Source organism: Phenylobacterium sp., assembly GCF_030698145.1.
Lineage (GTDB): Bacteria > Pseudomonadota > Alphaproteobacteria > Caulobacterales > Caulobacteraceae > Phenylobacterium.
Genome location: NZ_JAUYNW010000051.1, coordinates 1 through 45,298, shown reverse-complemented (window position 1 = coordinate 45,298; position 45,298 = coordinate 1). Strand labels below are relative to the sequence as shown.

Sequence of the window (45,298 nt, the reverse complement as noted above, 5' to 3'; positions counted from 1 at the left end):
TCGAACGCTTCTTCAGCCGCATCAAGCACTTCCGGCGCATCGCAACCCGATACGACAAGCTCGCGTCCACCTTCATGGGCTTCGTCACCCTCGCCGCCATCATGCTGTGGCTCAAATAGCTAAATGGTCACCGCTACCTAATCACCATCCGTTACGAACAGCTCAAGGCGTTCCGAATCTTCGGCCAGCGCTGCGTACACAATTCGGTCGATGAGGGCGCGGAGGTCCTGCTCGAGCTGTTGGACGCAGTGATCGAGCGCGCGGCCGAGATCCTGGAGCGGGAATCGGGCCTGGTGCAGGACACCTCGGTGGCGATCTTCAACCGCCCGCCGTCCACGGCCTTCGCCCCGATGCTCAGCGACCTGGCGCGCGCCCAGTCGGTGACCTCAATGATCCGCAAGAGCCAGCTCTCGCTCAGCCGGCTCGCCAGCTTCGCCGCCCTGGCGGTCGAGCTTCAGAATAGTGACGCCCGGCGCGGCCACCTGACCTCCATCCAGCACGACATCCAGGCGCTCACCGAGCACTCCGGGTTCCTGTCGGGCCACATCTCGTTCCTGCTCGACGCGGCGCTCGGCCTGATCAACATCGAGCAGAACAGCATCATCAAGTTCTTCTCGGTGGTGGCCGTCGTCTTCCTGCCCCCGACCCTGGTCGCCTCCATCTACGGCATGAACTTCAAGCACATGCCCGAGCTTGGCTGGATCGGCGGCTATCCGATGGCGCTGGCGATGATGCTGCTCACCGCCGTCGCGCCGTTCTGGTGGTTCAAGAAGAAGGGCTGGCTGTAGCCGTCACATCTCGTGGCGCAGGGGCTGCAGGTCCTGGAACACCGGATCGCGCTTCTCGGCCTTGGCCTTGAAGGCCTCGCCCATGTGGGCGCCGGAGAACATGCCGGTCTGCCAGACGGCGATGTAGTCCAGCCCGTCCTTCAGGGTGTGGTCGCGGGCGTAGTTGATCATCACCTTGGAACCGGTGACCGCCAGGGGCGCCTTGCCGGCGATCTCGCGGGCGGTGGCGAGCGCATGGTCGACGCACTGCTCGTGGGTGTCGAACACCTCGTTGACCCAGCCGATCTCCTTGGCCTTCTGGGCCGGCATCCGGCGGCCGGTATAGGCTATCTCCCTCACCCAGCCCTCGGGGATCAGCTTGCAGAGCCTGGGGAAGGTGCCGACGTCGGCGGTCATGCCGATATTGATCTCCTGGATGCAGAAGAAGGCGTCGGCGCTGGCGTAGCGGATGTCGCAGGCGCTGGTCATGTCCACCGCCCCGCCGATGCAGCCGCCCTGGATCGCCACGATCACCGGGATCCGCGCGTCGTCCAGGCAGCCGAAACAATCCTGCAGCCAGTGGATATGGTGGCGCTGCTGCTCGGCGTTGATGTGGCGATCCTGGACCTGGTTCTGCGAGGTCGAGCCGCCGCCGCCGAACACCGCCAAGTCCATCCCAGCGCTGAAGTGCTTGCCGGTGGAGGAGATGACGATCGCCCGGGCGCGGGCGTTGTGGTCGATGTCCTTCACGATGGCCGGCAGCTCGTTCCAGAACTCGCGGATCATCGAGTTCATCGCCTCGGGGCGCTTCAACTGGATGTGGGCGACATGGTCCTCGATGGTGACGGCGAAACAGGTCCAGTCGGTGGTGTCGATGGCGGCGGTCATGGCGCGTCTCCCTATGTCGTTGCGGCATCTTCGCGCTGTGACGAGGGGGAAGGGAAGACCGGAGCGCCCGACAGGACGATCTGCTGCGCCCCGGCCCTGGCGATCAGCTCGCCGTCCTCGCGACGGAAATCGGCCTCGACGGTGATCAGCTGGCGGCTCGCCGCCACGACCCGTCCCTCGATGATCAGCGGATGGGCCCGGCCGATCTTCACGAACTGGACCTGCAGGTTGACGGTCCGATAGGTCGCGTCGTCGGCGATCACCGTCATGGTGACGAAGGATAGGATTTGGTCGGCGAGCGCGGCGATATAGCCGCCGAATAGAGAGCCGTCGCCATTAAGGACTTCGGGCTTCGGCTCCCAACGCTTTCGCACCCAGCCCGGACCCCAGTCGTCGATCAATCCAAGGTGAAGGGTTCGTACGACGGGGGGCGCATCGACCACGCCGGCCTTGATCTGATCCAGTCTCTCGGTTGCCCAGGTCATCGCGATCTCCATTCTGAAGGCGACAAAATCCGAGCTAAGCTCGCTTATGACTACTCGGCTTTGTCGAAGGATGGTCCGCCATGTCGAAACCCCAACGCCGGCAACCAAAGCAGGCGCGTGCGCTGGCGACGCGGGCCGCCATCTTCGAGGCGACGGCTCGGATTTTGGAGTCGGACGGCGAAGCGGCCCTGACCACCAACGCCATCGCCGCCCGGGCGGGCGTCAGCGTCGGCACGCTCTACGAGTATTTCGCGGACAAGCAGGCGATCCTCGTGGCCATGGCGTACGCCGAGAACGAACGGGTCCGCGCCAGGATCGTCGCCGAGGCCGCGGAAGGCCTCTCGGCCACCCGCGCCGCCATACGGGCCCAGATCGAGATCCTCGCCGACCGCCCCGCGACGCGTCGCGCCGCCCTAAAGGCGATCCTGGACGCCGAAAGCGTCCAATCCCTACGGAGGGAGACGGCCCTAACCGGCCACCTGATCCAAAGACCGGAGACGCCCGACGCCCTGGACAGTTTCATCATGACGCGCGCGGTGCTGGGCGTGATCCGCGCAGCCGTGCTGGAAAGCTCGCCGCATCTGCGCGATCCCCGCCTCGAGGACGCCCTGGTCCGCCTGGTGGATCGCTACGCGGCGCCCGGCCCCTAGGCCCTATGGATCGGGTCGATCCAGGCGACGCCCTCCGGCTTCTCCACCGGCTCGATGTCCAGATTGACCACCACGGCCTCGTTGTCGCTGCGCACCAGCACGCACTCCAGAGTTTCGTCGGTGGAGGCGTTGATCTCCTGGTGGGGCACGAAGGGCGGCACATAGATGAAGTCGCCGGGGCCGGCCTCGGCGGTGAACTCCAGCTTCTCGCCCCAACGCATCCGCGCCCGGCCCTTCAGCACATAGATCACGCTCTCCAGCGGCCCGTGATGGTGGGCGCCGGTCTTGGCGTCGGCGTGGATGTGCACGGTCCCGGCCCATAGCTTCTGGGCGCCGACCCGGGCGAAGTTGATCGCCGCCGCGCGGTGCATGCCCGGTGTCTGGGAGGTGTTGTCGTCGAGCTGGTCGCCGGGGATCACCCGGACGCCGCTGTGCTTCCAGCCGTCGTCGGAAATGTCATCAGACATCGCGAGCCTCCTGATGGCCTCAGACTATACCCTTGGCGCGCAGCTCCGCCACCCTCGCGGTGTCGAGGCCCAGGCCCGCCAGCACCTCGTCGGTGTGCTGGCCCAGTTCCGGACCCGGCCAGCGCACCGCGCCGGGGGTCTCCGACATCTTGGGGAAGGCGTTCTGCATCTTCACCTTGCCGAACACCGGATGGTCAGTCTCCACGATGGCGTCGCGGGCCAGGTACTGCTCATTCTCCAGCATGTCCGGGGCGCGGAACACGCGGCCCGAGGGGATGCCCTTCTCCTCCAACAGGGCGAGCAGGACGTCCAGTTCGAAGCCCTTGGTCCAGCCGGCGATGATCCCGTCCAGCTCGTGTTGGTTCACACCCCGCGCCGCGTGGTCGACGAACTTGGGGTCCTTGGCCAGGTCCGGCCGGCCCATGGTTTCGCAGAGCCGGGCGAAGACCGTGTCGCCGTTGCCGCCGATCAGGATCATGCCGTCGCCCACGCAGGGATAGACGTTGGACGGCGCGATACCGGGCAGGATCGAGCCCGAGCGCTCGCGGACATAGCCGGTCAGGTCGTACTCGGTGACCAGGTTCTCCATCACCGCCAACACGCTCTCGTAGAGGGCCGCGTCGATGACCTGGCCTCGGCCGGTGTTGGTGCGCGCGTGCAGGGCCATGGTGATGCCCATGACGGCGTGCATGGCGGTCAGGCTGTCGCCGATGGAGATGCCGGCCCTGGCCGGCGGGCGGTCGGGCTCGCCGGTGACGTGGCGCAGGCCGCCCATGGCCTCGCCGATCAGGCCGTAGCCCGCGCGGCCGGCGTAGGGCCCGGTCTGACCGAAGCCGGAGACCCTGGCCATGATCAGGCGCGGGTTGCGGGCGCTGAGCGTGGCGTAGTCCATCCCCCACTTCTCCAGGGTGCCGGGCCTGAAGTTCTCGATCAGCACGTCGGCCTGGGCGATCAGGTCCTGGGCGATGGCCCGCCCCTCGGGCGTGCGCAGGTCGAGGCCGACGGAGCGCTTGTTGCGCCCGATCACCGGCCACCAGGGCGACAGGCCCTTGGGCAGGCTGCGGCCCCATTGGCGCATGGGGTCGCCGGTCTTGGGGTCCTCGATCTTGACCACGTCGGCGCCGAAATCGCCGAGGATCTGGCCGCAGAACGGGCCGGCGATCAGGGTGCCCATCTCGACGACCTTCAGGTCCTTGAGCGGGCCTCGGTTGGCGGCGTCTGTCATATCGGGGCGTCCTGCGCGAAAACTCACGCCCGTTGGACCGTCCTGACCCTTCGTCTGTCAATGCCGGGGTTCACAGGGTCCCGCGTGGGGCGTAAGGCGCAGGCATGACCGACTACGTCCTGGCTCCATCCCCCACGCCCATTGTTCCCGTCGAGGGGGAGGCCGCCGCCTTCCCGGTCCGCCGCATCCTCTGCGTGGGGCGCAACTACGCCGCCCACCGCCGCGAGATGGGCGGCGACGACCGCGACCCGCCGTTCTTCTTCGCCAAGCCGGCCGACGCCGTCGCGCCGCCTGGCGCCGTCGTCCCCTATCCGCCGCGCACCGCCAACCTGCACCACGAGATCGAGCTGGTGGTGGCGCTGAAGTTCGGCGGACACGACGTCTCGGTCGATACGGCCCTGTCCCTGGTCTACGGCTATGCGGTGGGCGTCGACCTCACACGCCGCGACCTGCAGAACGCGGCCAAGGACAAGGGCCAGCCCTGGGACGCCTCCAAGGGCTTCGACCATTCCGCTCCGATCTCGGCGATCCGGCCCTGGACCGGTGAGGCGCCGCAGGGCCGCATCTCGCTCAGCGTCAATGGCGAGGTCCGCCAGGACGCCGCCGTCGCCGACATGATCTGGAACGTGGCCGAGATTATCTCCGAGGCGTCCAAGCTGTGGACCCTCGCCCCGGGCGACCTGATCTTCACCGGCACCCCCGAGGGCGTCGGCCCGGTCGAGGTCGGCGATCTCGTCACGGGCGAGGTCGAGGGCGTCGGCCAACTCCAGTTCACGGTGACCGCATGAGCCTGACCCTGCATTCTTACTGGCGGGCCACGGCCCCCTATCGCGTGCGCATCGGCCTACAAATCAAAGGCCTCGACTACGGCTATGTCGCGGTGAACCTGTTGGAGGGGAACCAGCACCAGGCAGCCTATCGCGCGGTCAATCCACAGCGCCTGACCCCGGCGCTCGACATCGGCGACGGCGAGATCCTGACCCAGAGCCTGGCCATCCTGGAATGGCTGGACGAGACCCATCCCGAGCCGGCCCTGCTGCCCAAGAGCGCCCTGGATCGCGCCCGGGTCCGCGCCATGGCCGACATCGTCGCCTGCGACATCCATCCGCTGAACAACATGCGGGTGAACCGGGCGCTGGAGGCCATGGAGGTCAGCGCCCCGCGCCGCGGCAAGTGGGTCGAACGCTGGATCGTCGACGGCTTCCAGACCCTGGAGCCGATGGTCGCCAAGTACGGCCAGGGCTTCGCCTTCGGAGACACGCCCACGGTCGCCGACTGCTGCCTGATCCCGCAGGTCTATTCAGCCCAGCGCTACAAGGTCGACCTGGAGCCGTTCCCGGCGATCCGCGCCGTCGCCGAGCACGCCGCCCAGCACCACGCCTTCATCGCCGCCCATCCCGACAACCAGCCGGACGCCAAGCCCGTCTAGATGAGACCCAGATCCTCCCCCAGCGCGCAGCGCGTAGAGGGGGAGGTGGCGCGTCGCCCTCTTCGGCGAGGTGTCGGAGGGGGCTGAAGCCCACAAACAAGGGTCAAAGTCCCCCTCAGTCAGCTTCGCTGACAGCTCCCCCAGAGGGGGAGCATCTGGGAGCTAGCCGCCCTTGATCCGCACGTGCGCCGAGGCCTTGCGGCCCTGCGCGTCGACCACGGTCAGCCGGTAGAAGCCCGGCCCGGTCGGACGCCAGACCGTGCGGCCGGAGACCGAGTCGGCGGTGAGCGGCGCGCCCTCGACGTACCAGGACAGGCCCTCGCCCCCAGCGGCGAGGACCAGGCCCCGCGCAGCAGATCCGAAGCCCCCCACCTGCACGGTGGCGCCGTCTGGCGGGAAGATCAGGCGCGGGCCCTGGTCGGCCTGTTCCAGCCGCTCCAGGGCCTGGGGCGCGGCGCGGGGCGCTATGGGGCGAGGCGCCGAGGCCGGGGTATCGAGCTGGTCGGCAACGTCGAACAGCAGGGGCAGGGCGGCGTCGCGGCCCGTCAGTCCGCCCCGCGCGCCCCCGTCGGCTCGGCCGGTCCAGACCACGATGACATAGCGCCCGACGATCCCAGCGGCGACGGCGTCGCGGAAGCCGTAGGAGGTGCCGGTCTTGAAGGCCATCACCGGGCGGCCCTTGGTCAGGGCGGCCGGGGTCGAACCGGCCGGGGGCGGGGTCTCTCGCAGGATGTCCAGCACCTGGCCCGCGGCCTCGGAACGCATCAGCCGTTCGCCGACCTGGTCCTTGCGGCGCGCGGCCTCCATCTCTGTCCAGGAGAGCGGCTTGGCCACGCCGCCGTCGCCGAGCGCCGCGTAGAGCACCGCCAGGTCGCGCAGGGTGATCCCCACCCCGCCCAGCGCCATGGCGAGGCCCGCCCCCCGCGTCTGGGTCTTCGGGCGGATCAGGTTCACACCCACCGCGTCGACCCGCGCCTCGAAGGCGGCGGGGCCGAGCTTGTCCAGCAGCTCCACCGCCGGGACGTTCAGCGAGTTGGCCAGGGCTTCGCGGGCCGTGACCTTGCCGCGGAACACTCGGTCGAAGTTCTCCGGCTGATAGTCGCCGAACCGCCGCGCGGCGTCGTCGATCTGGGTGTCGGGCGCCGCGATCCCGTCGTCGAAGGCGAAGCCGTAGATGAAGGGCTTCAACGCCGAGCCCGGCGAGCGGACGGCGCGGGTCATGTCGATCCAGCCGCCCGGCCGTTGCAATCCCGCCGAGCCGACGGCGGCGCGGACGGCGCGGCCGTCGATCTCGATCACCAGGATGGCGGCCGTGGCCTCCGGGCCCTGGCCGCGGGCGACCTGGGCGGCGAGCGGCTCGAGCTTCGACTGCAGCCGCGCGTCGATCGTCGACACCACGGTGGCCTGGCTGACCGGTGCGGCGCGGGCGAGCTGCCCGGCCACGTGCCAGGCCATGGCCGGAAACGGCGCGCGGCCGGGCAGGGGCTCGGTGTCGGCTTCATGCGCCTCGACCTCGGTGATGACCCGGGCGCGGACCATCTTGTCCAGCACCTGGCGCCGCGCGGCGCGGGCGGCCTCGGGACGGCGGTCGGGACGCCGCGCCTCGGGCGACTGGGGCAGGGCGATCAGCAGGGCCTGCTGGCCCAGGGTCAGGGTCTCGGGCTCCTGGCCGAAATAGGAGAGACTGGCCGCGCGCACGCCCTCCAGATTGCCGCCATAGGGTGCGAGCGTCAGGTAGAGCGCCAGGATCTCGCGCTTGGAGAGCCGCGCCTCGATCTGCAGGCTACGGGCCATCTCGATCAGCTTGGACCCGAGGTTGCGCGGCCGGGGCTCCAGCAGCCGCGCGGTCTGCATGGTCAGGGTCGAGGCGCCGGAGGTCACCTCGCCGCTGGCGACAGCGCCGCCGCCGGCCCGGAGGATCGCCAGCGGATCGACCCCGCGATGCAGCCAGAAGCGCTCGTCCTCCACGGTGACCAGCCGGCGCTGGAAGCTGGGATCGGTGCGCGTGAGGTCAGCCCGGATCCGCCAGCGCCCGTTCTCCACCGGCAGGGCGCGGAGCCAGACCCCGCGTCGGTCGAGGGCGACCGGGGATGACCGCTCGCCCCGCGACAGATCGGGCGGCAGGACGGCGTCCAGCGCGAAGACCGCGACCTCGACGGCGAGCAGGCCGACGAGCGCCAGCGCCAGCCGACGTGCGCCGCTCATTGCCCGGGCGCGATCACCGTGCGGCCGGCCGCCGTCCGGGCGTTGAGGCTCGGACGGTACATGTCGCGGGCCTCGGCTCCCGGCAGCAGGAACTCGCCCGCCGTCACCGCGCGGGCCACATAGGCGAAGGCGAAGCTCGAGCGGCCCTCCAGGTCGAGCGCGGCGATGTAGCGGTCGTCGCGGGCTTCCTGCACGTCGGCGCCGGTCAGGGTCCCCAGGAACTTGAACGGCCCGCTCTGGGCGTCGTCGGGCCCCAGCACCGTCTCGATCTCGAAGCCGGCCGGCAGGGGGTCGTCGATCACCAGCGCCATGGACCGGGCCTGGCCCGAACGCCCGGAGACCAGCACGATCACCCGGTCGCCCTGGCGAAGGGCCGAGGGATCGACCGCCCCGCCGGCGAAGCCGACTAGGCGCTTCGACAACGTGATGCCATTTTGCTCGGCCGCTGGCGGAGCCACGGGCGCGCCCGTCACCGTCACCGTCCGCCAGAGCGCGCCGGAGCCCGCATTGACGAACCGCGCCTCGGCGAGCTTGCCCACGGCCCAGCGCGGCGCGCCGCCCGAGGCCTTCAGCGGAATGGCCCCGGTGGCGGTGATCTTCATCGTCCCGGCCGCCCGCAGCATCCAGTGGGCGGCCTGCAGGAGGCGGGCCTGTTCCTGGGTGTTGAGCGCGTCAGGGTCCTTCACCGCGTTCTCCAGTCGCCCTTGCAGGCCGCGCGCGAGGTCGGTCTCGCCGGCCTCGTAGGCGAGCGCGATGACGCCGGCGATGTCGCGCAGCGGGCTCTGGTACCAGTCGCTCTCCTCGCGATAGCCCAGCGAACGCACCGCCTGGCGGAAGGCCGAGCGGGCGCGGGCCCGGTCGCCCATCAGGGCGAGGCCTGCGCCGACCTGGGCCTTGGCCAATGGCGAGGCCTCGGACTTCATCTGCACGTCGTGCCACCAACGCAGGCGGGCGAGGTCGCCCTTGCCGCCCTTGGCCAGGACATAGAGGGCGTAGGCCGAGGCGCGGCTGCGCATGGTCGCCGTGGCCTTCTTTGAGGCCTCGGGCGAACCGGCCCACCACTCCGGGTATTCCAGGCGATAGGAGACCGAAGCCCAGCCCTCCGGCCGCGAGACCTGGCGCATGGCGATGAGCGCCCGGTCCAGGGCCTGCTGCGGCACCGGGGCGCCAGCCTTGCGCGCCTCGATCAGGAAGTCGGTGGCGTAGGCGCCCAGCCAGGCGTCGGCCTCGCCGTCGCCCACCCGCCAGAGGCCGAAGGCGCCGTCGAGGGTCTGGCGGTCCAGCAGCTTGCCCACCGCCGTGTTCAGCCCAACCGAGCTGCGCCGCAGCTTCGGATCGGCGGTGACGCTCTCGGCGTAGAGCAGCGGATAGGCGCCCGACACCGTCTGCTCCGTGCAGCCGTAGGGATAGCGCGACAGGGCCTGGGCGATGGGCCCGGGATCGAAACCGCGGAACGGCGAGTAGCTGACCTGCAGGGTCGCGTCGCCCGCCGCCAGACCGGCCAGCAGGCCGGGCGTGGGGGTGTAGGCGCTCCCCGCCGGCTGCAGGGCGATGGTCGTGCGCGTCACCGGGCTCCATCCCAGGCGGGTCTGGATCGGAAAGTCGCGTGCGGTGGTGAAGCTGGGCCCTGAGACCTTGAAGCCGACCTTGCCGATGCCGGCCCGGCTGGGCGCGTTGAACGCGATCCGCTCGGCGATCCGCTGGCCGATCGCCAGTTGGAAGGCTTTGCGGAACGGCGCCAGGACCCCGCCCTGGGCGGTTAGCTCGGCCACATAGGCGCCGACCTTGCCCTCCAGATTGTGCATCTCGAGCGTGGCGAAGGCCTTGTCGCCCGGCGCCAGGAAGCGCGGCAGCGACAACTCGGTCACCACCTGCTCGCGCACGGTGAGCGGCTTGGAGGCCGAGCCCACGGCGGTGTCGGTCCAGGCCACGGCCATCAGCCGCAGCTCGCCGTTGAACTCCGGCGCCGGCAGCCGGATCACCGCCTTGCCGTCCAGGCCGGTCTCCACCACCCCTGACCACAGGGCCACGGTCTTGATCGGGGTGACGGTCAGGCCCTCGCCGCCGACGCCGTCGGCGCCGAAGCTGACATTGGCCGGGGCGCCCAGGTTCGGGTCGAGCAGGCGGCCGTAGTCGTCGCGGTAGTCGAGACCCAGGGCCCGCTTGCCGAAGTACCATTTGACCGGATCGGGGCTCTCGAACCGGGTCAGGCGCAGGATGCCCTCGTCCACCGCCGCCAGGGTCACCCGCGCCCGGCCGCCGAAGCCAGCGCCCTTGATGGTTATGGGTACTTCCAGCACAGCCTTGGAGTCGACCTTGGCCGGGGTGTCGATGGCCACGTCGAGCCTGCGGTTCTTCGGGTCGAGCGGGACATAGACCAGGCCGAGCGCGCGGCGCGGCTTGGGCGAGGCCACGGGGTCGCGGGGCTGGATCACGCTCACCAGCACATAGGCCCCGCCGCCCCAGGCGCCGTTCGTCTTCAGCCGGACGGTCGCGCCGTCCTTGCCGACGGTGACGGTCTTGAAGTCGATCAGCCGGTCGGTGGCGACGGCGATCTGCGCCTCGCCGGCATAGGGCGGCTTGAGGGTGATCTCGACCGTGTCGCCCTGGCCGTAGGTCTTGGTCCCGGCGGTGACGCGCACGAAGTCGGGGGCCTCTACGTCCTTGGCCGGAGCCCCCCAGCCGGAGGAGAAACGGATGACGCTCGCGGCTCCGCCGGGCCCGGCGAGCTCCAGGCGATAGTCGCCCCAGCCCAGGCGGCGCGAGAGGCGCGCGGGCCTGGCGGCGTCGATGTTGAGCGCGCCGCGCGCGACGACCACGTCGCGGCTGGTGCGCCGCCACTGCCAGCGGCCGTCCTGCTGGAACCAGTCATAGTCCCAGTTCTCGGCCACCAGGCTGTAGGTCGCGCCCTTGGTAGCGATGCGCCGGCCCGCCGCGTCGGCGGCGATGACGTCCATCAGCATGACCGGGTCGCCCCGGGCGTCGGTGTCGCCCTGGTCGATCTTGGCGCCCAGATAGAGCGGCTTGGTGCGGACCTTGAGGTCCAGGCCCTCGCGCACCGGACGCCCGCCCGGCTCGAAGACGCTGGCGGTGAAGGTGGCGCTGAGCGGTTGCGGCGTGTCGCCGGCCTCCGCCGAGGAGATGGCCAGCACCGCGCGGCCGTCGCCATCGGTGACGGTCTGGCCGATCTCGAGGAACTTCTCCTCGAAGGGCGTGCGCTGATCGCCCCACTGGTAGCCGTCGAACTGCGGGAAGGGGTTGGGATCGACCCGCAGCCTCGCCTCGCCTTGCGTCTGCAGCCCCGCGCCGGCCGCGCCGTAGAGGAAGCGGGCGACGACATCGATGGTGCGGGTCTCGCCGGCCTTCATCGGCACGGTTTCCTGGCCGACCACGGTGACCGCCAGCCGTTGCGGCGCGAAGTCCTCCACCGAGAACGAGAGTTCGCCGGCCGGCTTGTCGAAGCCCTCGATCTCCAGCCTGGCGGTCCAGCGGCCTCTCGGCGCGCTCTTGGGCACGGCGATGTCGGTGGTCACCGCCCCGTTGGGACTGCCGTCGAAGGGATAGCGCTTGAACTCGACGCCGGAGGGACGGCGCACCACGATGGCGCCCTTGCGGTCCTTGACCGCCTTGGCCTCGCGGTCGCGCAGCAGGGCGTTCAGGTGGACGGTCTCGCCGGGGCGGTAGATGCCGCGGTCGGCATACAGATAGCCGTCGATGGCCGACGCCACCGAGCGGCCCGACGCGCCGCCGCCTTCTTCGGTCCGGCCGCCGATCCCCTGCTTGGAGAGATCGACCGGCGCGCGGTCGAGATCCAGCACCGCCAGGTCGCCCTGCGGCCCATAGGCCATGACCATCTTGGCGTCGGCGGCGCCCGTTCCCTCCAGCAGCGGTCGGTCGAACTTCACGTGGCCCTGCGCGTCGGTCCTGGCCTCGGCCAGGTCCTCGCCATTGCGGGCCACCAGGGCCACGCGGATCCCGGAAAGCGTCTTGGCGGTCTTCAGCGAACGGACCACCACGTCCAGCGCCTCTGAGCCGTCATAGCCGGCCAGGGCCATGTCGGTGAACACCACCCAGCGCCGCGCCTGGGCCGGCGGATTGGGGTCGTAGCCGTCCTCGTCGCCCTCACCGGTCTTCAGGCCGCGTCCGCCCGAGGCGTCGCGGGCCTTCACCACATAGGCGCCGGCCTTCATCTCCTTCAGCACCGCGCCCAGGGGGAAGACGGTGGTCACCCGCTCGCCGGTCCCCTGGGTCTGGACGGCGACCTCGCCCTTCCAGACCACGCGGCCCTCGTCATTGGGACTGTCGGAGCCGTAGTCGTCCGAATACTGCCCGTCGCCCGAGGGGTCGGGCACGGCCTCGCGCACCAGGTTGCGGTCGACCACCCGCCAGACCTCGATCTGCAGGCGGCTGACATTGACTGTCTCGATGCCGACGCCGTCGGCGTCCTCGCGCGGCAGGATCACACCCTCGCCGGCGAAGCCCACATAGGGCGGCTTCTCTCCGAAGGTGAAGTCGACGTCGGCGTTGCCGGCCAGGGTCTCGCCGCCCTTGGCCGGCAGGCCTTTCAGTAGGGTCACGCGCCGGTCGGTGAAGCCCAGGCCGGCCACGCAGAGCTCCGAGCCCTTGATCGAGACGGCCGGGCTGCGGCCGAGGTCCGGCGAGACCAGCACGAAGTCGGCATAGGGCTTGGAGGCGTCCAACGGCCGGGTCAGCTCCACGCAGGCCAGAGGCTCGGCCTTGGAGGTGTCGATGCGGCTGCGCCAGACGGCGAAGCCCTCGGGCTTGGGGATTCCGCGTCGCGCGGCGCCCGCGCCCCGCGGTTTGCCGAACAGGGACCAGCCCTGGGCGCCGGGGGTCGCGGCCGAGGGCTTGGCTTGGGTGAAGGCCTCGATTCCCTTGGCGGCCAGGAAGCCGCCGCCGAAGGCCGCCACCAGCAGGCCCGCGGCCACAGCGCCGGGAATGCGGCTGGCGCGGATGCTCCGCGCCCAGCGGCGGAGCGGCGACGGTTGGCCGGTCGCGCTCGGCGTCTCGTCGCTCGCCACGGGCCCCTCCCGATTGACAGAATGTCGCAGCGCCGATGGGACGCGAAAGCTCGCTGGGCGTCAATCGAGGGTTGGTCAGCTCGGCGCGCCAACATTTTCGTGTTGCGCCGCGGTCGCGTGCAACGCTTGACTCAAACCGGCGTTGGAGTCGCTAATGTCGGCCGATGCCGCATTGCAGCATGAGTTTGGAGGCGCGTATGACGGATATGCCGTTCGCCTATTCCCTGTCCCACGCCGAGGCCGGTTGGGCCTGGCGTATCTTCGACGAAGAGGGCGCGACTGTCGCTCAAGGCACGGACCTGAGCCAGTCCGGAGCCCAGGCGGCGGTGGAGTCGGCGATTGCGCGGGCCTCCTCGGAGACCCGCGTCTAGGCGGGTCGCTTGACGACTCCGTCGGTCGGCGGTCCAGTCCGCGGCAGAAGCGCTTCGCGCCACCGTCCAGGACACTGTCGTCATGAAATCCCAATTGCTGGCCGCCACGGCGGTCGCTCTGCTGGCGTTCGCGCCTGCCGCCGCCCAGGACCCCAAGCCGACCCCGGCCGAGGCCAAGGCCTTTGTCGACAAGGCCGAGGCCGACCTCGCCGCCTTCAATGAGTATGTCGCCAAGTCCTCGTGGGTCCGCGCGACTTACATCACCGAGGACACCCAGTGGCTGGAGGCCAAGGCCAGCGGCGAACAGAACGAACTGGTGACCCGCTACGCCAAGCAGGCGGCCAGGTTCGACGGCGTGGCCGTCGACCCGGTCACCGCGCGCAAACTGAAGCTCCTGAAGCTCTACCTGGTGTCGCCGGCGCCCGACCGTCCCGGCGCCGCGGCGGAGTTGGCCACGCTCACGACCAAGCTGGATTCGACCTATTCCAGCGGCAAGTTCCAGCACAACGGCAAGACGCTCACCCTGAACGACGCGGAGGACATCATGTCCAAGAGCCGCGACCCCGCCGAATTGAAGGCGGTCTGGGAGGGCTGGCACTCCATTTCCCCGGTAATGCGGCCCGACTACGCCAAGCTGGCGGCACTTTCGAACGAGGGCGCCCAGGGGTTGGGCTTCAAGGACACCGGCGCGCTCTGGCGCTCAAACTACGACATGGATCCCGACGCCTTCGCCGCCGAGACCGATCGCCTCTGGAAGCAGGTCGAGCCGTTCTACAAGAACCTTCACTGCTACGTCCGCGCGCGGCTGAACGAGAAGTACGGCGACGCGGTCCAGAAGCGCACTGGTCCGATCCGCTCCGACCTGCTGGGCAACATGTGGGCCCAGCAATGGGGCAATATCTACGACGTGGTCCAGCCGAAGACGGCGGCGTCCAGCTACAGCCTCGACAAGCTGTTGGAGGCCCAGGGCTACGACCCGGTGAAGATGGTCAAGACCGGAGAGGGCTTCTACAGCTCCATGGGCCTGAAGGCCCTGCCCGCGACGTTCTGGGAACGCTCGATGATCACCCGGCCGCGTGACCGGGAGGTGGTCTGCCACGCCTCGGCCTGGGACCTCGACGACCGCGAGGACATCCGCATCAAGATGTGCACCAAGGTGAACAGCGAGGACTTCCGCACCGTCCACCACGAGCTGGGGCACAACTACTACCAGCGCGCCTACAAGGATCAGCCGTTCCTGTTCAAGAACGGCGCGAACGACGGCTTCCACGAGGCGATCGGCGACTTCGCGGCGCTCTCGGCCACCACGCCCACCTATCTCAACCAGATCGGCCTGCTGGAAAAGGTCCCCGGCGTGGAGGAGGACATCCCCTTCCTGCTGAAGATGGCGCTCGACAAGATTGCCTTCCTGCCCTTCGGCCTGATGGTCGACCGCTGGCGCTGGCAGGTCTATTCGGGCCAGACCGCCCCGGACGCCTATAACGCGGCGTGGTGGAAGCTGCGGACCCAGTACCAGGGCCTGACGCCCCCCGGCCCGCGGCCCGCCGACGCCTTCGATCCCGGCGCCAAGTACCACGTGCCCGGCAACGTGCCCTACACCCGCTATTTCCTGGCCCACATCTATCAGTTCCAGTTCCACAGGGCGGCCTGCAACCAGATCGGCTGGAAGGGGCCGCTGCATCGCTGTTCGGTCTACGGCCAGAAGGAGGTCGGGGCGAAGTTCAACACCATGATGGAAATGGGCGCCTCCAAGCCCTGGCCCGAGGAGCTGGCCGCCTTCTCCGGCGAGACCAGGACCGACGCCAGCGCCGTGGCCGACTATTTCAAGCCGCTGAACATCTGGCTGACCGCTCAGAACAAGGGCGAGAAGTGCGGCTGGTGAAACCTTCGGCCTGAGTCCCAGGGCCTTCGGGCGCCGGACAATAGTTTTTGATTCACCCTGTCCGGCGCCCGTTTGTTTACGCTGACCTGTCAAATTCCCGCTCGAATCCTACGAGCGGGGGTCCGGGCGTGGACAAGAATTCGAAGCAAGACAGCGGGCGCGTCGCCCGTCTGGCCGGTTTCCTGACGGGCGTCGCGCGGCGAATGATCCGCGACGAAGGCGGCGCCGCGGCGGTGTTCTTCGCCGTGGCCCTACTGCTGCTCACCCCCATGACCCTGGGTCTGGTCGACGTCTACATCAGCACGACCCAGCGCGGTCAGCTGCAGGACGCCCTGGACACCGCCACCCTCTACGCCGCCCGATCCCCCGCCGCGACCACCGCCGAGATCGATGTGGTCGGCGACGCGGCCCTGCGCGCCAACCTGGTCCTGCCGCCTGGCGAGAGCATAGTCTCCTCGGACTTCGCGCTGACCGGCGTCAAGGTTACCGGCTCGGCCTCGATCACCCCGCCCGGCATCTCGCCGCAGATCTGGAACCAGGCCAACCTGACGGCCACCTCCGAGGTGGTCCGCAACTCCAACCACGTCGAGGTCGCCCTGGTGCTCGACACCACCGGTTCGATGAGCGGCCAGAAGCTGACCGACATGAAAGCCGCAGCCAAGGAGCTGGTCGATATCGTCGTCCAGGACATCCAGGCGCCCTACTATTCCAAGATGGCCATTGTCCCCTATTCGATGGCCGTGAACGTGGGCAGCTACGCCAACTCGGTGCGCGGCACGCCGAAGTCGGGCACCAATCCGACGACGGGCGTCAACACCTCGCCGCCGTATTCGAAGTTCAAGTTCACTCGGAACGACGGCGTCACCCTGACGAGCACCAACGCCTGGCCCATCACCACCTGCGTGACCGACCGGATCGGCGCGAACGCCTTCACCGACGCCGCGCCCAGCACCACCCTGCTGGGCCCGAACTACCAGACCTCGGCCTGCGGCTCGGCGGTGATCGAGCCGCTCACCACCAACAAGACGACGCTGAAGAACAAGATCAACTCCTTCGCGGCCAACGGCGTCACGGCCGGTGAGCTCGGCCTGGCCTGGGGCTGGTACATGGTCTCGCCGGACTTTGGCTATCTGTGGCCGAGCGCCAGCCGCCCCGCCGCCTACGGCACCAATGAGCTGGTGAAGGTCGTGATCCTGATGACCGACGGGGAGTTCAACACCGCCTATTGCAAGGGCGTGGTCTCCAAGGACTCGAGCGCCACCAACAATAGCTCGAAGATCAACTGCAACGCCTCGAACGGCACCGCCTTCACCCAGGCCGCGACGCTCTGCACCAACATGAAGGCCAAGGACGTGGTCATCTACACGGTGGGCTTCGCGCTCGGCAACGACCAGAACGCCATCGACATCATGACCCAGTGCGCCACATCCCCAAAGCACGTCTATCTGCCGGGCAGCGGCGCGGCCCTGAAGGACGCCTTCAAGGCCATTGGCCAGGACATCAACTCGCTGCGATTGGCGAAGTAACGGCCCGGACCCTCCAGTCGGGAACTTAGGGGCCTCGCTACCCAACGGTGGCGGGGCCCTCTCCTTCCTTGGCCGCAGCGGCGGCGAGCCGGCTCAGGGTCTCCTCGTGACCTGCGCGGGTGATGCGGTAGAGCGAGACGCAGGTGATGGCCGCACCATAGAGCGCCGCCAGCACGATTAGATAAACCACCCCCAGTTCGCGGACCACGTCGATCGGCACCTGCCCAGGCTTGGCGCCCTGCGGGAAGCCGACGAACACCAGGATCATGCTCGAGGCGAAGATGCCGACGCCGGAGACCGCCTTGGCCACGAAGGCCGCAGCCGAGAAGAACAGGCCCTCGGACCGCCGCCCGGTGCGCAGCTCGGAATCCTCCACCACGTCGGCGATCATTGAGGAGATCAGGATCGAGGCGATGATCGAGAAGGCCGTCGACAAGGCGGTCTGCAGGAAGAGGAGCGGGATCACCGCCGGGGCGCCATTGGCCGGGAAGACGTCGAACAGCCGCAGGCTGATCGGGATGAACGAGATGACGAAGGCCAGCACCTTGGTGAGCTGGGCGGCCGGCTTCTTGCCCAGCCGTTTGGAGAGCGGCGCGGCGAGCGCGAAGGCCAGCGCGGCCGAGATGAAGTTCCCGCCGGCGAGGAAGGCCACCTGGCCCGCCGACAGCTCCCAGAAGAAGGTGGTGAGATAGAGGTTGAGCGACAGGACCAGGCCCTGGGCCATGGCGTTGAACAACCCCGCCCCCATGAGCACCAGGAACGACCGGTGGGTGAGGGTGCTGAACATCTCGGCGGCCAGCTTGCCGATCGTGATCTTCCGCACCGGGGGCGGCTTGAACCGGGCGATGTGCCGGTGGGTGCCCATGGCCGAGATCATGATCGCACCGAACATGATGGCCGAGGCGACCAGGGCGTAGACCTGATAGCCGGCCGGATTTAGCTGGCCGACCGGGTGGGTGGCGTCCGGTTTGAGGAAGACCTGCAGGGCCAGGACCGTCATGGTCAGCCCGCCGAACCAGCCGAAGAAATAGCGGTAGGAGAGCACCTTGGTGCGCTCGTCGTAGTCGGTGGTCAGTTCCGGGGCGAGCGCCGCGGACGGGATTTCGTACATGGTGATAAAGCTGCGGATCACCACGGCCACGAAGATCAGGTAGAAGAACAGCGCCTCCTGGGACCAGTCGGGCGGGTTCCACAGCAGCAGGTAGGAGATCGCCACCGGCACGGCCGCGGCGTACATGAACGGATGGCGGCGGCCCCACTTGGAGCGCCAGTTGTCCGACACCTGCCCCATGATCGGATCGAGGAGCGAGTCGAACAGCAGGGCGACCATGATCGCCAGGCCCACGGTCGCCGACGGCAGGCCGACCACCTGGTTGTAGAAGATCAGCAGGAGATAGGAGAACCCCTGGTCCTTCACCCCGAAGGCCACCGAGCCGAAGCCGTAGAAGAGCTTGGTGGGGATGCTGAGCTTGCCGGACGCGGCCGCGGGGGTTTTGGGCAAGGCGATCTCCTCCGTGTCTTGTCAGGTGGCCATCTTCAGCCGTTCCCCGCCGTTCGGGCAATTATGTTATACGATGTAAATCACAGCAAGCGCCGGCTAGATGCGAGGCGGGATCAGGTCCGGCGCGACCTCGGAAGCCTTCTCCAGGTCCGCGGCGGCCTCCTTCAGGGTGGCGAGGTTCTGCTCATGGGCGTTCTGGTCGATGCGGTAGAAGAGCAGCACCAGCACCGACAGCCCGTTCATGACGGCGATGACCGGCAGATAGATCGACACCAGCCGCAGCATGATCGCCGGGTCCACCGCGCCCTGGGCCGCGTCCTTCGGGAAGGCGACCAAGGTCAGCAGCAAGCCGGCCACGAACACGCCGATCCCGGCGGTGAACTTGGGCAGCAGGCCATTGGCGGCGAACAGCAGGCCCTCGGAGCGCACGCCGGTCTTGACCGCGGCGTCCTCCACCACGTCGGCGATCATCGAGGAGATGATGATCAGGCCGGCGATGACCAGGGTGGTGTAGACGAAGCCGTCCGCCAGCAGGAACAGGAACACGGCTGGTGAGCTGTTGGGCGGCATCACGCCGGCGAGCTTGAGGGTCAGCGGCAGCAGCGAAGTCGCCCAATAGGCGGAGAACAGCACCAGCATCGCCTTCTTCTTGCCCAGCGCCTTGGAGGCGGGCCCGGCGATCAGGATCGCGCTGATCGAGGCCAGGGCGCCGGCGACGGACAGGTAAGAGATCTGCGCGGCCGTGAGGCCCCAGAGCTCCAGATAGAAGTACTGGCTGAGGGCATAGCTCATGCCCGTGCCGATGCCCGAGCAGAGACCCGACAGCATGACCACCACCAGCGAGCGGTTGCTCAGCGTGTCGAACACCTCCTTCATCGCCGCGGCGAAGCTGATCTTGCGCACCGCGGGCTTGCTCAGGCGCGGGATCTGGTTGTGGGTGCCGAGCGCCGAGACCAGGATCGAGATCCCCATCACCGTGGCGGCCAGCAGGCCGTACTGGGCGTAGGCCCCGCGGTTCAGGACCCCGCCCGCCGCAGGGCTCAGGAAGACCTGGTAGAGCACCACGTTCATGCCCAGGCCGCCGACCACGGCGAAGAAGAACCGATAGCTGAACAGGCTGGTGCGCTGATGGTAGTCGGTGGTCAGTTCCGGGCCGAGGGCGGCGCTCGGCACCTCATAGAGGCTGACGCAAAGCCGCAGCAGCAGCAGCATGCCGATCAGATAGACCCCGGTCGCTTCCAGCGGCCAGTCGGCCGGCGAGTTCCAGAAGCCGATACAGGCCATCGCCACCAGCGGGGCCGCGCAATACATCAGCGGATGGCGCCGGCCCCAGGGGGTGCGCAGCTTGTCGGACCAGCGGCCGATGGCGGGGTCGATCACCGCGTCGAGCATCAGCGACAGCATGATCGCCGTCCCGACCCAGAGGGCCGGCAGGCCGATGACCCTGTTGAGATAGGGCTGCAGCAGCGAGGACGAGAGCCCGAGGCCTGCGACCCCGAAGGCCACCGAGCCGAAGCCGTAGAGCACCTTGGTGGGGACACCCAGCTTGGCCGGGGCCGGGACGAGATCTGTGGCGCCGGCGGTGATGTCGGTCATGGGGGTTTCCGCTTCCCTATGGCTACGGTTCATGCCGCATGCCCTTCGAATTTTCGGTACGACATTCGCGGTAAAACGCTGGTTCGCAAAGGGCAAAATTGCGAACGCGGCGAAACCGCGTGCGAGTCTCCAGTGCGGTTCAGGGTCTCGGTGCGACCGGCGACAGGTCGCCGGCGGGGCCGGTCGCGGCGGGCGAGCCGGCCTCGATCTGGGCGTCGGTCGTACGGACTTCCAGCGCCCCCTGCGCCAGCTTGCGCAGGTTCTCCTCGTGGACCGACTTGTCGATCCGGTAGAGGAACAGGCAGCTGATCGCGACGACGTAGAACCCGCCGATGGTCGGCAGGTAGATGAGCGCCAGATTGCGCAGCAGCTCCGGGTCGACCTCGTTCGGCTTGGCGCCCTGCGGGAAGGCCACGAAGGTCAGCAGCACCCCCGAGACGAAGACGCCGACGCCCGAGACGATCTTCTTGAACAGGTTGTCGGCCGAGAACAGCAGGCCCTCGGAGCGGCGGCCGGTCTTGACCTCGGAGTCCTCCACCACGTCGGCGATCATCGACTGCAACATCACCCCGGTCATGATCGCCATGATCCCGTTGGCCATGAAGTCGACGATCAGGATGCCGAACAGCAGCGGCGTCCCGTTCGGCGGCATAACGCCAAGGATGCGCAGCCCGATGGGCAGCAGCAGGGCGACCACCGCGCCGAAGAACATGGTGATGGCCGCATAGCGCTTGCCGATCTTGCCCGAGATGATCGGGGCCAGCGTCACTCCGATGATACTGGCGACCACGCCGGTCACCGTCATGATCGCCAGCTGGCCCTGGGTCAGACCCCAGAAATAGAGGTTGAAATAGAGCTCCAGCGCCGTCTTGAGGCCCAGCGACACGTTCATGAACATGCCGGAGATAGTCAGCACCACGAAGGAGCGGTTGTTCAGGGTGGCGGCGACCTCGCGTAGCATGGCGGGGATGGTGATCTTCCGGGTCGGCGGCTTGCGCAGATAAGGGATCTGGTGGTTCGTGCCGGCGCTGGAGATCAGGATGATCGTGAAGATCGTGATCGCCGCGACGATGGAATACAGCTGCCAGCCGTCGCGCTCGAGCAGGCCGCCGGTCCCGTCGGCGTTCTTCTTGAGGAACACCTGGTAGACCAGCAGCTGCATGACCAGTCCGCCGGCCACGCCGCAGAACGAGCGGATGGCGATAATGCTGGTGCGCTGGTCGTAGTCGGCGGTCAGCTCAGCCAGCAGGGCCGAGGACGGCAGCTCGAAGAAGGTGTCGAACAGGCGGATCGTCAGCAGGCAGACCAGCATGTAGGCGAATAGGGCTTCGTGCTCCCAGCCCACCGGCGGATTCCAGATCAGGTAGAAGGCGATCGAGACCGGTAAGGCCGCGGCGTACATGAACGGGTGGCGCCGGCCCCAGCGGGTGCGGGTGTTGTCGGAGATCTGGCCGATGGTGGGGTCGACGAAGGCGTCGAAGATCAGGGCGATCATGATCGCCGTCGACACCATGGCCGGCGGCAGGCCCACGACCTGATTGTAGAACAGCAGCAGGAAGGTGGTGATCCCGCGCTGCTTGATGATGTTGGCCGCCGCCCCCAGGCCGTAGAGGGCCTTGGTGCGGAAGACGATGGGCGGACGCGGCGGCAGGCCGGCGACGGCGTCGGTCATGATCGTAGCCCCGGACTAGGCCTTGGAGCCCAGCGGCGCGACGCCGCCCGCGATGCTGGTGGATGAGGCGGCCTCCTCGACCACCCCCGCTTGCTCGGCGGTCTCGCGGAGCCTTCGCAGATTGTCCTCGTGCTTGGCCCGATCGATGTTGAAGGCGAACAGGCAGCAGATCCCCAGGCCGTAGAGCAGGCCCACGGTGGGGATGTAGATCATGCCGAGGTTGTGGATCACCTCGGGGTCGACCGCGCCGCGCTTGGCGTTCTCTGGGAAGTTGATGAAGGCCAGGATTGAGCCGGCGATGAACACGCCGACGCCTGAGACGATCTTCTTGAACAGGTTGTCGGCCGACAGCAGCAGGCCTTCCGACCGTCGCCCGGTCTTGACCTCGGCGTCCTCGATGACGTCGGCCACCAAGGACACCAGGATCACGCCGGTCCCGGCGGCGAGCGCCGTGTTGATGACGGTCTCGACCACCAGCAGGCCGAACAGCAGGTCCGTGCCATTGGGCGGCATCACGCCCATCAGCCGCGCGATCACCGGGGATATGCCGACAAGCAGGGCGCTGGCGAACAGGGTTATGGCCCCGTACTTCTTGCCCAGGCGCTTGGCGACCAGGGGCGCCAGCAGGACGCCCGTGGCGGCGCCGGCCACGGTGATCATCGACAGCAGGGCGAGCTGACTCTGTTTCAGCTCCCAGAAATAGAGGCCGAAATAGATCTCCAGGCCGTTCCGCGATCCGGCGGCGATGGCGATGCACATGCCGGTCAGGGTGGCCACGACGAAGGCGCGGTTATTGAGGGTGTGGGCGACCTCCCTGGCCATGGCCGGCAAGGTGATCTTGCGGGTCGGCGCCTTGCGCAGATAGGGGATCTGGTTCTGGGTCCCGCGGGTCGAGACCAGGATGGCGGTGAACACCAGGATCGCGGCGGTGAGCGAATAGGCGAAGTAGCCGTCGCGGGCGAGCACGCCGCCCGAGCCGTCCGGGTTCTCCTTGAGGAAGACCTGATAGGCCATGACGGTCATGCCCAGGCCGCCGATCACGGCGAACAGCATGCGGATGGAGATGAGGCTGGTGCGCTCGTTGTAGTCCTTGGCCAGTTCGGGGGCCAAGGCGCTGTGCGGCAGCTCGAAGAAGGTGTCGAAGAACCTCAAGGTGAGCAGGCAGGCCAGCAGGTAGCCGACCAGGGCCTCATCCGACCAGCCGACCGGCGGGTTCCAGAGCAGGAAAAAGGCCAGGGAGAACGGGACGGCGGCGGCGTACATGAACGGATGGCGCCGCCCGAGCTTGGATTTGAAATTGTCCGAGATCTGGCCGATCAGCGGGTCGACGATCGCGTCGAAGATCAGCGCGCACATGAGGACGAGGGAGACCATCGCCGGCGGCAGACCCACTACCTGATTGTAGAAGATCATCAGGAAGGTGGAGAGGCTGCGGAGCTTCACGGCGCTGGCGACCGATCCGACGCCGTAGAGCAGCTTGGTGGCGAGGCTGAGGGGCGGGCGGTCGATAATGGTCGCCGTCGCGGTCATGCGGGTCTCCAGGCGTAATGGCTTCGGCCGCATCGCGAAAAACTCGACGGCCGGATGCGCCGATCGGCGGCGCGTTGAAAAATGAGAGTCGGTCGGAGTGCGGCGGAATGGCCGGGCCCGCCCATGGGCCCGCGGTCGGTCGGCGCATGGCGGCCGCGATCCAACGTGTTCCTCCCGCCGCACGACACGATCGCACGGACAATTATTCTTGGCGGGCGCCGTCCCCGGCCTTGAAGCCGGGCGCGGCGTCCAAATCTCAATTGGATAAAGCGTGCGGGACGCGTTCCGTACCGTCAACGCTTTTGATCTTACATTCCTGACACAAAGCCGCTCGCCCAACCCCGGCACTGCAAGGCTTCACCGCGTTCGCTGAGCGCTTTACCGGAACATTCCCGGCACAAGAAACGGGCCGCTGACGCCGCGCGCCGGACAGCAAAACGGGCGCGCCGGAGGCCGGCGCGCCCGTCTGGCCTATGTCGAGTAAGGCCTAGAAGCGGTACTGGACCTCCACCCCGAAGGTGCGGGGCGGGCCGGCCGCGGGGCGGCTCGGCGGAGGGCAAAAATTGGGCGCCCCGATCGACAGGGCGCCCAAAGTTGGCTTGGTGAGGAACACTTACGCGTCACTTATAAACGTCTGGATCGGCCGGCTGTCGCCGGCCGAGGATCAGAAGAACTTGTACTGGAGCTCGATCCCGAAGGTGCGGGGCGGGGTGAGCGGGTAGGTGCTGGCGATGCCTTGGACCACATTGATCGGCGGCTGGCCGGCCAAGGTGTTGCGGTTCACGACGCCCGCGCGGCGCAAGCCGGTGGCCCCACCCTCGTAGCCGATCTCGTCGGCGAGGTTCTTACCCCAGAGGATGATCTTCATCTTCTCGCCGGGCATCAGCCAGGTGATCCGCGCGTCGATCTGATCCCAGGAGGGAGACAGGGTGTAGCTGCGGTTGAAGACGCTGCCGTACTGCTCGTCGCGCCAGATGTAGCTGAGCGAGGGGGTGACCGAGCCGCCGTCCGCCATTTCCCAGGTGTAGTTCACATTGATGGCGAACTTATTCTTGGCGGCGTTGGGCAGATGTTGGCCGTCGAGGTTCTGGCCGCGCTGGAAGCCGCCGCCGGGGACGCCGGCGGTGAAGACGTCCGTGGTGGTGGTGGTGCCGACGGGCCGGGCCTGGGGATCCAGGGCGGCGGGATCGGCGGGGTCGACGGTGCCGATCGACTCGGTGATGTGGGCGTCGTTGTAGGAATAGTTGAACAGGATCTGCAGGTTGTCGATCGGCTGCCAGATCGTCTCAAGTTCGAAGCCCTGCGAGATGGCCTCGGGGATGTTGTAGAAGATCGACTGGGCCTGAGCCAGGCCGCCCGAGGTCGAGGCCACTGTCAGCGGCACCTGGGCGTTCTGGTAGCTGTAGTGGAAGATCGCGACATTGGTCTGCAGGTTCGCGAAGTTCTTCTTCATGCCGATTTCGAAGGCATCGGCGGTTTCTTCGTCGGTGAAGGGCGCGGCTCCCAGCACCGTGTCGATCCCGATCCGGTAGCCCCCGGCCTTGTAGCCGCGGCTGTAGCGGCCGTAGATCATGGTGTCGTCATCGGGCTCCCATTGCAGGCCCGCCGTGCCGGTGACCGCCGACCAGCTGTCGTCATAGCCGCGCCGGGCGAAGCCGCTGGCCGGGTCATAGGTGGTGTAGGTCGAGACCCCCTTGGGGAGGGGCGTCCCCGCGGCCGGGGAGGAAACCACCGTCGGCAACTGGGTCAGGTCGACCACCGGGATGCCGCCGGGGATCACCGGGTTGAGTTCCGGGGCCGCGAAGCAGGCGGCCACCGCGAAGCACAGGACGCGCACCTCCTCGTAGCCGTACTTCTTGTCCTTGGAGTAGCGCAGGCCCAGCGTCATCTTCCAGGTCTCGGCGAACTCCCAGTCGATCTGGCCGAAGACGGCGGACGACTCGATGTCCAGGTGCGGCCGGTTGTCGTAGATGCGCTGGTTGGCGTTGGGCGCGCAGACGCCGAAGGTGCGGGCGCAGAGCGCGCCCGGGACGCCGAAGGGACCGGCGACCTGGGCCTGGCTCTTCATCTCTGTGAAGACCGGCTGGTCGTAGGTTTCGTGGAAATAGTAGAGCCCGCCTAGCCACTGGAGCGGACCGTCATGGGTCGAGGTCAGGTTGAGCTCGTGGCTCCACCACTGCTCGATCTCCTGGTAGTCGAACTCGTAGCGCGGATTGATCACCAGCCCGCCCGGCAGGGTGTAGGAGGTGATCGGCGCGGTCTGATCGACCGGGGTGGGGCCGCGCAGGTAGTAGTGATAGCGCGTGCCGCCGGTGATGTATTTCAGGTCGATATTGTCGAAGTGGTAGATCCATTCGCTGGCCACCACGACGGTGTCCTCCAGCCGCACCTTGTAGGGCACGGTCGAGGCGATCTTGCGCGGATCGTTGACCGCCGGGTTGACGCAGCCCATGGGCGAGGCGTTCACCACGGCGGTCGGGATGCCGCTGCAGCCATAGCCCGGGTTCATCACCAGGCCCGCGATGGGCGAGGAATAGGTGGGATAGGGCGCGGGCGTCCAGGTCTGGCGCGAGCCGGGCCCGCCGCCGCCATTGTCCCACTTCAGCAGCGAGACGCTGACCCAGCCCTCGAAGTTGTCGTTGAACTCGAAGCTGAGCTGACCTTCGACGATCTTGGTGTCGATGATGTTGCCCTCGTCCGGATAGCCCGGGACGATGTTCTCGATCCAGCCTTCGGTCTGCTTGTCCCAGTTGGCCACCAGGCGGAAGTTGACGCCGGGGATCATGGTCGGGCCGGAGACGGCGCCTTCCAGCACCGTGCGGTTGTAGTTGGCGTAGGTCGCGCGGATCTCGCCGCTCATCTCGTCGGTGGGCCGCTTGGAGACGACGTTGATCGCCCCGCCGATGGAGTTACGGCCGTAGAGCGTGCCTTGCGGGCCGCGCAGCACTTCGACCCGGTCGACGAAGATCGGGCCCTTGGCGCCGGCCAGCACGGTCGACGAGGTGTAGACCGCGTCGTTGTAGATCGCCACGGCGCCGTCGGCGGCGTGCACGTTGGTCAGACGGCCGACCCCGCGCAGGCTCGTCCGGTCGAGCTGGCTGGAATACTGCAGACCGGGTGTGAAATTCGTCATGTCGGCGACGGTGTTGATGCCGATCAGGTCACGCTTTTCCGACGTGAACGCCGTCACCGCGACCGGGACGTCTTGAAGACTCTGTTCGCGCCGCTCGGCGGTGACGACCAGCTCCTCGATTGTCGTCTGCGCCTCTGCTGCACCCGCTAACAGTGCGACAGATATCGCAGTGGACACCATAAGGTGGATTCTGTGACGCATCATTGGTCCTCCCCGACCCAGGCTCTATGGCCCACGCGATTGCTGCGTTTTCTTTTAAGCTGCGGTACGGATGACGGGGCGTCAATGAAATTTATTACAACCCAGTAATTGATCGCCATGGTTCGGACACAACCCAGACCGGTTGATGAAATTTTCGAATTTTCGGTTTGCGGGACAGGCGAGGATGCCTGATGCTGAAGGGGGCGGCGTGGCCAGAAAACTCGCCGCGGGCGGGGGAGCGAGCGTTTGGATCGGTTGAAAGGTAAGGTTGCCGTTATCACCGGAGGTTGTTCCGGGATCGGGTTGGGGACCGTCGAGAGGTTCGTCGATGAGGGCGCGCGCGTCCTGGTCGGCGACGTCAGCGACGGCGCAGGGGCAGCCTTGGCCGCGAAGTTCGACGGACAGGTCGCCTATCGCCATTGCGACGTCACCGACGAGAGCCAGATCAAGGCCCTGATGGATGAGGCCGGCGCCCGCTTCGGTGGAATCGACGTGCTGTTCAACAATGCAGGGGCTGGCGGCGCGCCAAACCGCATGGCCGACATGACCGGGGCGGCCTGGGACAGCGTCCAGGCCCTGCTGGTGCGCTCCGTGGCGCTGGGTATCACCTATGCGATCCCGCACATGAAGGCCCGGGGCGGCGGCTCGGTGATCAACACCGCCTCGATCGCCGGGACCCAGGCAGGCTACGGCCCCATCGCCTATTCCACCGCCAAGGCCGCGGTGATCCATCTGACCCGGGTGGCGGCCGCCGACCTGGCGAGAGACGGCATCCGGGTGAACGCCATCTGCCCGGGCCTGATCCTGACCAACATATTCACCCCGGCCGAGGCCGTGCCGCCGGGCCTGGCGACCATGATCAAGCAGACCATGGCCCAGAGCGCACCCAACACCCAGCCGATCGAAAAGGCCGGCCTGCCGGCCGACATCGCCGCCGCGGTGCTGTTCTTCGCCACCGAGGACAGCGCCTTCGTCACGGGCGCGCACCTGATGGTGGACGGCGGCCTGTTCGTGGGACCACGCAATTCCTGGGACCCTGAGATGCGCCAGGAACGGACGCGCATGATGGAGGAGCGCCGGGCGACCTTTGAGGCCGCCCAGGCGCAGGACGCCCAGTCAGGCTGAAGCGGTCAGGCGGCCGGTCAGACGACCAGCATCACCTTGCCGACATGGCCGCCGCTCTCCAGGTGGGCGTGCGCCGCGGCGGCCTGGGCCAGGGGGAAGGTCTTGTCGACCATCGGCTTGACCTTGCCCGCTGCGATCCAGGGCCAGACCACGCGTTCGATCTCGGCGGCCAGGCGGGCCTTCTCGTCGGCGTCGCGGGGCCGCAGGGTGGAGCCGGTGACCAGGGCCCGCTTCTGCATCAGTCGCATGATGCTGAGATTGACCTCGCCCCCTGCCTGGGCGGCGATGAACACGATGCGGCCGCCGGTCTTCAGCGCCTCCAGGTCCTTGGCGAAATAGTCGCCGCCGACCATGTCCAGCACCACGTCGCAGCCGCCGTTGGCCTTGGCGACCTCGGCGAAATCCTCCGCGCCGGCGTCGACGGCCACGTCGGCGCCCAGGCTCAGCGCCTCGGCCGCCTTGGCCGCGCCTCGGGCGGTGGCGATCACCTTGGCGCCGGCGGCCCTGCCCATCTGGATCGCCGTCGTGCCGATGCCGGAGGTGGCGCCGTGCACCATCAGGGTCTCGCCCGACTTCAGGCTTCCATGCTCGAACACGTTGGCGAAGACGGTGAACACCGTTTCAGGCAGGGCGGCGGCCTGGACGAAGTCGAGCCCTTCCGGGATCGGCAGGGCGTGACGGGCGTCGCAGACGGCGTATTGCGCATAGCCGCCCCCGCCCAGCAGCGCGCAGACCTTGTCGCCTGCCTTCCAGCGCCCGGCGCCGATCTCGACCACCCCGGCGACTTCCAGGCCCAAGGTGGGCGGCGCACCGGGCGGCGGCGGATAGAAGCCCATGCGCTGGATGATGTCGGGCCGGTTCACCCCGGCGGCGGCCACCTTGATCAGGATCTGTCCCGGGCCGGGAACCGGACGCTCGATCGTCACCGGCTTCAGGGCCTCGGCCGGCCCACGGCCGTCCTCCACGGCGATGGCCGTCATCGTGTCGCTCATGGGTGGGACTCTCCGGATCATTGCCGCTAACTTGGGTGCAAGTCAGATAGACGTTCGACGACGCCCGACAAGGGGAGGTCTTTGATGGAAGAACCGGCGGAAGTCCGTATCGCCCGCGGCCAACGGCTCACCGAGGCCATGCGCGAAGACCTGGAGCTCTATGGCGTGGGCGAGCTGGAGGAGCGCATCGAAGCCCTCGAGGCCGAGATCGCCCGCTGCCGCGCCCAGATCGAAAAGAAAGGCGCCGTGCGCGCCCAGGCCGACGCGCTGTTTTCCCGTCCAGGCTGAAAGCTAGGGATAACGATGCGTAAACGGGGGATCGTCGATAACAGGCGCGCGAGCTTGGCACGGGGGTTGCAGTCCTCCAGGCCAAGAACAGCGTCCGTCCTTGGGCGACGATTTAGAGGCGAAGTGCTTAAATGAACGAAGGAATTGTCCAGGCCGGAGCCTGGCGGGCGGATGTCATCCAGGATTTCGCCCGCTCCGAGCTTTTCGACCGCACCTTCCAGGAAGGCATGGATCTGGTCGAGGAGACCGCCGGCTACCTGGACGGCTCGGGCCGCCAGGAATCCAAGCTCCTGTCGCGCAACGCCGCGCTGGCCTATGCTGGCGAGAGCATGCGCCTCACCACCCGGCTGATGCAGGTGGCCTCCTGGCTGCTGGTCCAGCGCGCGGTGCGCGAGGGCGACATGCCGGCGCTGAACGCCTGCGAGGACCGTTATCGCCTGGGCGCCGAGGACGTGTGCCGCGGGGCCACGGAAGAGGCGCTGCCGTCGGGCCTGCTCGGCCTGCTGGACCGTTCCGAACGCCTCTATGAGCGCGTCCGCCATCTCGACCGCCGCATGTATGTGGAAGACTCCGCCGACGAGACGCCCAATCCCGTGCAGAATCAGTTCGACCGGCTGCAGGCGGCGTTCGGCGGCTAGCCGCCCGCCACCCCGAAACGCACAGCAAAAAACGCCGCGCGATGAGCGCGGCGTTTTCGTATCTGCCGAGGGCCTCGCCGCCCTTCCGGGCGCAGAGGCCTACTTGCGGGTGAAGCCGCCGAACTTGGCGTTGAAGCGCGAAACGCGGCCGCCGCGGTCCAGCAGGGTCTGGTTGCCGCCGGTCCAGGCCGGGTGCGTCTTCGGATCGATGTCCAGGTTGAGGGTCGCGCCCTCTTTCCCGTAGGTCGAGCGGGTCGGATAGCTGGTGCCGTCGACCATCACCACGGTGATGAAGTGGTAGTCGGGGTGGGTGTCTTGTTTCATCGCGAGGGCAACCGACGTAAAGGAGCGGCAGAAATATGCACGCCTGACCGCGAGGCCGGGCGCGAGGAAGCCGCGCCTATACAGGAAAAGGCGGGGCAAGAGCAAGGGCGCTGGTTTTCATGAGTGATTTGGCCGCCGAGGCCCCCGTCGACGGGCGGCCCAGCGCCGGCGCCGCCCTGGCGCAGGATCTGAGTGAGGCCGCCGAGCGGCGGGCCCGCAGCCGCAACGTCAAGTCGCTGGGCCATCTGCTGCCGTTCCTCGCCATGCACAAGGGCGACGCGGGCTTCGCCGGCCTCTTCCTGCTGACCGCGACAGCGGCCACCCTGGGGCTCTCCGGGGCCATTCGGCTGCTGGTCGACGAGCTCACCGGCCCCGACCTCAGCGCCGCCTCCGTCGACCCCTGGTTCTGGCTGCTGGGCGGGGTGGCGGTCGCCTTGGCGCTCTCTTCGGCGCTTCGCTACTTCTTCGTCACCAAGCTGGGCGAGCGGATCGTAGCCGACCTGCGCAAGGCCGCCTACGCCCACATCCTGACCCTGGACCCCACCTTCTTCCTGAGCACGCGCACCGGCGAGGTGCTGTCGCGGCTGACTACGGACATCCAGATCGTGGAGAACCTGCTCTCCACCTCCATCTCCGTGGCCCTGCGCAACCTGCTGACCCTGATCGGCGCCCTGATCCTGCTGGTGGTGGTGAGCCCGGGCCTGACCGGCCTGGTCGTCCTGACATTTCCGGTGATCATCCTGCCGCTGTTCCTGTTCGGACGCAGGGTGCGCAAGCTCACCACCTCGACCCAGGACCAGTTCGCCGCCGCCGTCGGCCATGCGGGCGAGACCTTGGATGCGCTGGAAACCGTCCAGGCCTTCGGGCGTGAGGCGGCGGGCGCCCAGCGGTTCGGCGACGCGGTGGAGGCCTCCTTCCGAACCTCCCTGCGGCGGATGACGGCGCGCGCGGTCATGACCGCCATGGTCATCGCCCTGGTGTTCGGCGGCGTGGTCGGCATCTTCTGGCTGGGGGTCCATGCCGGCCTGCGCGGCGACATGAGCTGGGGGACGTTGTTCCAGTTCGCCTTCCTCTCGGTGATGGCCGCGGGCTCGGTCGGCGCGCTGGGCGAGACCTGGGGCGACGTGCAGAAGGCGGCCGGCGCCATGGAGCGCATCTCCGAACTGTTGGCCGCCCGGCCCAGCATCGCCCCGCCGGCGAACCCCAGGCCGCTGCCGGCGCCGGCGCGCGGCGAGATCGCCTTCGAGGCCGTCGACTTCGCCTATCCCTCGCGCCCCGACATGCCCGCCCTGGTCGGCTTCGACCTGAAGGTGGCGCCCGGCGAGCGGGTGGCCCTGGTCGGCCCGTCGGGATCGGGCAAGAGCACGGTCTTCCGGCTGCTGCTGCGGTTCTACGATCCCCAGTCCGGGACGATCCGCCTGGACGGGGTCGACATCCGCGAGGCCGATCCCCGGGAGGTTCGCGCCCGCATGGCCTTGGTGGCGCAAGATTCGCCGATGTTCTCCGGCTCCGCCTTCGAGAACATCCGCTTCGGCCGCGAGGCCGCCGGCGCCGGCGAGATCCGCGAGGCCGCCCGTGCGGCCCAGGCCGAGACCTTCCTCGACGCCCTGCCCCAGGGCTTCGACACCCCGCTGGGCGAGCGGGCCAAGAGCCTGTCGGGCGGGCAGAAGCAGCGCCTGGCCATCGCCCGGGCCCTGATCCGCGAGACGCCGATCCTGCTGCTGGACGAGGCCACCAGCGCGCTCGACGCCGAGAACGAACGGTTAGTCCAGAAGGCGCTGGAGGAGGCCATGGTCGGCCACACGACCTTGGTGATCGCTCACCGCCTGGCCACCGTGCTCAAGGCCGACCGCATCGTTGTGATGGAGGCCGGCCGCGTCGTCGACCAGGGCACCCACGCCGAGCTCTCGGCCCGTGGCGGGCTCTATGCGCGACTGGCTGCCCTGCAGTTCGGGAACGAGGCGGCCTAGGTCCGCGCCGCCACGGCGATGGCGGGGAAGTCGCTGAACAGGCCGTCGACGCCCGCGGCGTAGAGCGCCCGGCACAAGGCTTCGGCGTCGCCATGCTCGGCGACCCCGGCGCCGCGCCGCAGCCTGGGCGGCAGGTAGCGGTTCTCCGCGCGCACGGTCCAGGGATGCACCGCCAGGCCGAGCGCGTGGGCCTGGGCCACCAGCGGCGTCGGCGGCCCCAGGGCGCCCTCCACGGTGGGCAGGACCAGCGACCAGTCGGGACCGACCCCGTCGGCATAGCCGGCGATCGCCTTCAGACCCTCGGCGGAGACCATCTGGGGCGCGTCGCCGCCGACCAGTTGCACGCGCCGAGCCTTCGACAGCTTGGCGAAGGCCTTGAGCGGTTCGGCCTCGAAGCACTGGACGAAGACCGGGGCTGTGCGGCTGTCGAGGCCGTTGGTCTTCAGCGCATCGGCCAGCCGCGCCTCGATGGGCAAGCCTTGGCTGGCCAGGAAGGCCGGGTGCTTCATCTCGGGATAGACGCCGATGGTGCGGCCCACGCGGCGGCTCTCGGCCTTGGCCAGGTCGATCACTTCCTGGAAGGTCGGGATGGCCTCGCGGCCGTCGAACTTCGCGCTTCCCGGGCGAAGCTCGTGCAGGCGCTCACGGGCCCGCAAGGTCTTCAGTTCGGCCAGGGTGAAGTCCTCGGCGAACCAGCCCTCTAGCCGCTCGCCGTCGATCACCTTGGTGGTCCTGCGCGCGGCGAACTCGGGGCGGGCAGCCAGGTCGGTGGTCTCGCCGATCTCGTTCTCGTGGCGGACCACCAGCACGCCGTCCCTCGTCAGCACCAGGTCGGGCTCGATGAAGTCGCAGCCCTGGTCGATGGCCAGGCGATAGGCCATGGGCGTGTGTTCGGGCCGCTCGCCGCTGGCCCCGCGATGGGCGATGACGATGGGCCTTGGCTTGGCGAGCGCCGGGGTGGCGGCGGCCAGGGCGGCGGAGGCGACGACGGCGCGGCGGGTCAGGTGCATGGCTCGATCTAGCCGCGGCTTGCGACGGTTTCGTCAAGCTCTCCGTTAGCCGCGCGGTAACCGCGATCGTGCGCTACCATCGGGTCGACCCGCCGCGCCGAGATGATCGAAATCACCAACCCGCCCAAGCCTTCCGCGCCCGCGCTAGCCGCCGCCGCCGGCGACGCGGGGTCGAAGGCGGCTGTGCGCCGGCTGGGCGACCAGGTGGCGCAGGTCGACTCGGCCGCGCTGCAGCCGCTGTTGCGCAAGGCGCTGGACGCCATGCGCGCCGGACGCCGGGACGACGCCGCCAAGGCCGCGCTCGCGGCGCTGGAGATCGACGAACGCAGCGGCCTGGCCTGGCACATCCTGGCCATCTGCCGCGAGAAGTCCGGCGACTTCACCGCCGCGCTGCAGGCCTATGAGGCCGCGCTGGGCCTTTCCCCCGACGAACCGGAACTGGCCAACGATCTCGCCCGCCTGGCGCTGAAGATGGGCATGGCCCGCGTCGCCGAGGGCCTGCTCGGCGCCTATCTCGCCCGGCGGCCGGGCTCCGTGGATGCGCTCAACAATCTGGGAATCGCCCAGCGCGACCAGATGAAGTTCGGCCAGGCGGTCGAGACCCTGCGCGGCGCCATCCAGGCCAATCCCGACAGCGCCATGCTGTGGAACACCCTAGCCTCGGTCCTCACCCTGCAGGGTCACACCGAGCAGGCGCTGGTGTTTTACGACGAGGCCCTGCGCCTCGAACCCGGCTTCGCCGGCGCCCGCTACAACCGCGCCATGGCGCGGCTGGCGGCGGGTGTGTCCGAAGGCGTCATCGCCGACTTCGACGCCGCCATCGCCGCGGTCCCGGGCCCGGAGGCCGGCGCCATGCGCGTGGCGCGCGCCTGGGCCCTGCTGGCCCTGGGCGACCTGCCTGGCGGCTGGGCGGCCTATGATGCGCGGCGCGATCCCGCCTATGAGGACGCGGTCCATTTCGCGGTCGAGGCGCCGCCCTGGCGCAATGACCTGGACCTGTCGGGCAAGACCCTGCTGGTGGTCGGCGAGCAGGGGCTGGGCGACGAGGTGCTGTTCGCCAACATCCTGCCGGACCTGGCGCGCGAACTGGGGCCTGACGGCAAGCTGGTTCTGGCGGTGGAGCCCCGTCTGGTCCCGCTGTTCGCCCGCTCGTTCCCCGACGCCGAGGTGGGCGCGCACGCCAGCTTCAAGGTCGATCACCACAACGCCCGCGCCGCGCCCTTCCTGAAGGACCGGACCGGCGAGTTCGACGCGTGGGCCGTCATGGGCCAGCCCCTGGCGCGGCTGCGGCCCTCCGCGGAAGCCTTCGAAGGGACGGACGGGTTCCTGCAGGCCGATCGCGCCCGCGTGGACCGTTGGCGCGGCGTGCTGCAAGGCGCCGGGCCGGGCCGCAAGGTGGGTGTGCTCTGGAAGAGCCTGGTGATGGACGCAGAGCGTGTCCGCTATTTCGCGCCGCTCGAGGCCTGGGCGCCGGTGTTGGCCACGCCGGGCGTCACCTTCGTCAACCTGCAGTACGGCGTCGGCGCGGTTCCGGGCCTTTGGACCCCGCCGGGGCTCGACCTGAAGGATGACCTGGACGACGTCGCCGCGCTCTGCGGCGCGCTGGACCTGGTGATCGGCCCGTCCAATGTGACGACCAATCTGGCGGGTGCGACCGGCGCGCCGGTCTGGCTGATCACCCCGCGCAGGACCTGGACCCAGCTTGGGACGGACGCCTATCCCTGGTATCCTCAGGCCCGCGTGTTCAGCCCGCCGCAACTCGACCGCTGGCCCGACGCCATGGACCGGATCGCCGAGGCGCTGGAAGAGTGGGCTGGACACTAGATGCTCCCCTCTTGGGGGAGCTGTCACCGCAGGTGACTGAGGGGGGCTTTGACTCTCTTCTGTGGGCTTCAACCCCCTCCGCCACGTCGCCGATAGAGGCGACGCGCCACCTCCCCCTCTACGCGCTGTGCGCTGGGGGAGGATCTGGGAGCGGTTAGGCCGCGGCCTTCAGGCGATCCATCATCAGAGGGTGCAGGTCGAGATTGGCCGCGCAGACGCCGCCGCTCTCCAGGATGTCGTCACCGCCGTCGGCGGAGGTGACCTTGCCGCCGGCCTCGGTGATCAGCAGCATGCCCGCCGCCATGTCCCAGGGCTTCAGGTCGCGCTCCCAGAACCCGTCCAGCCGGCCGGCCGCCACATAGGCCAGGTCGAGGGACGCGGCGCCGAAGCGGCGGACGCCGGCCACCCGCTGGCTGATCTGGTGCAGCTCCTTCAGGAACCGGGCGTGCTGGCCGTGGCCGAGGAACGGGATGCCGGTGCCGAGCACGCTCTCGTCCAGGCGGGTGCGCTGGGCCACCCGCAGGCGCTTGTCGTTGACGAAGCACCCCTTGCCCTTCTCAGCCCAGAACAGCTCGTTGGTCGCGGGATTGTAGGTCACCGCCGCCACGATGGCGCCGTCGCGCTGCAGGGCGATGTTGATGGCGAAGTGCGGGATGGCGTGCAGGAAGTTGGTGGTGCCGTCCAGCGGGTCGACGATCCAGGTGTGGGTCTTGTCGGTGCCCTCGATCAGGCCCCGCTCCTCCCCCAGGAACCCGTAGCCGGGCCGGGCGTTCTGCAGGACCTCGAAGATGGTCTGCTCGGCCTTCAAGTCGGCGGCCGAGACGAAGTCGGCCGGCGCCTTCTTGGCCACCTGGAGCTCCGACAGTTCGCCGAAGTCGCGATTGAGACCGCGGGCCGCCTTGCGGGCGGCGTCGGTCATGACCTTGAGGAGGGCGGTTTGCGTGGACACGGCTTTAAGTTCCGATCAGTCGGCGCGGCGGACGTATTCGCCGGTCTCGGTGGAGACCAATACGCGCTCGCCGGCTTCCATATAGGGCGGGATGAGGATCCGCATGCCGTTGTCGGCCTTGGCGGGCTTGTAGGATGAGGAGGCGGTCTGGTTCTTCACTACGGCGTCGGCCTCGACGATGGTCAGGACCACGTGGTCGGGCAAGGCGATGCTGATCGGGCGCTCTTCGAAGGTCTGCAGCTTCACGGCCATGCCGTCCTGCAGGAAGCGCACCTGATCCTCGCCCACGAAGTCCTTGGAGAGCTCGGTCTGCTCGTAATTGGCCTGGTCCATGAAGACCAGGGTGTCGCCCTGCTCGTAGAGGAAGGTGCAGTCCTTCTGGTCCAGGTGGACCTGCTCGACGGTATCGGAGGTGCGCCAGCGCTCGTTGAGCTTGCGGCCGTCCAGGATGTTCTTGAGCTCCACCTGGGCGAAGGCGCCGCCCTTGCCGGGCTTCACATGGACGGTCTTCACGGCCACCCAGAGTGAGCCCTCATGCTGCAGGATATTGCCGGGCTTGATCAGGTTGGCGGAGATCTTGGACATGGGGTCGCTTTGCGCGCGCACACGGGAAATTCGGGCGCGGAACCTAGTTGGACGGGGGACTTAAAGCAAGGCGAGCGCCTATTTGCGCTCGCGGAGCCAGACTTGAAGCGGACCCAAGCTCTCGCCGACTTCGGCATTCGTGTCTCCGGCCCGCCACCCCACCAGCGGCGTGCCGTCGGCGACGCGTCGGGCTTCGGCAAGCACGGCGTCTACCAGGTCGGGCACGTCCGGCGCGGTGAAGATGTTGGAGAGGCCCGCGACCCCATCGGCGTGGGTGACGATCCCGCCTGCCACAAGTCGTTCGTCGAAATAGCCCGCAAGGAAATGAGTCGAACTGAGAGCCAGAATCGCCGGCAGGAACACGCGCCTCTGGCCCCTATGGACATCGCCACCCCAGGCGACTTCCCAGCGCCCAAGCTCGGCCACGGTGGTCAAGGGACGCCAGTCGAGATTCGTCTGAGGCGAGGACGCCTGGGCGTAGCGAACCCAGTGACCCTCGATGGCGCGTCGAAAGCCGTGCGGCGCCAGGTCCAGCGTGCGGAAGCTGTCCTTGATCCCCAAGGTTTCGGGATAGTCGGTCAGGGTTTGCGCAAGGGCGGTCTGAGCCGCCGAACAATCGGCGCGCAGCGTGACCAGGTTCGGATAGTAGTCCGGAGTCAGGTCTCGGCAGACCCAGGCCGCGAACTCGAACCGACCCGCCGCGCCGTGCGTGGCGCAGACGAGCGAGCACCATTCGGCGTTGTTGCGTACGGCCTGGGTCAGCAGATCGGCCATTAGCCGCGATCCGCGAGCCCGGCGGCGATGGCCGCGTTCAGCGCCTTCACGGCCGCCTCCGGACCCTGCGGATGGGCCCAGATCCCGGCCGAGACCGCCAGGAAGTCGGCGCCTGCGGCCGCGAGCGGGGCGGCGTTATCGGCGGTGATCCCGCCGATGGCCACGCAGGGAGTCTCCACGTGCGACTGCCAGCCGGTGAGGATCTCCGGGTCGGCGATCGTGGGCGCGTCCTTGGTGGTGGTGGGGAAGAAGGCCCCGAAGGCGACATAGTCGGCGCCGGCCTCGGCCGCCTCCATGGCCAGGTGCAGGCTGTCGTGGCAGGTGACGCCGATCATGGCCTCGCGGCCCATGATGCGGCGCGCCTCGGCATAGGGTGTGTCCGACTGGCCCACATGCACGCCGTCGCAGCCGAGCTCCGCCGCCAGGTCGGGCCGGTCATTGAGGATCACCGCGGCCCCCCGCGCCTGGGCGATGGGCATGAGCACGTCCACGGCCGCGGCGATGATGTCGTCGGGCTGGTCCTTCAGCCGGATCTGCAGGGCGGCCACGTCGCCGGCGTCCATGGCGTGGGCCAGGATCCGTCCGAACCCGGCCAGGTCGTCGATGCGCGGCGGGGTGATGATGTAGAGGCGGCAGTCGGCGGTCATGGCCGCGTTCTAACCGTCCGGGCCTCAGCGCAACAGCGCCTTCAGCAGGTAGGCGACAGCCGCGGTGGCCAGGGAGCTCGCGACCGCCAGGCCCGCGAACCAGGAGAGCCGCTTCCAGATCGGCGGCGAGGGCTCGCCCGGTTCGGGCGGGGGCTCAATGATAGCCCGCATCGGCGGTCACCTTGCCGCGGAACAGCCAGTAGACCCAGACCGTGTAGCCCAGGATCACCGGCAGCAGGATGGCCACGCCGACCAGCATCAGGGCGAGCGCGTTGTCCTGGTTGGCCGCCTGTCGGAAGGTCATGTCGTAGGGCACGATGTTCGGGAAGAAGCCCGCCGCCAGACCCGCATACCCTGACAGGAAGACCAGGGTCGCGCCCACGTGCGGCCAGCCGTGCGACCTGCGGGCCAGGCCCCGACCGAGGATCGCCAGGCCCGCCAAGCCCAGCAGCGGGATCGGCAGGTGGGGCAGGAAGACCGCCAGGTCGAACCCAGCGGCGCCGAAACCCCAGCGCTCGGCGATCCGGGGATGGACGAAGAGGGTGGCGAGGCTGACCGTGGCCAGCAGGCCCGCCGTGGCCAAGGTCGCCAGGATCGCCCAGCGGCGCGCGTCGCCGTGCAGGTCGGTCTGCGTCTTCCAGACCAGCCAGGTGGCGCCCAGCAGGGCGTAGCCGGCTGTCAAGCCGGCGGCGACCAGGACGGTGTAGGGGGTGAACCAATCGAACGGGCCGCCCGCGAACTGGCTCCCCTTCAGGGTCACGCCCTGGATGAAGCCTCCCAGGATGAAACCCTGGGCGATGGCGACAGTGAGCGATCCGCCGGCGAAGGCCGCCGTCCAGAACGCCTTGCCACGTCGGCGGCCCCGAATGCGGAACTCGAACGCCACCCCGCGCAGGACCAGGGCCAGCAGCATGAGGGTCACCGGCAGGTAGAGGGCCGGCAGGATGGCGCCATAGGCCAGGGGGAAGGCCGCGAACAGGCCGCCGCCGCCCAGCACCAGCCAGGTCTCGTTGCCGTCCCAGACCGGGGCGATGGAGTCCATCATCAGGTCGCGGTCGGCGGGGGTGCGGGCGAAGGGGAAGAGGATGCCGACGCCGAGATCGAAGCCGTCCAGCAGCACATAGAGCAGCACCGCCGTGGCGATTACCCCGGCCCAGATCAGCGGTAGGTCGAGACTGCTCATGGCCGGCCTCCCGGACCTGGGTCGGGGGGCGTGGCCGCCAGCGCCGAGCCCGGCGCGCGCAGGCCGTCGGGCAGGGGCTCCTCCGAACCGGAGACCGGCCCCTCGGCGATCATGCGCAGGATGTAGAGCACCCCCACCGAGAAGATGACCGCGTAGACCACCAGGAAACCCAGCAGCGAGGCCGAGACCTGGCCGACCCCCACCGGAGAGGCCGCGTCGGCGGTGCGCAGCACGCCGTAGATCACCCAGGGCTGGCGGCCCACCTCGGCGACGACCCAGCCGGAAATCACCGCGACGAAGCCCGCCGGTCCCATGGCCACGCAGGCGCGCAGGAACCACCGCGACCGCTCAGGTCCGCCGCGCCAACTCAGCCAGGCGCCCCAGGCGCCCAGCCCGATCATGGCCACGCCCAATCCCACCATGATCCGGAAGGCCCAGAACACGATCGCGACCGGCGGGCGGTCCTGCGGCGCGAAGGCCTTCAGGCCCTGGACCTCGGCGCTGATGCTCCCGGCGGTGATCAGGCTACCCACCTTGGGTATGGAAATCTCCCAGCGATTGGCCTCGAGCTCGCGGTCAGGCCAGGCGATGATGTGGAAGGCCTGTTCGGGCCTGGTCTCCCAGAACGCCTCGATGGCCGCCAGCTTGGCCGGCTGCAGGCGCAGGACCTCCTTGCCCGACAGGTCGCCGATCACCAGTTGCAGCGGCGCGACGATGGCGAACATGCCGATGGCCATGCGCAGGGCCATGGAGGATTCCGGTTCGTCCGGGCGCCTGAGCAGCCGCCAGGCCGAGGCCGCCCCGACCACCAGGGCGGTGGTCAGATAGGCGGCCAGCGCCATGTGCATCAGCCGCTCGGGGAAGCTGGGCGAGAAGATCACCGCCATCCAGTCGACGGCGATCAGGCCGCCCTCCGGCGTGCGTGCGAAGCCGGTCGGATGCTGCATCCAGCTATTGGCCGAGATGATCCAGAAGGCGGAGATCAGCGTGCCGACCGCGACCAGGGCCGTGGCGGTGAAATGCAGGCCGCGCCCGACCTTCTTCCAGCCGAACAGCATGATCCCCAGGAAGCTCGCCTCCAGGAAGAAGGCGGTCAGCACCTCGAAGGCGAACAGGGGGCCGATCACCGGCGCGCTGACCGCGGAGAAGACGCTCCAGTTCGCCCCGAGCTCGTAGCTCATCACCACCCCGGTCACGACGCCCATGCCGAAGGAGATGGCGAAGATCTTCAGCCAGAACAGATAGAGGGTCTTGAACACCTCGTTGCGGCTGGTCAGCCACAACCCTTCCAGCACCGCCAGGTAGCTGGCCAGTCCGATCGTGAAGCTGGGGAAGATGATGTGGAACGCAATGGTGAAGGCGAACTGCAGCCGCGACAGCAACAGAGCGTCGAGGTCCATGGTCCCAACCTTCAATGGCGCGCCGCGATCTTCGTTGACTGCAGGCGGGGGCGCACTCTCACGCCGTACAACGCGTTACGCCAAGCTTGGCCTCAGCGACAAACCGCCGCAGGCGCCCCGAGCTCTAGGCACGGTTGTTGCAAATGAGTTGCAACGGCGTTCGCATTTGATAGATGTGGGACGTCGTCGGAGAGAACTGCTTTGTACGTCTGCAATTGCAACGGCATCCGTGAGCGCGAAGTCCGCGCCGCCATCGAGTCCGGCGCCTGCCGCCCGGCTCAGGTGTTCCGCGCCTGTGGTTCGCAACCCCAGTGCGCGCGCTGCGTCTGCGACATGCGCCAGATGATCGCCGAGCAGGACGAAGCCCTCCGCTACGCCGCCGAATAGGCGCTGGAAGCCGCCATCTTCGTCAGGTTATGACTTGCTCCGTTCCGCAGTGAACGGGGACCCGCATGCCCGCCATAGGCCGCCTCGAGGACGAGTTCGCCGCCATCGCCGACTACTGGTCGCCGCGCGTGGTCGCCGCCGCCAACGGCCAGTACGTGAAGCTGGCCAAGGCCAAAGGCGAGTTCGTCTGGCACGCCCATGCCGACGAGGACGAGTTCTTCATGGTCCATCGCGGCATCCTGACGATCCGCTATCGCGACCGCGACGACGCGGTGCTGGGCCCCGGCGACTTCCACGTGGTCCCGCGCGGCGTCGAGCATTCGCCCCTGGCCGACGAGGAGGTCTGGCTCATGCTGATCGAGCCGGCGGAAACGGCGCACACGGGCGACGTCGAGAGCCCGATGAGCAAGTCGATCGCCAGCCAGACGGCCCATCTCGCCTGATTCCGGCGCGCCGGCCGTGCTTGCGAACGAAACGCGGAATCACTTGCAAACATAGGCTTTGACACAGATTGCGCGCCGGAAGAGTTTGCCCCTCGCTACGGGATTCGAGGAGGTTCACATGCAAGGCGACAAGGCGATCATCCGGCGGCTCAACGCCGTGCTCACCAATGAGCTGACCTCGGTGAACCAGTACTTCCTGCATGCGCGGATGTACGAGAACTGGGGCTTGGCGAAGCTCGCCAAGATCACCTACGACGAGTCGATCGGCGAGATGAAGCACGCCGACAAGCTCATCAAGCGCATCCTGTTCCTGGACGGCCTGCCCAACCTGCAGGACCTGCACAAGCTGAAGATCGGCGAGACCGTGCCCGAGTGCATGTCCGCCGACCTCGCCGTGGAGCTCGCCGGCCGCGCCGACCAGGTGGAAGGCGTCAAGGAGTGCGAGGCCGCCGCCGACTTTGTCTCCCGCCAGATCCTGCGCGAAATCCTCACCGACACCGAGGAGCACATCGACTTCCTTGAGACCCAACTCAGCCTGGTCAAGGCGCTGGGTGAGCAGAACTACCTGCAGAGCGCGATGGGCGAGCTGGAAGGCGGCGGCGGGCACTAGAGGGGCCCTCCCCCTTGGGGGGAGGGGGTGACGCCCGGAATGGCTTTCGAACCACGCTGAAATGCAGCTAGGCTCCACCCCGACGATGGTGGGGGAGCGGGATGGCCGAGACGACAGCGGGTGAGATCAGCGACGTCGGGACCAAGAACCATCGGCTGGTGATCGGCGCGGCCTCGGCCGGGACGGTCTTCGAGTGGTACGACTTCTACCTCTACGGCTCGCTGGCCGGGTTCATCACCCAGCACTTCTTCTCGGGCGTCAACGAGACCACCGGCTACATCTTCGCCCTGCTGGCCTTCGCCGCGGGCTTTGCGGTGAGGCCATTCGGCGCCCTGGTGTTCGGCCGGCTGGGCGACCTCTGGGGCCGCAAGAACACGTTCCTGGTCACCATGCTGCTGATGGGGCTCTCGACCTTCGCGGTGGGCCTGCTGCCCGGCTACGACCAGATCGGGGTGGCCGCGCCCATCGCGCTCATCCTCATGCGTCTGCTGCAGGGCCTGGCCCTGGGCGGCGAGTACGGCGGGGCGGCGACCTATGTGGCCGAGCACGCGCCGCCGGGTAAGCGCGGCCTCTATACGAGCTGGATCCAGACCACCGCGACGCTCGGCCTCTTCCTCAGCCTGATCGTCATCCTTCTGGTCCGCACCCTGCTGGGCGAGGAGGTGTTCAAGGCCTGGGCCTGGCGCATCCCGTTCCTGGTCTCCTCGATCCTGCTGGGTGTCTCGCTGTGGATCCGGCTGCGGCTCAACGAGAGCCCGGTCTTCCAGAAGATGGTCGATGAGGGGACCACCTCAAAGAAGCCGCTCACCGAGAGCTTCGGTGAATGGAAGAACCTCAAGATCGTCATCCTGGCCCTGGCGGGCCTCACCGCCGGTCAGGCGGTGGTCTGGTACACCGGCCAGTTCTACGCCCTGTTCTTCCTGGAGAAGACCCTGAAGGTCGACGGGGCGCTCACCAACATGCTGATCGCGGTGGCCTTGGTGCTGGGGACGCCGTTCTTCGTGGTGTTCGGCTGGCTGTCGGACAAGATCGGCCGCAAGCCGATCATCCTGGCGGGCTGCCTGCTGGCGGCCGTCACCTATTTCCCGATCTTCAACGCGCTCACCGTGGCGGCCAATCCGGCGCTCGCTGCGGCCTCGGCCAGCGCCCCGGTGACGGTGATCGCCGACCCGGCCGACTGTTCGTTCCAGTTCGATCCCGTCGGCAAGACCGCCTTCACCTCGTCCTGCGACGTGGCCAAGTCGGCCCTGTCCACCGCCGGGGTCACCTACGAAAACCAGGTCGCGCCCGCCGGCGCCACGGCGGTCATCCGCATCGGCCAGGCCGAGGTGAGGAGCTTCGACGGCCGGCCCCTGGCCAAGGTCGAGTTCGCCGCCGCCAAGGCCCTGTGGACCAAGAACCTGACCGCGACCCTCGGCGAGGCCGCCTATCCCGCCAAGGCCGATCCGGCCCTGGTCAACAAGCCCGCCGTGGTGGGCCTGCTGTTCCTGCTGATGCTGTACGTGACCATGGTCTACGGCCCGGTCGCCGCGGCGCTGGTGGAGATGTTCCCGGCGCGGATCCGCTACACCTCGATGTCGCTGCCCTATCACATCGGCAACGGCTGGTTCGGCGGCTTCCTGCCCACCACGGCCTTCGCCATGGTGGCGGCCACCGGCAACATCTATTTCGGGCTGTGGTACCCGGTGGCCATCGCCCTGTTCACGGCGGTCGTGGGCTTCTTCTTCTTGGCCGAGATGCGCGGGGCCAATGTGGACTAGGGGCGCCCGCCGCCTGGCCGGTTCACGTCATAGGGCTCGTCATAGCCGCGCCGGGCGGAATAGAAGGCCAGCCACATGAGCCCGCCGGCCAGAGCGCCCACCACCAGCACGCCGCCGACCACATAGAGCATGATGGGGGCGAGACTCGACCAGCCGCCGCCGATGCTGGACCCGGCATAGAAGGTCCAGCCGCCGAACGCGGCGACGCCGGCCAGGCCGAGGATCAGGAGCAGCACCGGAGCGAGGCGGTTCATGCCCTAGCAAATCGCGACGCGCGTGGAGGTTCCAGGCCGTCGTCCGACGCCGGCGAAGTCCACATGGCTTGACCAGGGTCTACGCGTGTAATCTATGAAGATTACACGCGTAGACCGGAGGGGCGAATGCGGAGGCTTGGGCGCTGGACGATCATGGTTCTTGTGGGCTTGGGCCTGATCGTCGGCGTGGCGGAAGGCTATCGGACCTGGCTTCAGCATCGGATGGCCGGGCGGCTTGCCATACGGACGCCCCACGGTATCCAGGAATCCCGTTTCGTCGCGATAAACGGCGTCGAGCAGTGGATCACCATTCGCGGCCAGGACCGTGCCAACCCGGTGTTGCTGATCGACGCCGGTGGCCATGGCGGGACCAGCAACCTGCTCGCGCCGCTGTTCCTGCCCTATGAGCGGGATTTCACGCTGGTGCATTGGGACCGACAGGGGGCCGGCAAGACCTTCGCGCGGGCCGGCGGCAGAATCGATCCAGCCCTGACCCAGGATGGGTTGGCCGCCGATGGGATCGCCGTCGCGCAGTACCTGCGCCGCCGTCTGGGCAAGGAGCGGATCGCGCTGCTCGGCGTGTCATTCGGCTCTATCAGCGCCCTGAAAATGATCAAGGCGCGGCCTGAGCTGTTCTCGGTCTATGTCGGTACGGGCCAAGAGATCGATCAGCCCGCCGAGCCACGGCGCGCCTATGATCGTGCCATGAGTTGGGCGCAGGATGCCCGCGACCAGACGACCGTTTCAGGTCTCACGGCTCTCGGACCGCCGCCCTACGCCGCTTCGGAGACGGAGGCCTTCGAAGCCCTCGAGGCGGTGGTGAGGCCGAGCGAGGGGCGCACGGCGGCGGATGACCGCGACCTCGCGCTCGCCATACCTGGCTGGAGCATCGCGGAGTTGCTGGCCGCGCAGAGGGCCGGCAAGGCGACCCGTCACCACTTTACCGAGGTGAGCAAGGAGCATGGCCGTTTCCAGGCCACCTCCCTCGGCGTCGGCTATCGGACGCCGATCGTGCTCATCCACGGGGAGTGGGACGATCCGGAACTGTCCGCTCAATGGCTGGCCTCGGTCTGGGCGCCCCACAAGGCCGCGATCGTGCTGCCCAAGGCTGGACACAGCGCCCTGATCGTGGAGCCACGAGCCTTCGGCGAGGTCATGCGCCGGGATGTTCTCCCCCTGGCCCGGGTCGGCGACACGCGAAAGCCGCCGCCTGGTGGGGCGACGGCTCTGCGATAGAACGAGAAATCTACTCGGCGGCGTGGCGCGCGATGCCCATCGTCGGGGCCAGTTCGCCGGCGGCGTAGCGCTTGGCCATGACCGAGAGCGGGATCGGCGTGATCTTGCCGGCCTGGCCCGCGGCCCCGAACTCTTCCATGCGCTGGCGGCAGACCACCCGCATGGCGTCCATGGCGGGCTTCAGATACTTGCGCGGGTCGAACTCGCCCGGATGCTCGGCGAAGATCTTGCGGATGGCGCCGGTCATGGCCATCCGGTTGTCGGTGTCGATATTGATCTTGCGCACGCCGTGCTTGATGCCGCGCTGGATCTCTTCCACCGGCACGCCC

General features: G+C 68.3%; 39 protein-coding genes and 2 pseudogenes. 18 read left to right on the top strand and 23 right to left on the bottom strand.

Annotation, left to right across the window (positions count from 1 at the left end; translation table 11 throughout):
* Positions 1 to 119 (top strand): annotated as a pseudogene (locus Q8Q77_RS07145) (IS5/IS1182 family transposase); the annotation flags it as partial.
* Between the two features lie 18 nt (positions 120 to 137).
* A pseudogene (locus Q8Q77_RS07140) lies at positions 138 to 788 on the top strand (CorA family divalent cation transporter); the annotation flags it as partial.
* A gap of 3 nt (positions 789 to 791) precedes the next feature.
* Here the strand turns inward: Q8Q77_RS07140 and Q8Q77_RS07135 are convergent.
* Together Q8Q77_RS07135 and Q8Q77_RS07130 are read right to left on the bottom strand one after the other, a co-directional pair.
* Positions 792 to 1,655, bottom strand: coding sequence for a crotonase/enoyl-CoA hydratase family protein (locus tag Q8Q77_RS07135; RefSeq protein ID WP_305582587.1), 864 nt, complete (start codon positions 1,653 to 1,655; stop codon positions 792 to 794).
* An 11-nt stretch (positions 1,656 to 1,666) separates the two neighbouring features.
* Positions 1,667 to 2,140: a PaaI family thioesterase gene (locus Q8Q77_RS07130; RefSeq protein WP_305582585.1), complete on the bottom strand. Its 474-nt coding sequence runs from the start codon at positions 2,138 to 2,140 to the stop codon at positions 1,667 to 1,669.
* Between the two features lie 80 nt (positions 2,141 to 2,220).
* Here Q8Q77_RS07130 and Q8Q77_RS07125 point away from each other — a divergent pair, with 80 nt between their 5' ends.
* The gene (locus Q8Q77_RS07125; RefSeq protein ID WP_305582583.1) at positions 2,221 to 2,790 is read left to right on the top strand and encodes a TetR/AcrR family transcriptional regulator; all 570 of its coding nucleotides are present in this window, start codon (positions 2,221 to 2,223) and stop codon (positions 2,788 to 2,790) included.
* On the opposite strand, the gene Q8Q77_RS07120 is transcribed toward Q8Q77_RS07125, so the two are convergent.
* Positions 2,787 to 3,257: a cupin domain-containing protein gene (locus tag Q8Q77_RS07120; RefSeq protein ID WP_305582581.1), complete on the bottom strand. Its 471-nt coding sequence runs from the start codon at positions 3,255 to 3,257 to the stop codon at positions 2,787 to 2,789. The two genes, Q8Q77_RS07125 and Q8Q77_RS07120, sit on opposite strands and share 4 nt — an antisense overlap.
* Before the next feature lie 19 nt (positions 3,258 to 3,276).
* On the bottom strand, positions 3,277 to 4,482 hold the full coding sequence (locus Q8Q77_RS07115; protein ID WP_305582579.1) for a CaiB/BaiF CoA-transferase family protein: 1,206 nt from the start codon (positions 4,480 to 4,482) through the stop codon (positions 3,277 to 3,279).
* A gap of 104 nt (positions 4,483 to 4,586) precedes the next feature.
* On the opposite strand from Q8Q77_RS07115, the gene Q8Q77_RS07110 reads away from it, so the two are divergent.
* Both Q8Q77_RS07110 and maiA read left to right on the top strand, forming a co-directional pair.
* Positions 4,587 to 5,270, top strand: coding sequence for a fumarylacetoacetate hydrolase family protein (locus tag Q8Q77_RS07110; RefSeq protein ID WP_305582577.1), 684 nt, complete (start codon positions 4,587 to 4,589; stop codon positions 5,268 to 5,270).
* On the top strand, positions 5,267 to 5,911 hold the full coding sequence (gene maiA / locus Q8Q77_RS07105) for a maleylacetoacetate isomerase (RefSeq protein ID WP_305582575.1): 645 nt from the start codon (positions 5,267 to 5,269) through the stop codon (positions 5,909 to 5,911). Before Q8Q77_RS07110 ends, maiA begins: the two co-directional genes overlap by 4 nt.
* Positions 5,912 to 6,073: 162 nt before the next feature.
* Here maiA and pbpC read toward each other — a convergent pair whose 3' ends face one another.
* The gene (gene pbpC / locus Q8Q77_RS07100; protein ID WP_305582573.1) at positions 6,074 to 8,116 is read right to left on the bottom strand and encodes a penicillin-binding protein 1C; all 2,043 of its coding nucleotides are present in this window, start codon (positions 8,114 to 8,116) and stop codon (positions 6,074 to 6,076) included.
* A complete protein-coding gene (locus tag Q8Q77_RS07095) occupies positions 8,113 to 13,158 on the bottom strand; it encodes an alpha-2-macroglobulin (protein ID WP_305582571.1) in 5,046 nt (1,681 codons plus the stop codon). Before Q8Q77_RS07095 ends, pbpC begins: the two co-directional genes overlap by 4 nt.
* 197 nt (positions 13,159 to 13,355) lie before the next feature.
* Here Q8Q77_RS07095 and Q8Q77_RS07090 point away from each other — a divergent pair, with 197 nt between their 5' ends.
* The 3 genes from Q8Q77_RS07090 to Q8Q77_RS07080 all read left to right on the top strand — a co-directional run bounded on the left by Q8Q77_RS07090 (position 13,356) and on the right by Q8Q77_RS07080 (position 16,937).
* Positions 13,356 to 13,529: a hypothetical protein gene (locus Q8Q77_RS07090; RefSeq protein WP_305582569.1), complete on the top strand. Its 174-nt coding sequence runs from the start codon at positions 13,356 to 13,358 to the stop codon at positions 13,527 to 13,529.
* A gap of 82 nt (positions 13,530 to 13,611) precedes the next feature.
* On the top strand, positions 13,612 to 15,411 hold the full coding sequence (locus tag Q8Q77_RS07085; RefSeq protein WP_305582567.1) for a M2 family metallopeptidase: 1,800 nt from the start codon (positions 13,612 to 13,614) through the stop codon (positions 15,409 to 15,411).
* A 128-nt stretch (positions 15,412 to 15,539) separates the two neighbouring features.
* A complete protein-coding gene (locus tag Q8Q77_RS07080) occupies positions 15,540 to 16,937 on the top strand; it encodes a pilus assembly protein TadG-related protein (protein ID WP_305582565.1) in 1,398 nt (465 codons plus the stop codon).
* A gap of 37 nt (positions 16,938 to 16,974) precedes the next feature.
* On the opposite strand, the gene Q8Q77_RS07075 is transcribed toward Q8Q77_RS07080, so the two are convergent.
* The 5 genes from Q8Q77_RS07075 to Q8Q77_RS07055 all read right to left on the bottom strand — a co-directional run bounded on the left by Q8Q77_RS07075 (position 16,975) and on the right by Q8Q77_RS07055 (position 26,570).
* On the bottom strand, positions 16,975 to 18,438 hold the full coding sequence (locus tag Q8Q77_RS07075) for an MFS transporter (RefSeq protein ID WP_305582563.1): 1,464 nt from the start codon (positions 18,436 to 18,438) through the stop codon (positions 16,975 to 16,977).
* A 96-nt stretch (positions 18,439 to 18,534) separates the two neighbouring features.
* Positions 18,535 to 20,034, bottom strand: coding sequence for an MFS transporter (locus Q8Q77_RS07070; RefSeq protein WP_305582562.1), 1,500 nt, complete (start codon positions 20,032 to 20,034; stop codon positions 18,535 to 18,537).
* Between the two features lie 139 nt (positions 20,035 to 20,173).
* Positions 20,174 to 21,706 (bottom strand): MFS transporter, encoded by a 1,533-nt coding sequence (locus tag Q8Q77_RS07065; protein WP_305582560.1) that lies wholly within the window; start codon positions 21,704 to 21,706, stop codon positions 20,174 to 20,176.
* Between the two features lie 15 nt (positions 21,707 to 21,721).
* Positions 21,722 to 23,236, bottom strand: a complete 1,515-nt coding sequence (locus Q8Q77_RS07060; RefSeq protein ID WP_305582558.1) for an MFS transporter — start codon at positions 23,234 to 23,236, stop codon at positions 21,722 to 21,724.
* A 664-nt stretch (positions 23,237 to 23,900) separates the two neighbouring features.
* Positions 23,901 to 26,570 (bottom strand): TonB-dependent receptor, encoded by a 2,670-nt coding sequence (locus Q8Q77_RS07055; protein ID WP_305582556.1) that lies wholly within the window; start codon positions 26,568 to 26,570, stop codon positions 23,901 to 23,903.
* A gap of 246 nt (positions 26,571 to 26,816) precedes the next feature.
* On the opposite strand from Q8Q77_RS07055, the gene Q8Q77_RS07050 reads away from it, so the two are divergent.
* Positions 26,817 to 27,695, top strand: coding sequence for an SDR family NAD(P)-dependent oxidoreductase (locus Q8Q77_RS07050; protein ID WP_305582554.1), 879 nt, complete (start codon positions 26,817 to 26,819; stop codon positions 27,693 to 27,695).
* A gap of 17 nt (positions 27,696 to 27,712) precedes the next feature.
* On the opposite strand, the gene Q8Q77_RS07045 is transcribed toward Q8Q77_RS07050, so the two are convergent.
* Positions 27,713 to 28,687, bottom strand: a complete 975-nt coding sequence (locus Q8Q77_RS07045; protein WP_305582552.1) for an NAD(P)H-quinone oxidoreductase — start codon at positions 28,685 to 28,687, stop codon at positions 27,713 to 27,715.
* Between the two features lie 84 nt (positions 28,688 to 28,771).
* On the opposite strand from Q8Q77_RS07045, the gene Q8Q77_RS07040 reads away from it, so the two are divergent.
* Together Q8Q77_RS07040 and Q8Q77_RS07035 are read left to right on the top strand one after the other, a co-directional pair.
* The gene (locus Q8Q77_RS07040) at positions 28,772 to 28,975 is read left to right on the top strand and encodes a DUF1192 domain-containing protein (RefSeq protein WP_305582550.1); all 204 of its coding nucleotides are present in this window, start codon (positions 28,772 to 28,774) and stop codon (positions 28,973 to 28,975) included.
* 131 nt (positions 28,976 to 29,106) lie between these two features.
* Complete coding sequence (locus Q8Q77_RS07035) at positions 29,107 to 29,613, top strand: DUF1465 family protein (RefSeq protein ID WP_305582548.1); 507 nt, start codon at positions 29,107 to 29,109, stop codon at positions 29,611 to 29,613.
* 99 nt (positions 29,614 to 29,712) lie between these two features.
* Here Q8Q77_RS07035 and rpmE read toward each other — a convergent pair whose 3' ends face one another.
* Positions 29,713 to 29,937, bottom strand: a complete 225-nt coding sequence (rpmE, locus tag Q8Q77_RS07030; RefSeq protein ID WP_305582546.1) for a 50S ribosomal protein L31 — start codon at positions 29,935 to 29,937, stop codon at positions 29,713 to 29,715.
* Positions 29,938 to 30,056: 119 nt separating this feature from the next.
* Between rpmE and Q8Q77_RS07025 the strand changes: the two genes are divergently transcribed.
* Positions 30,057 to 31,907: an ABC transporter transmembrane domain-containing protein gene (locus Q8Q77_RS07025; protein ID WP_305582544.1), complete on the top strand. Its 1,851-nt coding sequence runs from the start codon at positions 30,057 to 30,059 to the stop codon at positions 31,905 to 31,907.
* Here the strand turns inward: Q8Q77_RS07025 and Q8Q77_RS07020 are convergent.
* Complete coding sequence (locus Q8Q77_RS07020) at positions 31,904 to 32,917, bottom strand: glycerophosphodiester phosphodiesterase (protein ID WP_305582542.1); 1,014 nt, start codon at positions 32,915 to 32,917, stop codon at positions 31,904 to 31,906. The two genes, Q8Q77_RS07025 and Q8Q77_RS07020, sit on opposite strands and share 4 nt — an antisense overlap.
* A gap of 102 nt (positions 32,918 to 33,019) precedes the next feature.
* Between Q8Q77_RS07020 and Q8Q77_RS07015 the strand changes: the two genes are divergently transcribed.
* Positions 33,020 to 34,741 carry a tetratricopeptide repeat protein gene (locus Q8Q77_RS07015; RefSeq protein WP_305582540.1) on the top strand — a complete coding sequence of 574 codons (1,722 nt, stop codon included), beginning with the start codon at positions 33,020 to 33,022 and terminating at the stop codon, positions 34,739 to 34,741.
* A 154-nt stretch (positions 34,742 to 34,895) separates the two neighbouring features.
* Here the strand turns inward: Q8Q77_RS07015 and Q8Q77_RS07010 are convergent, their stop codons facing one another.
* The 7 genes from Q8Q77_RS07010 to Q8Q77_RS06980 form a co-directional block, all read right to left on the bottom strand.
* Positions 34,896 to 35,690, bottom strand: a complete 795-nt coding sequence (locus Q8Q77_RS07010; RefSeq protein ID WP_305582538.1) for an inositol monophosphatase family protein — start codon at positions 35,688 to 35,690, stop codon at positions 34,896 to 34,898.
* 15 nt (positions 35,691 to 35,705) lie between these two features.
* Positions 35,706 to 36,275: an elongation factor P gene (gene efp / locus Q8Q77_RS07005; protein WP_305582536.1), complete on the bottom strand. Its 570-nt coding sequence runs from the start codon at positions 36,273 to 36,275 to the stop codon at positions 35,706 to 35,708.
* 78 nt (positions 36,276 to 36,353) lie between these two features.
* The gene (locus tag Q8Q77_RS07000) at positions 36,354 to 37,049 is read right to left on the bottom strand and encodes a hypothetical protein (RefSeq protein WP_305582534.1); all 696 of its coding nucleotides are present in this window, start codon (positions 37,047 to 37,049) and stop codon (positions 36,354 to 36,356) included.
* On the bottom strand, positions 37,049 to 37,696 hold the full coding sequence (gene thiE / locus Q8Q77_RS06995; RefSeq protein WP_305582532.1) for a thiamine phosphate synthase: 648 nt from the start codon (positions 37,694 to 37,696) through the stop codon (positions 37,049 to 37,051). Before thiE ends, Q8Q77_RS07000 begins: the two co-directional genes overlap by 1 nt.
* Positions 37,697 to 37,720: 24 nt before the next feature.
* Positions 37,721 to 37,867 (bottom strand): hypothetical protein, encoded by a 147-nt coding sequence (locus Q8Q77_RS06990; protein ID WP_305582530.1) that lies wholly within the window; start codon positions 37,865 to 37,867, stop codon positions 37,721 to 37,723.
* Positions 37,851 to 38,879 (bottom strand): cytochrome d ubiquinol oxidase subunit II, encoded by a 1,029-nt coding sequence (cydB, locus tag Q8Q77_RS06985; protein ID WP_305582529.1) that lies wholly within the window; start codon positions 38,877 to 38,879, stop codon positions 37,851 to 37,853. Before cydB ends, Q8Q77_RS06990 begins: the two co-directional genes overlap by 17 nt.
* Positions 38,876 to 40,279 carry a cytochrome ubiquinol oxidase subunit I gene (locus Q8Q77_RS06980; RefSeq protein ID WP_305582527.1) on the bottom strand — a complete coding sequence of 468 codons (1,404 nt, stop codon included), beginning with the start codon at positions 40,277 to 40,279 and terminating at the stop codon, positions 38,876 to 38,878. Before Q8Q77_RS06980 ends, cydB begins: the two co-directional genes overlap by 4 nt.
* A gap of 201 nt (positions 40,280 to 40,480) precedes the next feature.
* On the opposite strand from Q8Q77_RS06980, the gene Q8Q77_RS06975 reads away from it, so the two are divergent.
* The 4 genes from Q8Q77_RS06975 to Q8Q77_RS06960 all read left to right on the top strand — a co-directional run bounded on the left by Q8Q77_RS06975 (position 40,481) and on the right by Q8Q77_RS06960 (position 43,479).
* Complete coding sequence (locus tag Q8Q77_RS06975; protein ID WP_305582525.1) at positions 40,481 to 40,666, top strand: bacterioferritin-associated ferredoxin; 186 nt, start codon at positions 40,481 to 40,483, stop codon at positions 40,664 to 40,666.
* 65 nt (positions 40,667 to 40,731) lie between these two features.
* Positions 40,732 to 41,109, top strand: a complete 378-nt coding sequence (locus Q8Q77_RS06970) for a cupin domain-containing protein (protein WP_305582523.1) — start codon at positions 40,732 to 40,734, stop codon at positions 41,107 to 41,109.
* 118 nt (positions 41,110 to 41,227) lie between these two features.
* Entirely contained in the window at positions 41,228 to 41,719 is a 492-nt protein-coding gene (gene bfr / locus Q8Q77_RS06965) for a bacterioferritin (RefSeq protein WP_305582521.1), read from the top strand.
* A 101-nt stretch (positions 41,720 to 41,820) separates the two neighbouring features.
* Positions 41,821 to 43,479 carry an MFS transporter gene (locus Q8Q77_RS06960; RefSeq protein ID WP_305582520.1) on the top strand — a complete coding sequence of 553 codons (1,659 nt, stop codon included), beginning with the start codon at positions 41,821 to 41,823 and terminating at the stop codon, positions 43,477 to 43,479.
* On the opposite strand, the gene Q8Q77_RS06955 is transcribed toward Q8Q77_RS06960, so the two are convergent.
* Positions 43,476 to 43,733, bottom strand: a complete 258-nt coding sequence (locus Q8Q77_RS06955) for a hypothetical protein (RefSeq protein WP_305582518.1) — start codon at positions 43,731 to 43,733, stop codon at positions 43,476 to 43,478. The genes Q8Q77_RS06960 and Q8Q77_RS06955 overlap by 4 nt on opposite strands.
* A 126-nt stretch (positions 43,734 to 43,859) precedes the next feature.
* Here Q8Q77_RS06955 and Q8Q77_RS06950 point away from each other — a divergent pair, with 126 nt between their 5' ends.
* Positions 43,860 to 44,969, top strand: coding sequence for an alpha/beta fold hydrolase (locus tag Q8Q77_RS06950; RefSeq protein WP_305582516.1), 1,110 nt, complete (start codon positions 43,860 to 43,862; stop codon positions 44,967 to 44,969).
* Positions 44,970 to 44,979: 10 nt separating this feature from the next.
* Here the strand turns inward: Q8Q77_RS06950 and Q8Q77_RS06945 are convergent.
* Positions 44,980 to 45,298: class II fructose-bisphosphate aldolase (locus Q8Q77_RS06945; protein WP_305582514.1), on the bottom strand; the 319-nt coding region annotated here is incomplete at its 5' end.

Bases quoted from the DNA above. Each gene is read 5' to 3' on its own strand.
- Q8Q77_RS07135 (WP_305582587.1), bottom strand. From the start codon at position 1,655: ATGACCGCCGCCATCGACACCACCGACTGGACCTGTTTCGCCGTCACC.
- Q8Q77_RS07130 (WP_305582585.1), bottom strand. From the start codon at position 2,140: ATGACCTGGGCAACCGAGAGACTGGATCAGATCAAGGCCGGCGTGGTC.
- Q8Q77_RS07125 (WP_305582583.1), top strand. From the start codon at position 2,221: ATGTCGAAACCCCAACGCCGGCAACCAAAGCAGGCGCGTGCGCTGGCG.
- Q8Q77_RS07120 (WP_305582581.1), bottom strand. From the start codon at position 3,257: ATGTCTGATGACATTTCCGACGACGGCTGGAAGCACAGCGGCGTCCGG.
- Q8Q77_RS07115 (WP_305582579.1), bottom strand. From the start codon at position 4,482: ATGACAGACGCCGCCAACCGAGGCCCGCTCAAGGACCTGAAGGTCGTC.
- Q8Q77_RS07110 (WP_305582577.1), top strand. From the start codon at position 4,587: ATGACCGACTACGTCCTGGCTCCATCCCCCACGCCCATTGTTCCCGTC.
- maiA (WP_305582575.1), top strand. From the start codon at position 5,267: ATGAGCCTGACCCTGCATTCTTACTGGCGGGCCACGGCCCCCTATCGC.
- pbpC (WP_305582573.1), bottom strand. From the start codon at position 8,116: ATGAGCGGCGCACGTCGGCTGGCGCTGGCGCTCGTCGGCCTGCTCGCC.
- Q8Q77_RS07090 (WP_305582569.1), top strand. From the start codon at position 13,356: ATGACGGATATGCCGTTCGCCTATTCCCTGTCCCACGCCGAGGCCGGT.
- Q8Q77_RS07085 (WP_305582567.1), top strand. From the start codon at position 13,612: ATGAAATCCCAATTGCTGGCCGCCACGGCGGTCGCTCTGCTGGCGTTC.
- Q8Q77_RS07070 (WP_305582562.1), bottom strand. From the start codon at position 20,034: ATGACCGACATCACCGCCGGCGCCACAGATCTCGTCCCGGCCCCGGCC.
- Q8Q77_RS07065 (WP_305582560.1), bottom strand. From the start codon at position 21,706: ATGACCGACGCCGTCGCCGGCCTGCCGCCGCGTCCGCCCATCGTCTTC.
- Q8Q77_RS07060 (WP_305582558.1), bottom strand. From the start codon at position 23,236: ATGACCGCGACGGCGACCATTATCGACCGCCCGCCCCTCAGCCTCGCC.
- Q8Q77_RS07055 (WP_305582556.1), bottom strand. From the start codon at position 26,570: ATGCGTCACAGAATCCACCTTATGGTGTCCACTGCGATATCTGTCGCA.
- Q8Q77_RS07045 (WP_305582552.1), bottom strand. From the start codon at position 28,687: ATGAGCGACACGATGACGGCCATCGCCGTGGAGGACGGCCGTGGGCCG.
- Q8Q77_RS07040 (WP_305582550.1), top strand. From the start codon at position 28,772: ATGGAAGAACCGGCGGAAGTCCGTATCGCCCGCGGCCAACGGCTCACC.
- Q8Q77_RS07035 (WP_305582548.1), top strand. From the start codon at position 29,107: ATGAACGAAGGAATTGTCCAGGCCGGAGCCTGGCGGGCGGATGTCATC.
- rpmE (WP_305582546.1), bottom strand. From the start codon at position 29,937: ATGAAACAAGACACCCACCCCGACTACCACTTCATCACCGTGGTGATG.
- Q8Q77_RS07025 (WP_305582544.1), top strand. From the start codon at position 30,057: ATGAGTGATTTGGCCGCCGAGGCCCCCGTCGACGGGCGGCCCAGCGCC.
- Q8Q77_RS07020 (WP_305582542.1), bottom strand. From the start codon at position 32,917: ATGCACCTGACCCGCCGCGCCGTCGTCGCCTCCGCCGCCCTGGCCGCC.
- Q8Q77_RS07015 (WP_305582540.1), top strand. From the start codon at position 33,020: ATGATCGAAATCACCAACCCGCCCAAGCCTTCCGCGCCCGCGCTAGCC.
- efp (WP_305582536.1), bottom strand. From the start codon at position 36,275: ATGTCCAAGATCTCCGCCAACCTGATCAAGCCCGGCAATATCCTGCAG.
- Q8Q77_RS07000 (WP_305582534.1), bottom strand. From the start codon at position 37,049: ATGGCCGATCTGCTGACCCAGGCCGTACGCAACAACGCCGAATGGTGC.
- thiE (WP_305582532.1), bottom strand. From the start codon at position 37,696: ATGACCGCCGACTGCCGCCTCTACATCATCACCCCGCCGCGCATCGAC.
- Q8Q77_RS06990 (WP_305582530.1), bottom strand. From the start codon at position 37,867: ATGCGGGCTATCATTGAGCCCCCGCCCGAACCGGGCGAGCCCTCGCCG.
- cydB (WP_305582529.1), bottom strand. From the start codon at position 38,879: ATGAGCAGTCTCGACCTACCGCTGATCTGGGCCGGGGTAATCGCCACG.
- Q8Q77_RS06980 (WP_305582527.1), bottom strand. From the start codon at position 40,279: ATGGACCTCGACGCTCTGTTGCTGTCGCGGCTGCAGTTCGCCTTCACC.
- Q8Q77_RS06970 (WP_305582523.1), top strand. From the start codon at position 40,732: ATGCCCGCCATAGGCCGCCTCGAGGACGAGTTCGCCGCCATCGCCGAC.
- bfr (WP_305582521.1), top strand. From the start codon at position 41,228: ATGCAAGGCGACAAGGCGATCATCCGGCGGCTCAACGCCGTGCTCACC.
- Q8Q77_RS06960 (WP_305582520.1), top strand. From the start codon at position 41,821: ATGGCCGAGACGACAGCGGGTGAGATCAGCGACGTCGGGACCAAGAAC.
- Q8Q77_RS06955 (WP_305582518.1), bottom strand. From the start codon at position 43,733: ATGAACCGCCTCGCTCCGGTGCTGCTCCTGATCCTCGGCCTGGCCGGC.
- Q8Q77_RS06950 (WP_305582516.1), top strand. From the start codon at position 43,860: ATGCGGAGGCTTGGGCGCTGGACGATCATGGTTCTTGTGGGCTTGGGC.